At 38.3% G+C, this 57671-nt stretch carries 45 protein-coding genes and 2 riboswitches (2 of these 47 cut by a window edge); of the genes, 23 read left to right on the forward strand and 22 right to left on the reverse strand.

The window, feature by feature from the left end:
- On the forward strand, window positions 1-218 hold the end of the coding sequence (gene otsB / locus IE056_RS09660) for a trehalose-phosphatase (protein ID WP_189604506.1). The gene continues 583 nt to the left of window position 1, outside the view; the window shows 218 of its 801 coding nt (coding positions 584-801); its start codon lies beyond the left edge, outside the window; it ends in the stop codon at window positions 216-218.
- A 20-nt stretch (window positions 219-238) separates the two neighbouring features.
- On the opposite strand, the gene IE056_RS09665 is transcribed toward otsB, so the two are convergent.
- Genes IE056_RS09665 through IE056_RS09685 form a run of 5 tightly spaced genes read right to left on the reverse strand, consistent with a single transcriptional unit; the run spans window position 239 to window position 4063 of the window.
- Window positions 239-1381: a DUF6920 family protein gene (locus IE056_RS09665; protein ID WP_189604507.1), complete on the reverse strand. Its 1143-nt coding sequence runs from the start codon at window positions 1379-1381 to the stop codon at window positions 239-241.
- Between the two features lie 31 nt (window positions 1382-1412).
- Window positions 1413-2270, reverse strand: a complete 858-nt coding sequence (locus tag IE056_RS09670; RefSeq protein ID WP_189604508.1) for a universal stress protein — start codon at window positions 2268-2270, stop codon at window positions 1413-1415.
- 11 nt (window positions 2271-2281) lie between these two features.
- A complete protein-coding gene (locus IE056_RS09675; protein WP_189604509.1) occupies window positions 2282-2890 on the reverse strand; it encodes a universal stress protein in 609 nt (202 codons plus the stop codon).
- Between the two features lie 44 nt (window positions 2891-2934).
- Window positions 2935-3198, reverse strand: a complete 264-nt coding sequence (locus IE056_RS18620) for a universal stress protein (RefSeq protein WP_189604510.1) — start codon at window positions 3196-3198, stop codon at window positions 2935-2937.
- Between the two features lie 4 nt (window positions 3199-3202).
- On the reverse strand, window positions 3203-4063 hold the full coding sequence (locus IE056_RS09685) for a universal stress protein (RefSeq protein ID WP_189604511.1): 861 nt from the start codon (window positions 4061-4063) through the stop codon (window positions 3203-3205).
- 430 nt (window positions 4064-4493) lie between these two features.
- Here IE056_RS09685 and IE056_RS09690 point away from each other — a divergent pair, with 430 nt between their 5' ends.
- Both IE056_RS09690 and IE056_RS09695 read left to right on the forward strand, forming a co-directional pair.
- Window positions 4494-4724 (forward strand): hypothetical protein, encoded by a 231-nt coding sequence (locus tag IE056_RS09690; protein ID WP_189604512.1) that lies wholly within the window; start codon window positions 4494-4496, stop codon window positions 4722-4724.
- Between the two features lie 139 nt (window positions 4725-4863).
- Entirely contained in the window at window positions 4864-5952 is a 1089-nt protein-coding gene (locus tag IE056_RS09695) for an acyl-CoA dehydrogenase family protein (protein WP_189604513.1), read from the forward strand.
- A 191-nt stretch (window positions 5953-6143) separates the two neighbouring features.
- Here the strand turns inward: IE056_RS09695 and IE056_RS09700 are convergent, their stop codons facing one another.
- The 3 genes from IE056_RS09700 to IE056_RS09710 all read right to left on the reverse strand — a co-directional run bounded on the left by IE056_RS09700 (window position 6144) and on the right by IE056_RS09710 (window position 8996).
- Complete coding sequence (locus IE056_RS09700; protein WP_229793723.1) at window positions 6144-6800, reverse strand: response regulator transcription factor; 657 nt, start codon at window positions 6798-6800, stop codon at window positions 6144-6146.
- A 457-nt stretch (window positions 6801-7257) separates the two neighbouring features.
- Window positions 7258-7806 carry a hypothetical protein gene (locus IE056_RS09705; RefSeq protein ID WP_189604514.1) on the reverse strand — a complete coding sequence of 183 codons (549 nt, stop codon included), beginning with the start codon at window positions 7804-7806 and terminating at the stop codon, window positions 7258-7260.
- Window positions 7807-7853: 47 nt separating this feature from the next.
- A complete protein-coding gene (locus IE056_RS09710; RefSeq protein ID WP_229793724.1) occupies window positions 7854-8996 on the reverse strand; it encodes a zinc-dependent alcohol dehydrogenase in 1143 nt (380 codons plus the stop codon).
- Between the two features lie 143 nt (window positions 8997-9139).
- Here IE056_RS09710 and IE056_RS09715 point away from each other — a divergent pair, with 143 nt between their 5' ends.
- Window positions 9140-9313 (forward strand): hypothetical protein, encoded by a 174-nt coding sequence (locus IE056_RS09715; RefSeq protein WP_189604516.1) that lies wholly within the window; start codon window positions 9140-9142, stop codon window positions 9311-9313.
- Window positions 9314-9429: 116 nt separating this feature from the next.
- On the opposite strand, the gene IE056_RS09720 is transcribed toward IE056_RS09715, so the two are convergent.
- Window positions 9430-9774, reverse strand: a complete 345-nt coding sequence (locus IE056_RS09720) for a cupin domain-containing protein (protein WP_189604517.1) — start codon at window positions 9772-9774, stop codon at window positions 9430-9432.
- Between the two features lie 186 nt (window positions 9775-9960).
- A complete protein-coding gene (locus tag IE056_RS09725) occupies window positions 9961-10344 on the reverse strand; it encodes a PAS domain-containing protein (protein WP_189604518.1) in 384 nt (127 codons plus the stop codon).
- A gap of 783 nt (window positions 10345-11127) precedes the next feature.
- Between IE056_RS09725 and IE056_RS09730 the strand changes: the two genes are divergently transcribed.
- The 3 genes from IE056_RS09730 to IE056_RS09740 all read left to right on the forward strand — a co-directional run bounded on the left by IE056_RS09730 (window position 11128) and on the right by IE056_RS09740 (window position 16837).
- Entirely contained in the window at window positions 11128-12921 is a 1794-nt protein-coding gene (locus tag IE056_RS09730) for a chloride channel protein (RefSeq protein ID WP_189604519.1), read from the forward strand.
- Window positions 12922-13122: 201 nt separating this feature from the next.
- Complete coding sequence (locus IE056_RS09735; protein WP_189604520.1) at window positions 13123-13875, forward strand: LytR/AlgR family response regulator transcription factor; 753 nt, start codon at window positions 13123-13125, stop codon at window positions 13873-13875.
- Window positions 13853-16837 (forward strand): sensor histidine kinase, encoded by a 2985-nt coding sequence (locus IE056_RS09740; RefSeq protein ID WP_189604521.1) that lies wholly within the window; start codon window positions 13853-13855, stop codon window positions 16835-16837. Before IE056_RS09735 ends, IE056_RS09740 begins: the two co-directional genes overlap by 23 nt.
- A gap of 188 nt (window positions 16838-17025) precedes the next feature.
- On the opposite strand, the gene IE056_RS09745 is transcribed toward IE056_RS09740, so the two are convergent.
- The 7 genes from IE056_RS09745 to IE056_RS09775 form a co-directional block, all read right to left on the reverse strand.
- Window positions 17026-18459, reverse strand: coding sequence for an FAD-binding oxidoreductase (locus tag IE056_RS09745; protein WP_189604522.1), 1434 nt, complete (start codon window positions 18457-18459; stop codon window positions 17026-17028).
- A 119-nt stretch (window positions 18460-18578) separates the two neighbouring features.
- On the reverse strand, window positions 18579-18965 hold the full coding sequence (locus IE056_RS09750) for a cupin domain-containing protein (protein ID WP_189604523.1): 387 nt from the start codon (window positions 18963-18965) through the stop codon (window positions 18579-18581).
- A gap of 222 nt (window positions 18966-19187) precedes the next feature.
- Window positions 19188-20297, reverse strand: a complete 1110-nt coding sequence (locus IE056_RS09755; protein WP_189604524.1) for a nickel-binding protein — start codon at window positions 20295-20297, stop codon at window positions 19188-19190.
- Window positions 20298-20937: 640 nt separating this feature from the next.
- Complete coding sequence (locus IE056_RS09760; RefSeq protein WP_189604525.1) at window positions 20938-22938, reverse strand: TonB-dependent receptor plug domain-containing protein; 2001 nt, start codon at window positions 22936-22938, stop codon at window positions 20938-20940.
- Between the two features lie 57 nt (window positions 22939-22995).
- A complete protein-coding gene (locus IE056_RS09765) occupies window positions 22996-23832 on the reverse strand; it encodes a hypothetical protein (protein ID WP_189604526.1) in 837 nt (278 codons plus the stop codon).
- 618 nt (window positions 23833-24450) lie between these two features.
- Window positions 24451-25515 (reverse strand): AI-2E family transporter, encoded by a 1065-nt coding sequence (locus IE056_RS09770; RefSeq protein ID WP_189604527.1) that lies wholly within the window; start codon window positions 25513-25515, stop codon window positions 24451-24453.
- Between the two features lie 89 nt (window positions 25516-25604).
- Window positions 25605-26834, reverse strand: a complete 1230-nt coding sequence (locus IE056_RS09775; protein WP_189604528.1) for a cation:proton antiporter domain-containing protein — start codon at window positions 26832-26834, stop codon at window positions 25605-25607.
- A gap of 255 nt (window positions 26835-27089) precedes the next feature.
- On the opposite strand from IE056_RS09775, the gene IE056_RS09780 reads away from it, so the two are divergent.
- The 8 genes from IE056_RS09780 (at window position 27090) to IE056_RS09815 (ending at window position 37701) form a co-directional block, all read left to right on the forward strand.
- Entirely contained in the window at window positions 27090-27554 is a 465-nt protein-coding gene (locus IE056_RS09780; protein WP_189604529.1) for a COG2426 family protein, read from the forward strand.
- A gap of 395 nt (window positions 27555-27949) precedes the next feature.
- Window positions 27950-28132, forward strand: a riboswitch (cobalamin riboswitch).
- 95 nt (window positions 28133-28227) lie between these two features.
- Window positions 28228-30228 (forward strand): TonB-dependent receptor plug domain-containing protein, encoded by a 2001-nt coding sequence (locus IE056_RS09785; RefSeq protein ID WP_189604530.1) that lies wholly within the window; start codon window positions 28228-28230, stop codon window positions 30226-30228.
- Window positions 30229-30243: 15 nt separating this feature from the next.
- Complete coding sequence (locus tag IE056_RS09790; protein ID WP_189604531.1) at window positions 30244-31413, forward strand: YncE family protein; 1170 nt, start codon at window positions 30244-30246, stop codon at window positions 31411-31413.
- Window positions 31414-31735: 322 nt separating this feature from the next.
- Window positions 31736-32059, forward strand: a complete 324-nt coding sequence (locus tag IE056_RS09795; protein ID WP_189604532.1) for a hypothetical protein — start codon at window positions 31736-31738, stop codon at window positions 32057-32059.
- Between the two features lie 82 nt (window positions 32060-32141).
- Window positions 32142-34517 carry a TonB-dependent receptor gene (locus IE056_RS09800; protein WP_189604533.1) on the forward strand — a complete coding sequence of 792 codons (2376 nt, stop codon included), beginning with the start codon at window positions 32142-32144 and terminating at the stop codon, window positions 34515-34517.
- Window positions 34517-34837 (forward strand): hypothetical protein, encoded by a 321-nt coding sequence (locus tag IE056_RS09805; protein ID WP_189604534.1) that lies wholly within the window; start codon window positions 34517-34519, stop codon window positions 34835-34837. Before IE056_RS09800 ends, IE056_RS09805 begins: the two co-directional genes overlap by 1 nt.
- 70 nt (window positions 34838-34907) lie before the next feature.
- Window positions 34908-35402, forward strand: a complete 495-nt coding sequence (locus IE056_RS09810) for a DUF4625 domain-containing protein (protein WP_189604535.1) — start codon at window positions 34908-34910, stop codon at window positions 35400-35402.
- 454 nt (window positions 35403-35856) lie between these two features.
- On the forward strand, window positions 35857-37701 hold the full coding sequence (locus IE056_RS09815) for a metallophosphoesterase family protein (RefSeq protein WP_189604536.1): 1845 nt from the start codon (window positions 35857-35859) through the stop codon (window positions 37699-37701).
- On the opposite strand, the gene IE056_RS09820 is transcribed toward IE056_RS09815, so the two are convergent.
- The 4 genes from IE056_RS09820 to IE056_RS09835 form a co-directional block, all read right to left on the reverse strand.
- Window positions 37698-39470, reverse strand: coding sequence for an alkaline phosphatase (locus IE056_RS09820; protein ID WP_189604537.1), 1773 nt, complete (start codon window positions 39468-39470; stop codon window positions 37698-37700). The two genes, IE056_RS09815 and IE056_RS09820, sit on opposite strands and share 4 nt — an antisense overlap.
- Window positions 39463-40605 (reverse strand): alkaline phosphatase, encoded by a 1143-nt coding sequence (locus IE056_RS09825; RefSeq protein ID WP_189604538.1) that lies wholly within the window; start codon window positions 40603-40605, stop codon window positions 39463-39465. Before IE056_RS09825 ends, IE056_RS09820 begins: the two co-directional genes overlap by 8 nt.
- Before the next feature lie 72 nt (window positions 40606-40677).
- On the reverse strand, window positions 40678-42486 hold the full coding sequence (locus IE056_RS09830) for a RagB/SusD family nutrient uptake outer membrane protein (protein WP_189604539.1): 1809 nt from the start codon (window positions 42484-42486) through the stop codon (window positions 40678-40680).
- Between the two features lie 19 nt (window positions 42487-42505).
- Window positions 42506-45535, reverse strand: coding sequence for a SusC/RagA family TonB-linked outer membrane protein (locus tag IE056_RS09835; RefSeq protein WP_189604540.1), 3030 nt, complete (start codon window positions 45533-45535; stop codon window positions 42506-42508).
- Window positions 45536-46343: 808 nt separating this feature from the next.
- Between IE056_RS09835 and IE056_RS09840 the strand changes: the two genes are divergently transcribed.
- From IE056_RS09840 to phoU, 4 genes are all read left to right on the forward strand, one after another.
- Complete coding sequence (locus IE056_RS09840) at window positions 46344-47192, forward strand: UDP-2,3-diacylglucosamine diphosphatase (protein ID WP_189604541.1); 849 nt, start codon at window positions 46344-46346, stop codon at window positions 47190-47192.
- A gap of 34 nt (window positions 47193-47226) precedes the next feature.
- Complete coding sequence (locus IE056_RS09845) at window positions 47227-48273, forward strand: glycosyltransferase family protein (protein WP_189604542.1); 1047 nt, start codon at window positions 47227-47229, stop codon at window positions 48271-48273.
- Between the two features lie 47 nt (window positions 48274-48320).
- Window positions 48321-49691 (forward strand): GH1 family beta-glucosidase, encoded by a 1371-nt coding sequence (locus IE056_RS09850; protein ID WP_189604543.1) that lies wholly within the window; start codon window positions 48321-48323, stop codon window positions 49689-49691.
- A 330-nt stretch (window positions 49692-50021) separates the two neighbouring features.
- Window positions 50022-50693, forward strand: coding sequence for a phosphate signaling complex protein PhoU (gene phoU, locus IE056_RS09855; protein ID WP_189604544.1), 672 nt, complete (start codon window positions 50022-50024; stop codon window positions 50691-50693).
- A 228-nt stretch (window positions 50694-50921) separates the two neighbouring features.
- Here the strand turns inward: phoU and IE056_RS09860 are convergent, their stop codons facing one another.
- Window positions 50922-52070, reverse strand: a complete 1149-nt coding sequence (locus tag IE056_RS09860; RefSeq protein ID WP_189604545.1) for a PKD-like domain-containing protein — start codon at window positions 52068-52070, stop codon at window positions 50922-50924.
- 109 nt (window positions 52071-52179) lie between these two features.
- A riboswitch (cobalamin riboswitch) is annotated at window positions 52180-52384 on the reverse strand.
- Window positions 52385-52654: 270 nt separating this feature from the next.
- Between IE056_RS09860 and IE056_RS09865 the strand changes: the two genes are divergently transcribed.
- The 4 genes from IE056_RS09865 to IE056_RS09880 form a co-directional block, all read left to right on the forward strand.
- Window positions 52655-55027 carry a TonB-dependent receptor gene (locus IE056_RS09865; protein ID WP_189604546.1) on the forward strand — a complete coding sequence of 791 codons (2373 nt, stop codon included), beginning with the start codon at window positions 52655-52657 and terminating at the stop codon, window positions 55025-55027.
- A gap of 16 nt (window positions 55028-55043) precedes the next feature.
- On the forward strand, window positions 55044-56282 hold the full coding sequence (locus IE056_RS09870) for a DUF4374 domain-containing protein (RefSeq protein ID WP_189604547.1): 1239 nt from the start codon (window positions 55044-55046) through the stop codon (window positions 56280-56282).
- Between the two features lie 68 nt (window positions 56283-56350).
- On the forward strand, window positions 56351-57535 hold the full coding sequence (locus tag IE056_RS09875) for a PepSY-associated TM helix domain-containing protein (RefSeq protein WP_189604548.1): 1185 nt from the start codon (window positions 56351-56353) through the stop codon (window positions 57533-57535).
- 33 nt (window positions 57536-57568) lie between these two features.
- Window positions 57569-57671, forward strand: the 5' end (the start) of a protein-coding gene (locus IE056_RS09880) for a hypothetical protein (protein ID WP_189604549.1). The gene runs 617 nt beyond the window's last position; the window shows 103 of its 720 coding nt (coding positions 1-103); it begins with the start codon at window positions 57569-57571; its stop codon lies off the right edge, out of view.

A 57671-nucleotide genomic window follows, 5' to 3' on the forward strand; every position in this document is an offset into this window, starting at 1 on the left:
GAAGAGCGGTGGAATTCCTCAAAAAACAACTTAGTCAAGAAGAAAATACATTTTCGGTGTATGTAGGAGATGATGTTACAGATGAAGATGCATTTGAATTTGTAAGTAACGGATTGGGTGTGCTTGTAGGAGAGCATGGCCGGCAGACTTTTGCAGATTACAGCCTGAAGGATCTGGAGGAAGTAAAATCCTTTTTTCGGAAATTACTGGAGGAATAGAATGAGATATTCTGTACGAGCTATATATAAGTTTCGGTTGGACTAAGCTCTGTTTCTGAAGAATGATAGGGATGCTTTACATTATATTCCAGGTGAGTGATCTCCAGGTGAAGCCAGGTGAAATCGCCATCCGGTAATTTCCAGGTAACTCTGCAGTTCGAAGGAATGCGGGTGCCGTTGAATTCCCGGTAGTCAAGAGCTTCCACCAGCCAGGGTTCCTGTTTGGCGTCTTTTCCGCCACCTCTGTATCGCAAGGCCTCAAAAGATTGAAAATCTCCGGTTTCAGAAAAGCTAAAGGTGCCTGATACTTTCTGATCACCGACTCTTATAGTAGCCTGTGCTGTATGTTTACCGATCTGTTCCCAATGGAGATATTCCTTTGCTGCTGCAGAAGGAAACCAGCAAATTTCTGAAAGATACCTTATCATGGTTCCGGAATTGATCCTGTCATTGGATTTTTCATCTACCACCTTGAACAAAGACAGCAACTTTATTAGCATTTTTCCCTGACCATTTTTTAATTGGTCCCTTCCGTGGAGATAAATAAGAGGCATGGGCTGAACCCTTGTGGTCCAGACGAAGCCCGGATCCTGCACATTAAAATATTGTTCCGCAGAAAAGGGCATCCAGCTCCCATCGGGCTTTGTCCTCATCTTTCCCTGCTGTTTCAACCGTAGCGTTACAATTTCAGAAGTAACGGCGCTCCCCGATCTTTTGATCCATTTCTGAACTGCAGGTGGGAGGGAGACAAAATCTGCAGGGCGATGGACTTTCAGGTTTTCAATTTCAGCATTTTCAAATAATCCGGAACCTTCCTTTAAAGTGGCATTATTGAATTCCATTTTTCCATAGGCCGGGATACTTATCGCAATAATCACAAAGTTGAGAATGGTGCCATATTTTGCATCACCCCAGTTTAAAGTAATAAGGAATTGAGACATGATCACTGCAGCAATGGTTATTTGTGGCCATCGTTCTGCCTTCATATAATAAGCTGTCAAAGCCGCAAAGAATAGTAGGGCTGTAAACAACCATAATACTCCCAACGGCCTTGAAATTGTTTGACTCAATTCACTTACTGTTGCGGGACGAAAAGCTTTGACCACGCCCACCATGTGTATGGATCCATGAAGAAGTAAGATAATTAAAAACAGCGTCCTCATATGTTACGAATTGAATGCTTACATATTTCTCTTACTTTCTTTTTAAATGTAACACAAGCACAGGTACCATAGAGTCATAGCCAATCTCCTTGACCAGAGGTTGCAGGAAGAGGTTGTAGAAGAAATTGTGCTTTTTATTGATAATAGCCAGCATATGACTTTCTCTACTGGCAATAAAAGAATTGATGCCTTCAGCTATTTTTTTATGTGCAAGGGAATGGAAACTGTGATCTACATCTTCCAGAATATCTTCCAGCATTCCTTTATTCACTTCCTGTTCTGCAGTCATCTTATCGGTGTTTTGAATATGTAACACCCTAATAGCTGCATTATATAATCTTGCGGTATTGATAAGGTCCTTAAGTTCCCGTCTCTTGTAAAAGGTTTGATAATTGGTGGCGAAAACAATTTCCTTTTTCTCACCATCAATAAAGCTGGCATTTTCGGGGATTATCAGGGTAGGGCAGCAATAAAGATTTTCCATAACATCTACTGCGGTACTACCATAAATTTTTTGGATAGGATTATTTTCTCCCTTTGTACCCATTACGATCATCTCGATATCTTTGTTTCTTACCGCTTCACGAATTGCTTCCAGGACAGAGTTATAGGTAGAGATCTTTTCAAACCGGTGCTGTGAATTTTCAGATCTGTGGGCAATACCTTCCATTAGGTCATCCAGGCCGGTTTCAGATTTTTCTTTGGCCTTCAAATAGTTCGGATTATCGGGATTTGGCGCCATCAAAATATCTGTAGTAAGTTGGTAATTCTGATATGCATTAAGCAGATAAAAGGTGCATTTTTCATCCTGGAACAAATTGAGGGCATAGCTTAATGCATTCCAGGCATTTTCAGAAAAGTCGGTCGGAATAAGGATATTCTTTCTCATGATAGTAAGAATTAAATTATAGAATCTTTTGGATAGGATGAGTGAAAATTTTGGTTGGTGTCTACACCATTATGTGCAGTTGTAGCTTTTCCGGTGGGAGGAAGAACTAAAAATGGTATTTTAATATGAAATCCTATTTGGTTGACTACAGGCCTGAAAAACAGATTTTCGAAAAACGAATGCTTGTTATTTACCATTACCAGTAAATCTACCAGATGATCTTCCTGAAATTTGTTCACGGCTTCGGGCACGCTTTTTTCTGATATACTATGGAACCTAAAATCTTCAGCTTTAAAATATTCCCTCAGAAAACATTTTTGCTGCATTTGAAATTCACTTAAAGAAATTCCAAAATCTACATTCAGAATATCCAGTCTGCAGGTTTTTTGATGTAAAATTTCCCGTACTATTTGCAACGGATTTTTAGAAAAATCTGTTCCGAAATCTGAAGGAAAAAGTAGGGTCTTGGGAGTTTTATATACATATTGAGAAGGAATGGCCAGCAAGGGGCAGGTAACTTTTTGCATGGCATATACAGTATTGCTCCCAAAAAGAATTTCTTTTGCTCCAGTAGCGCCTTTTGTACCCATCACCACAAGGTCCATGTTCTTTTGGGCCACTTGTTCTTTAATTTCTTCGCTAAGATTATTGAAAGAAGAAATGGTTACAATTGGTGTCTGGAATTATTGATCTTTTTGGTGATCCTGGTTTTTAAACGTTCCAGGTTTTGCTCCGAATTGCTCTTGTAAGATTCAGTGAGATCGGGCGAAGAGTAACTGTTGAGCATGTATTCCGAATCATATATCACAGGAGTATAAGTGTTCAGTAAAAAGAAAGTACAGTCTTCCTCTGCAAAAAAATTAAGTGCGTAGTTGAGAGCATTAGAGGCATTCTGAGAAAAATCCGTGGGTATAAGTATCCTTTTCATCTTTCTAGTTATTTTCAGTGATTCGGCTGAAATTCTGAAGCACCATAAAAGGCACTTTGGGGTTCAGACTTATTTTATCTATGGTAGAAGGCGCCAGTATGGTTTCAAGATATGTCTGCCGGGAATTCACCATCACCAGCAGGTCTATCTGGTATTGATCAATGAATTTATTAATGGCGTCCTCTTTGGAAAAAGCATCACGGCCGTGACTTTCAAGCCTAATTTCATGAAATGCATCTTCCATAAACAATTTATTATCTCTTTGACGTAATGAGCTAATGGGAAATTTAGAAATATGGAGAAGATGGATCTTTGCACAAAATTTTCTTGCGATCTCCCCAACCAGTTTTAATTCTCTTCGTTGATACGGTAATAGGAAGTTTGTGGGAAAGAGAATATTTTCGGGAGTCTTGAATTCATAATTTTCCGGAATGCATAGTACAGGACTTTGGACATATTTTATTACCTGTAGCGTATTGCTGCCAAAAGTTATTTTTCGGTCATTGGTTTTTCCGCGGGTGCCCATCACAGCTACATCTGCATTCTCTTTGTTGATGAGATCATTTACCTCGTCTACGAGCAGTCCGAAGGAGGAGACCAGTTTATAAGTGTGTTTGGGGTTTGGAGAGAGTGCTGTGATCTTTTTCCTTATCTTTTCAAGTTGCAGGTTAGATGCTTCCATTATATCTTTTTTGATGCTTTTGAAAGCATCTTCAGTAAGATCTTTTTCATCCTTGTAAATTTCTTCGGCATATGCATGCAAGAGGAGAAATTCCGATTGTTCATACTTGAACAATTCAGAAGCATACCTTAGTGCATTGAAGGCATTTTCTGAAAAATCTGTGGGTACTACTATCTTTCTCATGATCCTGAAACTATACATTAAATGTATATCGATTTCTCTCCTGAAACTATGACGCTTATCAGTTTAAGAAAATATTTTGGAAGAATGCCTGAGAGCTTTTTTGAGAAGTAGAATGAAAAGGAGATTTTTTCTTCTGAAGTTAAATCCACATGTCCTCTTTGAGCTGAAAGATTCAGGGACTGAGCAGCTATATCGATTTCGTAAACTGCTCATTAGAGGAGCGTTGTAAAGATTTTCTTCAGAAAATGACTTTTCCGGAAGAAAAATAAGGAACGAACGCTGTCGAAATTTATTTTGTGCTTTCTGTTTTTGCTTTAAAGTGTTTAAAATCAATAATATAAATGTTGTAAAAATATTTTTGACTGTATGTTTTTTGAATAGGGGAATCACATACATTTGGCGAACAAAATCAATTAATAATAATTTTAAAATGAAAAAATCATTTTTGACTCTTGCAGTTTTCGCATTAGTTTTAAGTTTTACTTCTTGTAAAGAAACTCCAGCTGAATCTACTGAGGAAGTGGAAGTTATTGAAGGAACAGAGGTTGAAGAAACCGAAGTTGAAGAAGTTCCTGTGGAAGCAGAAACTCCTGCAGAAGTAGATTCACTTTCAACTCAGGAAGTAGCAGAAGATGAAATAAATGAAACTCCTGTAATCTAATTCAGGATCTTTCGAGATATTTTGAACCCGGCCTAACAGCCGGGTTTTTATTTTTAAAATAATTTCCTGATCATCTTTTGATTATCTCGAAATGTGCTGGAATTGTTCCGTAGCTTCTATATTTGTGAAAAATATCAATATGTGGCAGGAGGCAATCACAGCTGTACAATCGAATAACGAAAGCTGGATAACACAACATAGACGGCATTTCATTAAATTTTTCCGGGAACAGAATATAAAGCCTAAAGGCAAGCTCAATAAAACTGCCCTACAGGAACATTACAACACCCGACTTTTTAAAATGTATCTTCCGAAAGCTTTGGGAGGCCTTGAATTGCCGCTTCATATTGGCAGCCGCTGGATCGAAAATGCCTCCACTCTCGATAGTAATTGGGGCTGGTTATTGGCTATAGGTACCGGCGGTGCCTATTTTGCCGATTATATGCCTTCAACAATTGCGGAAAAATTCTTTCTTCCAGAGGAAGCACTGGTAGCCGGTAGCGGAAAACCAGACGGAAAAGCAGTTAATAGGAATAATGGCTTTAAAGTGGTATCGGGAACCTGGAGTTACTGCAGCGGAGCAGAGCAGGCTTCACTTTTTACGGCTGTGGTGCCTGCAGAACAAGGAAATCTGGCTGTCATTTTACCTGTGGATAAGGTAGAAATTATCAGGGACTGGAATGCTATTGGGCTTCCTCTAACCTGCAGCCATACCATTGTTGCCAAAGAGATCACGGTTTCTGAAGAATACTTTTTTGACCTGACTCAAACTCCACGTAAATCCACGTATCCTTTAGCCACCTATCCTTTCCTGCTGTTCGCACGGGCTTGTTTTGTTCCTGTCCTGATTGGGATAAGTCTTTCCTTCTGGAAAGAAGTAGAATCTTTACTGATAGAAAAAGAGACGGTATGGAAGAAATATCAACCGGAGCGGTATAAGTATGTTAAGGAAAGGATGGAAGATTTTGCTTCCAGGGTTCTGGAGCTTAAAGAAGATTTTTACAGTACTCTGGAAGAAAGCTGGAAGGAACATCAGTCCGGAGGGGATCTTCAAGAAAAGGAGCTTTCAGAAAAAAGCTTTGAAATTGCAGATCATTGCTATCGTTCATCTGCAGAGATTTTACCGGTTCTGGGAATGAATGTTCTGGATCAAACCCATCCTATCCAGTTGCTTTGGCAGGATTTGCAAACGGCAGGACAACATGCTGTTTTTCAAAATTATGTGTAGATTTTATTCCGTAAATATTGTTCTTTTTTTAAAATTCACCATTTCTGGGTATTGTCTCTTTTGTAAGCATCCATTATATTTAATTCAGGAAGTTGATCAAAAGTTTTTTCAGACTTTGAAAGTATGAGGATAACCGGCTGGTCAATGGAAAATAAAAAATCGGGGAAGTAGGGGGCCCCGATTTTTTTATTTTATATAAGATCGTAAGCATGCGCATATTCAGTAAATTCATATACTGAAGAAATTCCCAGCTTTTGTTTTATAAGTTTCCTGTGGGTATTCACTGTATCTACTGAAATGCATAATTCTTCTGAAATTTCTGCCGAACTTTTACCCAGTGCAACCAGGCGCAATACCTCTTTAGCACGTTTTCCAAGGGCCATAAATTTATCCAGATTTTTCTTGTAAAATTCATTTTCTGCCAGAAATCGTTCTGCCTTGTTAGGAATATGTTTCATTTGACCTATTGGGAAAGCGACGGTAACCATATGTGTTGGATTTTGTTGCTCATCCTGATGAAATATTCTTGTAGAAGATATGTGCCATACCCATTCCTTACGCTCGTATATTCTTACCTGTTGAAAGAAAGTAAAGGTTTCTTCAGGATCATTGTTACGGAGCAGTTTTTTAATCTTTTCAATATAGTCTTCCATGTCTTCATTATTGAAAAACCGCTCGTGGTATTCGGGACCCATTTCCCTTAATTCGTGCAGGCTTACGTCAAGCTGCTTTAGGCCTTTGGAAGACATATATAAAGTTTGAAAATCGGGAAGCCTGTGAACGATCACAACGCCTGGCATTAGCTCGGCACCCGGTGTAAACTGTTTTAACTTTTCTTCAATGGTCACTTTTGGTCATCATTAAGATTGGTATAGTTTTTTACTCTGTTATTCCGGGTTGCCATTTTATCAAGAAGGGCTGCTTGTATGAATACCTGTTTCGCAAGATATTCCCATTGTTCCTAAATTTTTTCACATTAGATCATCGGAACCTATTCAATAATAAGGCAGTTTGTCTAATTTACTTAAAAATATGCATTTATCGAAATAATATAATATTCCACTTGATAACCTCGTTGCTGATTCTTCATTTTATGGCAGGTGCAAGTATTCCGAACTTGTGGAGATACGGGAGCGATAGGGGGAATGTGCCTGGCAGCGGCAGGTAGCTTTGAAAAGAGCAATAGAAAATTGGTAAGAATAAAAAAAGGCTGTCAAAAAATACTTTTTACCTAAACCTGAAGTAATTTCAGAATGATGATCTTAAAGCTTTCCGGACAGCCTTCCTTATTGGATGATGACTTATTTAGTAATATTGCTGCGCTTCATCTTCTTCACATTTACATCGGGTAGAAAGAAGGTATGTAGCTATACCCGCTGTCACTCCTATGACTGCGGCAGTTTTAATCAGGAAGTTTTTTCGGTTGTATTTCCACTCTGCATTCCAGCCACGTTCCGCGAAAAGGTTTGGAATATGTCCGCGTTTCAGATCTTCTGCAATTCCTTCCAGTTCACCAATTCTGTCGGCCATTACTAAAGGAAGCCAGCGACCATAGCTGTTCTCGCTGTACTTAAAGGCCACACGACGTATCATGCCGCTAAGACCTTTGGGTGGGACTGAGGTGCCGAATACTGAAGTAATATTTGGTCTTTCTACAGATTTAAGGACTTCTATATTGATCTCCTGTTGTGGAGGTCTGTCCCAGGTATAACCATCGGTTTCTTCATCTGTCCTTTTCTTCATGGGATAGGTAGGATCGTTCTTTGGATCTGCATCGATCCCCCATCCTTTTATATGGCTGTGATCACCGCCTTTTTTATATCTAAAATTGGCGGGGTTTGTTTCATCTGTCATAATATGTAATATTTTAAAATTTTTATTGCCTTCTCAGTTTCTTCAGGTTAAGCTGAAGGTGGGATCAAAACAGGTTTAATACAGTTATCCAGTTTTGTGGACATGATATGATATCCTTCGGCAACTTCCTCCAACGGAATGCGATGCGTGATCAAGGGCTTAGGATCTATAATACCATTTTTCACATGCTCAATGAGCTTTGGCAGCTGCTTCTTCACTGCTGCCTGATTGGCCCGAATGGTAATTCCTTTGTTAACTACATTTCCTATTGGAATCAAGGCATCTATTGGTCCGTAAACACCTACAATGGATACTATTCCACCTTTTTTAACCGAATTTATTGCCCAGTGCAGGGCAGTGGTAGATCCGCCTTGTAGCAGCATTTTTCGTCCCAGGAGGGTATTCATAGTATCTCCGGCAGCTTCACAACCTACGGCATCTATACAAACATCGGCGCCCAGGGAATCGGTGATTTTTTTAATGAATACTACCGGATCTTCCAACGACTTGAAATTATACACTTCACATTGGGCATATTCTTTAACAAATTCCAGTCGGTAATCAAGTTGATCTATAACAATTACTCTTCCGGCACCAAATAGCCAGGCAGATTTTGCTGCCATGATCCCAATAGGTCCGGCACCAAAAACCACTACGGTATCACCTTCCTGAATTCCTCCCATTTCTGCCGCCTGGTATCCCGTAGGAACCACATCGGTTAATAAGACTGCATCATCAAGATCCATCCATTCGGGAATTACAGTGGGGCCAACATCAGCGTAAGGTACACGTACGTATTCCGCCTGTCCGCCGTTGTATCCTCCAGCGGTATGGGAATATCCAAAAATCCCTCCCACAGCAGTAGCTTGTGAATTGGCTTCGTGGCAGTTTCCATATAATTCCTGTTTACAGAAAGCACATTTTCCGCAGGCAATATTAAAAGGCACCATCACGGTATCGCCAACTTTTACGTTTTGAACGGAGGATCCCACTTCTACGATCTCTCCAATAAATTCATGGCCAAAAGTAGATCCTACTCTAGTATCGGGAACGAGACCGTGATATAAGTGAAGATCAGAGCCACAGATGCAGGAACGCAGCACGCGTACAATGGCATCTTCGGGATGTTCTATTTCTGGATAAGGCTGGTCATAATCGGCGCGGACTCGAAACGGACCGCGAAAGTTCATTGCTAACATAATTTTTCTCCTTTCAGTTTAAATGCATCAATTTTTTCAGTGAGTGGACATCGGCTATTGCATTGATTAGCTGATGCCTGTCCTTTAAAAATAAGCAAACCGATAGCCGATGAAAAGTTTTTAACGGAACTTTAATGTCAGGTAGAAGAGTAAGAGAAGAGGAAATTAGCGGGAAGACCGTTGGGAGTGGGGAAGAAAATTTAGAGAAAAATATTGTTGAACAGCTATTTTATTTAGAAGGAAAAATGGTTAAAATTTTTTCAATTCCTGGAAAAAAATACCTGATCATTTGCTATTGCTGGTATTGACTGCCTGGTTTAAATAACCAACTGGAAGTGCATTCTATTAAATGTACTAACGTCAATCTGAGGTGCAATTGATCAGGTGAAAGTTTAAATCCTTTGCGGGAGATAACAGACCAATATCAGGATTTTTCTGCCACTCCTTTTACACGTTCCGCAGTATCCGCTTTGGTAAGGGTAAGACGAATTGTACTGTCTTGCAGTGCTTCCAGGTCATGCGGCACATTTCCTTCCAGAAAAACAAGATCTCCTTTTTTAAGTTCATTGGATTCTCCTTTAATGCCAAACCGGATATGACCCTCAAAAATTTCAACTACGATAGGATAAGGAGTTTTATGCTCTTTCATTACATGTCCTTTTCGCATTGCTATTCTAATTTCCTTGCTGCTTTCGGTATCGAAAAGTACCTGTACCGCAGGTTTATTCTCATCGTATTGCAGATCATTTACTAAAGAGGCTTTTTTCATAATTTTTTTTCATTTTTTTTCTGATTAGGATAAGAGTTTTAGCCTTATTAAAAATGTTTAATCAACTGAATAACTTTTGTCTTATTATCCTTTTTCCTAATTTACTGAAAATTTATTGATTTTTGACGATTTTACGCGAACGGATCACGGATAGGAATGTACACCGGCACATTAGAAATTGCGATATTATTGCTCCGCCTGCCCTGTAAAATTCCGGAAGGTAACTATTACTCCCATTATTCGCTCATCCTGTTCGTCAAAGTAAGGTTGAACGATCAGTTTGCACAATTTTCCATTGGATGTATTTATGATCTTCTCCCTTGTTTTTTCTACAAGCAGCACACATCTGATGCTTTTGATGAGAGCGTTAAGTTTTATTTTATTTTGTAAACCGAAAATACTCTTACCAATATCTTCCGAAGAAATAAGGAACAAATCTTCCGCGGGAGCGGTAAAACTTTTCAATGTCATTTTGGGATCAATGTATAGTTGAGGTACTACTGATTTTGAAAAATAGTGTTCCAAAGCCTGATTACCAGCAATTATTTTATCCTGACTTAGAAGTGCCATATTTTTTTGTTTTAAATATCTTTTAAGGGATAAATTCCGGTGCCGTATAATGAACCGAAATATATTTTTTAGTATGGGTAAAATTGGGCCTGCAGAACATTCTGCTACAGGCCCGGAAGTTTCGAGAATATTATACTCTGCTATTACGTTTTTTCATTTTCTTTTCTTCCTTTTTACGTTCGATTTTTTCCTGCTTTTTTGCTTTTAAATCAGTAGTAGAAGGTTTTAAAGTGACTCCTCTTTTTGCCATGATAATTAACTTTTAAAAATTACAGTGAATAAATTTTTTGAGAAATCTTATCCTGTTGTAGAAACTTTATGCCACGAGTTTATGGTCCCTAAAAAAGGGAGCAAATTAAAGTAGTAAATGATAAAGTTAAACAGGATGTTTAAGCACACTCGTAGGTGCTTAGAAATTCGGAAAGATAATTTTCAATTTTCTTGAAATAGTGTACATCTTTGGAAATAGATTGACCTGCAAGTTACAGTTTATATTACAATTTCCCTAATTAAGGTCTTCCTGAAGATGATGATGAAGATCCCAGGAATCTGCTTGATCTTCTTCGGTAGTTTTTAAATTTTAAAGAATTGGGCTGAAATTCTCTGTCTCTCTTAACAGCAAGATGCCTGGCAGTATAGCTGCATTGAATAAGGTTTTATGATTTAATAATTCCATATGATCCTGGGTGAAGTAGGGCAGAAGGTTCTTTCAAGTATAAACTAAATGAGTAGCTTCAGAAGGAGTAAGTTTTTCTTATCTTGGAAGCTTTAGTGATTAAGAATATGGAACTTAAATCTTTTTTCTCTTTGCAAAAATTTCTGGATTGGAAAACCAGGCATCTTACTCACCATCAGTTTCTCATGATCATTAGTTCCATCGTAGGCTTTATTGCGGGTTTAGTCGCGGTGGTCATTAAAAATCTCACTCATTTGATCCAGGCCATTCTTGAAGGCGAATTGATTTATAACTATCATATTGCCTTTTATTTTATCTTTCCGGTTATTGGGCTCGCATTTGTTTTATTCATCATCAAATGGGTGTATAGGAAAGAGGTGGAAAGTGGTATCCCAACCACTCTTTTTGCTATTTCCAGGCAGAAAGGAATTCTATCTAAATTTCAGGCATATGCTTCTTTGATAACCGCGCCTATAACTGTTGGTTTTGGGGGATCTGTAGGGTTAGAGGCGCCGGCAGTTGTAACGGGTGCTTCTCTAAGCTCCAATCTTTCAAGGAAGTTAAAGATGAATCAGGCTTCACGAACCTTATTAATTGGGTGTGCGGCGGCCGGTACGATGTCATCTATTTTTCAGGCTCCCATTGCAGCCATAATTTTTGCTATAGAAATCTTTAGTCTGGATCTGACCCTGGTATCGATGATTCCCCTTCTTCTGGCTTCCATTTCTGCTATCTTAACTACCTATTTTTTCTATGGATCTGATGTGATCCTGCATTTTACATTAACAGATGAATTTGAAGTTTCGGAAGTTCCTTTTTACATTCTCCTCGGAATTATTTCCTCTCTGTGTTCCATTTACTTTTCGAGGATCTACTTCAGAATGGCAAAATTTTTTAAAAAATTCGGTTCACGATGGAAGCGCTTGTTGATAGGCGGTTTTGGTCTCGGAGTCCTCACTTTTACTTTTCCGCCACTATATGGAGAGGGTTATGATGTCATAAATAATCTGCTCGAGGAAAATTACAGAGATGCCCTGGGTTCAAATAATCTTTTTAGTGCTTATCTTGAAAATATCTGGATTGTAATCGCCTTACTGGTGAGCTTAGCCGTTTTAAAGGTTGTTGCCACTTCTTTAACCCTTGGAGCAGGGGGAGTTGGAGGTATTTTTGCTCCTGTGCTGTTCATGGGAAGTGCCATGGGGCATTGTATTGCATTAATAATAAATAAAATGGAAATCTTCAGAAATGATGTTTCTGTAAGTAATTTTACGCTGGTAGGAATGGCGGGTCTTATGGCAGGAATTATGCATGCACCGTTAACGGCTATTTTTTTAATTGCAGAACTCACACGTGGCTATGAGCTGTTCATTCCGTTAATGATCACTGCTGCAATTTCCTATATGGTAACCAGTCAAATTCAGAAACATTCCGTTTATACCCTGGACCTGGCTTCCCGTGGAGATTTGATCACGCATAACAAAGATCAGGCAGTTCTTACGCTCCTGGAGATAGGTGAAGTAATAGAAACCGATTTTATTCCGCTTCATATCAACATGACCCTTGGAGAAATAATAAGGGAAGGGGTTATAAAATCGAAAAGGAGTATTTTTCCCGTTGTAGATGAAGAACATAATCTTAAAGGTATCCTGTTGCTGGATGATTTGAGACCTATTATGTTTGAGCGGCAACTTTATGACGAACTGAAAGTAAGCGAAATTATGCAGGCCCCTCCAGAGGTTATTCAGTTTAAATCTGATGGAATGCATGAAATTATGAGAAAGTTTGAAGAAACCGCGGCATGGAATTTACCTGTTGTTGAAGATGGCAGGTATAAAGGTTTTGTCTCAAAATCAAAATTATTGACGGCTTACCGGGATATATTAGTAGAAGTTACACTTTAAATTTTCTTTAGAGTATTGCGATCAATTTCTGTTTAGCAATCATTTGAAGTGTACGACGCTATAAGAAATCAAGTTGCAACCAGTTTTCAGAAAATATGTTCAGGTATCTTGGTCGTCGATATTAGGAACACCAACATGTATTATTATTTTCTTTGAAGAGAAAGAGGTTATACATTTGACATTTAATAGTAGATAGATTTTATGATAAAAGCAGTAATTATTGATGACGAAATAAATGCACAAAATTTATTAGAAAAGACCCTGGACAGATGTTTTCCTAATAAATTTAATGTTGTTGAAAAATGCAGTTCTGTAGATTCTGGGGTGGTTGCAATAAAGAAATACGAACCCGAACTTGTTTTTTTAGACATTCAAATGCCGGAGAAGAATGGCTTTGAATTATTTAAAAATTTTGATGTAATAGATTTTGAAGTCATTTTTACCACTGCCTATAATCAATTTGCCATTAAAGCCATTAAACGCAGTGCACTGGACTATTTATTAAAACCCATTAATAGTCTGGAATTAACCGATGCTGTGAAAAAGTTCGAGAATAAAAGCAAGAGCAGTTCTGCACAAAAAAAATTGACGTTACTACTTGAAAACCTGAATGTGAATGATCAACAGGTAAACAAAATTGCTTTTCCTACAGTTGAAGGTTTTGAACTCATTCATGCAAATCAGATTCTATATTGTAAAGCTGAAAGTAATTACTGCACCATAAAAAAAATTGACAGTTCCACTAAAATGGCAGCCAAAACCTTAAAATATGTAGAAGAAATACTACCAGAGAATTCTTTTAAAAGAATTCACAAAAGCTATGTTCTTAATCTCAATTATGTGGTAAGGTATCATAAAGCCAATAAAGAAGTGGAATTAACTAATGGAGAGAAGCTTCCTGTTTCTTTCAGAAAAGAAGAAGAATTTATCAATGCCATCCTGCAAAACCATTAAATCCTTCTTCTTAGTTCTACTGTGGTTTAATTTAGCTTTTTCTCAAAATTATCCAGTTAGAAATTATACTGCAGCCAACGAGTTGCCTAATAATGCCGTTAGATCATTACTTATAGACAGTAATAATGTGCTATGGATTGGTACTGAAAACGGGGTGGTTAAAAAGGAAAATGACGTATTCAATTATTTTTTTGAAGAGGATGGATTAGCTTTAAACAGCTGTTGGGCCATTGCAGAAGACAACAATAAAAAAATATGGTTTGGAAGCTATGGTGAAGGTATCAGCATTTATGACGGGTTCAGGTTTAAGGTTATTTCAGAAAAAGATGGATTGGTTCACAATGAAATTACCAGGCTGTTTTCTTCTGAAAATTATATGTTTGTTGGAACCAGCGATGGTGTTTCCTTCATCGACATAAATACTTTTAAAGTACATTCTTTACTACTTCCCGCTGGAGATGAACTTTTCAGGGTTCAGGATTTTTTTAAACACAGAGAACAAATTTACGTCGTCACCTATAATTCAGGAATCTTTAAAATTCAGAATAAAAATGGCCAGTCAGCCCTGATTAAAGTGAACGATCATAAGTTCATTTATTCTGTGTTAGTGGATAAGGATAGTATTTACAGCAGTAATAAGGGTTATTATACAAAACAATCACTACCTGATTATGTAAAAGAAAATTTTCCTGTTTCAGAAAAAAAACTGGGAACTTCAGTGATCTGGGATCATGTTAAAACCGGCAACCACAGAATTTTTGCGGCGGCCTGGGGTATATATGATAGTGACGGGGGAATTTATGAACTGGTGGATGACGAGATGATCTCAAGGGCTTCTGAATTTGATGTTTATAGTAAAGAAGTAATTTCTCTTGCTTACGACCTAAACTTTGAAAAACTATATGCAGGAACCAAAGATGCGGGACTGTTTGAGATTGCTTTAGATCCGCAGATAAAATTTAGTGAAATAAAAGGAAAGGATATCCTGGGATTCGCTAGCACAAAAAGAACTTCTGCAGTGCTATTCGATGACGGAATCGTTGTAAAAGGGGCAAATCGTGAACAAAAGATTACGTTGCAGCAGTTAAAAGAATGGCAGGAAAATTACGTTTCCAACAGCAGCATTCCTTTACCGGAACATCAGGATGGATTTTATGAACTGGATTATTCTACAAAGGCTCAGGATATTGGTTTTTATGATATAAAAGTATCTGAAGAGGTTTTTTGGATAAATACGAATATCGGGATATATGCTATTAAAGATTCGGGAGAATTGCTTCATTATTTACCCTTGCATTCAGAAGAAATCAATTTTACGTCCTCCGGGAATCTTATTGAAACAAATCCCTATGGAGGGGTCAGGATATATAATGACTTAGATGCTTTTGGATATACTCATTATAAGCAGGAGGATCCTCATACGCCCACGATGGTGGTAAATAGTCTACGACTAGGGAATAAAACCTATTTCCTGTCCGTTTTTTCCGGACTTTATGTATGGGAAAACAATAAATTCAAGTCTTATTTGAAAAATGAGATCTGGGATGAAAAAAAATTAAAACACATTACGCCTTTAGGGGACCATATTGCACTTTCGAATGAGTTCGGTGATGTTTTTATTGTGAACGATGGAGCATCCTTTAAAATTTTGAGGAAAATACCACGGGCTGAAATCCGGGGGAATTCCATCTCTTTTCTGAAACAGTACCAGGGAACCTTGATCATTGGAACGGAAAAAGGCTTAACCCTTTATAAAAACAACAGGTATATTTTCCTGGATAAGGAACAGGGACTGGAACAACCTTTATTAAGTGCCAGAGTGATTCAAAAGACCTTATCAATAGGAAGCAATAACGGGTATTACACAATGGATCTTGACGAGATTATTGATACAAAGGCTTTGGTAGATCAAATAGAACTGGAGGAAATTTACATCAACAACAATAAAACTTCGCAGTACCCATTCAGCCAGGAGAGAACTTTAAACCTGTCACATGACGAAAATACCATATTGCTGAAATTTAGTACGAATGCGCATCCTTATCCACACAAATTAAACTACCATTACAGGTTAAATGAAAATGAGAGCTGGAGCCTTCCATCTTCCAGACCAGAAATATTTCTTGCCTCTTTACCCACAGAAAATTATAAGGTAGACGTTAAAGTTTCAGATGAAAGTACCGGTTTAAGCTATACTCAATCGTTAATACAAATAGCAATACACCCTCCTTTCTGGAAAACATGGTGGTTTATTTTACTGCTCATAGGGGGAATACTTTTAGGGGTTTATAGTATCTATAGATTTCAAATACTGCAGACCCGGAAATTCGAGGAACAAAAAGGATTGATCCAGAAACGTTTTGAAGAAACTAAAATGGAGGCACTCCTGGCGCAAATGAATCCTCATTTCATTTTTAATGCAATGAATTCAATTCAGTATTACATTATGGAAAGCGATATAGACAATGCCACCATTTTTTTAGGTGATTTTGCCAAATTGATCAGGTTAAATCTGGATCACTGTACCAAGCCAACTATCTTATTAATAGAAGAAGTTGAATATCTGCAATCCTATATCCGCGTGGAAAATACCCGCTTTAATAACAGAATTAATGTGAATATTGATATAGATCCTGCTATCGATCAATATGATGTTGAAATCCCTACCATGTTACTGCAGACTTTTGTGGAAAATGTTTTTGTTCACGCTTTTCCTGCAAGTATTAGAGATCCTTCTTTGAACATTTCCTTTAGGAAACTTTCAGATGATCGTATAGAATGCGGAATAAAAGATAATGGTATTGGGTATTCTCAGAATCCTGCAACTAAAGCGCATACCTCTAAAGGGGTTACTTTGGTAAAAGAGCGCTTAGCACTGCTTGGATATTGCATTGAAGAAGCAGTACAAATAATTTCTGAAAAAAACCAGGGAACTACCATCCTGCTTAAGCTACGGGTCTAACGTTTACTTCAAAAATCCGTACGTTCACTAAGTGATCAAATTTAGCTTTCCAAAAAAAATTACTTTTACAAAAAATTAGAGCAGGTGACGGCTTTCCCTGGTGGAATTGCCTGAAAAATATGTTATAAGTAGGGTTATAATTTATTTTTTTTGGTTATCGTAGTTGTCACTTCTCTAATCTTTTTCATCTATCCTTCCTTTAATATTAAACTTTCAGAAGGTATTAAAGGCACAATGTTTTGGTTAACTCTAAACAGGTTATTGGGGTCAAATTTAGTTTTGATCTCAACCAGGCGCTGGTAATTGTGTTTATAACTTGCTTTTACACGGTCCTGTCCCTCATCCATCATGAAGTTTGTATATGCACCTCCGGCAGAATATTGATGAATAGCTTCCCAGTAATCTTTACACCAATTACTTATTTTTTTCTTGTTCCCAGCAACAGGATCTACACCCACAATTACCCCCGAATATTTTGCATCCCGGTAGGCCCAGGCAGTTTCTTCTTGTCCAACTCTGCTCGCCGCGCCTGTTATGGGGTAGAGATGCATTGTACAAAATGCTGTAGGTATTTTTGAGCTAAATTTGAAATGTTGTTCCAGGAGATCAGGGTTCAACTCTTTAAAGAAATCTCCCCTCCAGTACCATTGGTAACCCGGTGGATATAAGCTATCAAACATAGTCTGTATGGCTGGATAAGGCATTTCACCTACATGTTCAAAAATTGGATTTTTATCTCTAATGCATTGAAATATCTCATCAAACTTTTTTGGATCTCCCGTATAGCACCAGACGGCTCCACAGAATTTTTTGTTATGTAAATATTCCGGGAAAGGAGCTCCGGGAATTACCATAGTGGCTATAAAACCATTCATATCCTCAGAAGCTTTATGAATAAAATCATCAAGAAATTCAATAATTTCTTCAGTTCTTTCAATAGGCCATAAAGTGGGTCCGCCTATAACTGTTTTTAATTTATGACCCTGAAATTTAAAGGAAGTCACCACTCCAAAATTACTGCCACCACCTCTTATGGCCCAGAATAGATCCTTATGTTGATCCTTGTTTACCGTAACGAACGAACCGTCAGCCAAAACCATGTCTGCTTCCACGAGATTGTCAATGGTGAGGCCGTATTTTCTTGAAAGATAGCCGACACCGCCTCCAAGGGTCAAGCCGCCCACTCCTGTTGAGGAAATAATCCCTGCAGGAACAGCAAGGCCAAAGGCATGGGTTGCGTGATCTACTTCCCCCCATAGATTTCCGCCACCTACCCGTACTGTATTGTCTGAAGTATCTACGCGAACAAATTTTATTCCCGATAAATCTATTACCAGTCCATCGTCACAGAGACCAAGCCCCCCGCCGTTATGACCACCTCCCCGAATGGCAACACAAAGATTATTTTCCCGGACAAAGTTCACAGAGGCAATTACATCTGCCACTTCAGCACACATAACAAACATCCCCGGCCTTTTGTCTATCATTGCATTAAAAATTTTACGAGTTTCATCATATTGGCTGTCGGAAGCTATAATGATTTTGCCTCTTAATTCTTTTTTGAAGCCTTCAATTGTAGAAGGATTCAATTCTTTTACAGTTTGATTTAGTGTAGTTACCATAAAAATTTTATTTGAAGATTTGAAAATTCGACCGTATGGAATGTCGCTGGATGCTATACATCAAAGAATTTTTGACACATTTATAAAAGCCAAAATATGGTGGATATACAGCAGAGCGCTTACTCCTTTGTTTTTTCGATCATATGGTTAATTACCTGAGTATGTTCATGCTGAGGACTAAACATGATGATTTCAGCGTCTTCATTTATTGATACATTATGACCTGCTGCCCAAAAAAAGAGATCCTGCGGATTTACAGTTTCCCTGGTTCCTGCAGCATCAGTGGTGGTTATTTGTCCTTTTAAAACATAGCCCCAGTGAGGGCTCTGGCATAAATTTCCTTCTAGACCAATGAAAAGAGAAGTGGTGTCCAGTCCCGCAGATAGACTGAAGTATTCTGCACTAATTTTGCCTAATCCCGAGGCGTCTCCAAAATCTGTCTGCTGACGAATTACTGCCCCTGGTATTTTCATTTTTACATCGATGTTTTCTCTTGAAATTTTCATAATCGTACTGTTTTAAGATTTAAAGGATGATATTCATGTATCCTATTGCACCATCCTTTTAACAACAAGATTCTTGATTTTGAACTATTATCAAATTTAAACTTAGGTCAAGTAATACAAGTCTACTTTTAGCTCAACAAATACTAATTTTGAGTCAATGCCATTAAATAGAGAGTGAGGCTAAAAAACTTCAGATATTTCTTGGGATGAAAGATGTTCGAATCAAGAATTTATTGATTTCATATAATGGGAGGGTAGGATTCCGAAGGTTTCATGGAAACATTTCGAGAAATAAGCAGGGCTATTGAAACCTGTCTCAAAAGCTACTTCAGAAATATTGAGATCCTTTTTTTTCAAATATGAGAGGGCCATGCGTAGCCTGTAATCTCTAAGATAATTATTTGGTGATTTTCCTGTAAGGGCCATAAGTTTTCGATAGAGACCGGATTTACTATATCCGAAATGTCGGCTAAATTCATCGGTAGTAAAACAAGTTTTTCTCCATTCCCGCTCGGTAAATTCTACCAGCCCTTTTAAAAATTTTTCTTCCGGCGGTGTAAGTGCAACAATAGTTGCTGGAAGGGTAGGAAGGTTCATGTTTTCGCTTTCATACAATTCTTTCACTTCAGATGATAAAACCACTGTTGCGTTGACCAGGTCAAAATATGAATATGCTGCTTTTAAAGTGTCCTCAAACAATCCATTTGCTTGGTCTACCGGTATTCCTGAATTCAAGCCAATATGAAGTCTGGTATGTGAATTATCGATTCCTCCAATTCCTTTATTGAATTCAGATTCAATTTTTAAGGCACTTAACACTGCATTGGTTACAGAATAGAAAGAAACTAAGAAATGATCAGGATTTTGTTTTACAAGTCTTCCTTTGAACAAGGTAATATTGTCGGTTATAGATTTTTGTTGCCGGGCAATAGTAAAATTTATCTCTTTGTCAAGGGCTTGTTTTAGTGATCCCGGCTTTATTCCCACAACCATAATAGTTCTAAATGCAGGATCATTAATAATGTTTAAGGTGATTTTTTTTGATTTTTCCGGATCTTCTATGCGTCCTAAGAAGGATTCAACAACAGAACGATCTACTTCAATGATTTTGTTCGGAACCTGACCGTGGGCTTTAGCATGCATTTCTTTTATTGCCTCCTCATTTGGAGCTTCGTATAAGCAGAAAGCTGTTTTTCTTTCATCGTCAAACCAATATGTCAAGCCTTTACAATTATATCTGTGCTGTATTTTTAAATCCTCGCGATGTAGGTCTGCCACTATTTCGGCAGTTACGCCTTCAGAAACATTGTGACGGTCCATGTATATCGGCATGATTATTCTTATTTAGTTTTTTCGCTTTGGAAAGTTTAATTCCGTCTTTTTAGCTGAAGAATTCAACTAGTGTTATCCTAATGTTTAATAGGATTTTCTCTAATCATGCAAAATTTGGGGAGAAAACTATCTTTTAATACAGGTTCATTAAATGTAATTAAAAATTTTTTAAAAAATTGATTCTTAGTTGATTATAAATTAACCTGGTGTGAAATCTATTCATTAATTACTTTTTCATATTAAGTACTTTTTCATATTAAGTACTTTTTAATATTTCACTTTGAGCAGGTTTGATTTGTTGTGATTAAAAACCAATGGGAGAAAATGAAATGGAATAGAAGTGACAAGTTTTTCAGTTAAATAAGTTACACCGAATAGAATAATAAAAAGATGATATTATTTGAAATGGTAATAATAAAAGGGCCGGTAAACACTGCCTTTACCGGCTTTTCAGCGGAGAAAAAGGAACGAAAAATCATGAAATCACCCTATTGCTGCGCTTCTGAGGGAATTACAATTTTACTATATTCGAATCTGACATCTTTAACATTTTTTACCGTCTGATTTGTACTTGAGTAGTTCAAATTGAGCGGCAGTATCATTTTTTAATTCCGATTTTTCATATTTCCACTAGTAAATCCTATTGAATGAAATATTTCAGATTAATAAAAAGGTTGCGTCCTTTCCTCGGAATGTTATTCCAGTCTGAGAACGTATAGTAAAATGCATCAAACAAATTTTCAGCACCTAGTTTCAGGATCAATTTCTGTTGGTGTACATACATTACCTTAGAAGCAGAAATGTTTACAACTGTATAAGAAGGTGCTCCGCTCTCACCAAATTCCCGGCTGAATTCCGTTTTTTCTACAGCTCCGTCTATAGAAGTTTCCATAGAAAAAAGCCCGCTCCTAAATTCAAGAGATGAAAAGTAGCTCAAAGGCTGCACCAGGGGCAGGATTTCTTTATTGTGGCTTCTTCCCCGATTGTATATCACTTTCCCATTCCAATTGAGATTATTCAAAAGTTTATATGAAACAGAAAAATCTCCGTGGAAAATGGTAGCATAAGGCAACTGTTCATAAACTTTTATTCCGTTTGCTCCTATAGTCATTGGGCTAAGGGTAAAATCTGGTTTTCCGATAATATAATCCATGATGTGGAAATAACTTCCATTGATTTCTGCTTTCCATTCTTTACGTTTCATACCCGCACCGGCATTAAGTTCAATAGATTTCTCCTTGGCAAGATTCGGATTTCCTATGTAATCAAATCCATCAAAACTGTTGAAAAGATAAAATCCGTAGCCTTCAGAAACAGAAGGAGCGCGTTCTCCATATCCGACTCCTGCTGAAAAATTCCAATTTCTGAAATCTGTTTGAAATCGTGAATTGAATCCGGGCAACAAACGAGCTTTGGATTTTTCCATTTCAGGATAAAATATCCGGAGACTCTGCAATCCTGATGGATCGTGAATTTCGTTCATCTGGGAACCCAAACTTCCAGAAAGCTGCAAAGAATACTTTTCATTAATAGAAATATGATCCTCCAGGAATATGCCACTGTAAAGGGTGCGAACATTGGGCCATGTAAACATGAACATTTCCTTTTCTGAAGGATCATTGGGATACATAGTCATTTCAGCTAAAGATTTGTTATAAAATCCGTTGATGTTGACCTTTATCCCGTGATTTCCCAAAGTAGTTTTGGCTTTGGAATAATATCCGTAGGTATCACTCCACCCAGGCATATCCATTCTCACCGGTACATTTGTTCGTTCAGAATCATCCATTTGGTGTTCAATGCTGTTGAAATAAAGTTTCGTCTCCCAGTGTTCTATGAAATCAACAGGCTGGTGATGTTCGTACATCAATGAAACTATAGCAGCCTGCGCAAGAGAAACATCCATAGGAAGCGCCGGATAACCCACATCTATAGCTCTATCTAAAATAACTGATCCCTCTACCGCTTGATGATTGGAAATTTTAAAACCAGCGATTCCTGAGTAATTATATTTGGTAAATTGTGAATACCTCACTTCTTCATTGCCGCCGGCAAAGTAATTCTCAGCGTCGCGGTACATAAAATCTGAATTGAAATAGAAGGAATCATTTCCATAAGAAAGATCAAAACCGGCTATTTTCACCCCTCCGTTAGATTCCCCACCGGCACTCAAGCCTCCATTCCATCTCCTATTGGTAAAGCCTTCTTTCTGCCGTTTCAGGTCAATTCCCCCACCAATAGTAGCACCGTTTTCAGCACCCATTTGTCCGCTGCTGATGCTGGCTTCTGATAAATTGCTGATCTCCACATAAGATGTTACAGGATCCATTTTATCTGTACAGGCACTAAAAATGCGCATTCCGTCGATGGTTATTACACTGCGTTCAGTGGTCATTCCGTTGATCATCGGTTCCCAGGCATAAGCCCCTCTTTTGATCATATCAACTTTTGAAGATTTCTCCAGGTATTCATCTAAAGTTGCCAGGGGTTTGGGCTCCTTTCCGGAAACATCTTGCTTTTTGCCAATCAAGATGATTTCCTTCAATGAAACAGAATCTGTCGTAACCTGCTCTTTCTCCTGAGCGGTTGTAGTTGCTATGCCTAAGAAAAACAGAACAACGGTAAATAGTATTTTTTTCATTGCAGAGTTCTTGAAAGCTGCAGAAACAGAAAAAGTTCCTGCAGCTCATTTCCGGAATTAAAATTCCAGTTCCACATAAAGACTGCTGGACTCATTGATTTCATCTACAGGTTCCCCTTTTACTACTTCCCCATGCTCATTATGGAGAATAAGATTTATTCTCCAGTAACCGGACATTGTGAGGTTCAGTTTTCCGTGGTAAAAATCATCTGAAGCAAATCTCGTAAGGTGAACATTGTTCGGGGAAGAATGATTTCCCATTCCGGGCATCCTGGGGTCGATCAAGATCCGGTAGCCATCCATCACAGGATATTCCATCATGTTTGCCATTTGAAAAAGACCTATTGTTACTTCGTTAGTCGCTACTTCGGGATCTGTGGGTTCCACCAATGTCAACACGTAACGCTTATCATCCAATCCCATAAAAGAAGTTACTTTTTGCCGTTCAGTCGGCAGAACAGTAATTGGAGCTTCAAGAGAAAAAACTTCTCCATCTATAGTATAATCAAAATCAATGCTCCAGTATTCTATTTCATTCTCTGCCATTGTAAAGATGATGTATCCTTCGTACAGATTTTCTGTTCTTTTGTTTATTTCCGACTTTGGAGCCGAATGTGCCATGGATTCCATGTGCATCATGGGATTCCATTGGATTTCAGCATCAGAGATCATTTCCCGTCCATCCAATGTCTGTAGATTAAAAACTATTTTATTATACCCTTCCTGCAAATCTCCATTGGCAGAATACAACTCCAATTTGTGTGTATGATTTTGGATAGTCTGGATCTTTACTAAACCTTCCAGTTCGTTATCTGGTATTACCTCTTCTGAATCTGTAGAACAGGAGGTTAAGCCAGCCAATAGTAAAAGGCTGAAAAAATATTTGAATTTCATTTTGTTTAAATTAAGTATAGGTTTCCTTGTCCGGTTATGAGGACCGGATGATGTATGAATCGATGAAAGAACTATGTTAGGAAACCTGCTCCGGAGGGCGCAAGCAGTTTTGAACAAATGAAAATTTATAGGTCTCAAAGTAGAAATACTCCGGAAAATAAACTGTTTCAGTCAAAGAAGGTTCATTGCTGATTTCTGAAAGATTCAGGAAAAAAGCTATTTCCTTCTGAAAATTGTTCAGGAGAGAATCATTTTTCTCTTGCTGATTATCATTGCTTACTTCAGTCAAATAACATTTTCCGTTACATTCCATCTCGGGCTTATCCTGGTTTTCACAGAATAATTCCGTAAAACTTTTATTGTTTAAATGGTAAAAAGAAACCAAAAATGAAAACCTCCCATTGTAGAGTAAAGTTGCCGCCAAACAAGTAAACACTAATGTTGTATGGAGAAAGTTTTTCAAGCTTTGCATTGAATTTACCCAAAGGTACTTATTCTGCCTCCATCGTTGCTATGATTAAGGTCATTTTTAATGATAAAGAAGTGTAAAATTCCTGGGGTTTTTGTCTACAATCATTATATTAAATATAAAATAAAATAAATACCTTATTTAAAATTTTAATCTGATGATTTCTTCCTGCTGAATAAAAATCCGAAAGGCTGCAAAGGCGGAATATGCTGAAAAATGACTGCTACGATAGCCATGACAGGAATAGCGAGGATCATTCCAATAACACCCCACAATGCACCTCCCAGCACCACCACTACAATAACAGTAAATGGATGCAGATCCACTTTATCGCCTACCACGTAAGGCTGTAAAACATAACTTTCCAGGAACTGCGAAACTGTAAAAGTAATAAGTACTCCAATTAGTACACCCATTTCGCCGGAAGTGAGATATCCAAAAGCCATCGCCAAAGATAAGCCTATGATATTCCCGACATATGGAATCAAAGTAAGTAAAGCCGCTATGATGCTCACCAGTATAAAATTACTCACCCCTGAAAATCCCAATCCAATAGAATAGACCACGGCCAGCAATCCAATAAGGATTAATTTTCCCAGCAGGTAATCCTGGGCTACTTCTGCTGATTTTCGGACTACCTCCTTCACCTGTTTCTTTTTTTCATCAGGAAATAATCTTAGCAGGAATTCTTTAAATCTTTTCCGGTAATTCAGAAGGAAAAATATATAGATGAGCGTTAGTAAATACGTACCAATAAACCCAATGCTCTTACTAAAGAAACCTAAAGCCTGTTTTCCACGGTTGCTACCGGAGCCAACGAAGGGAATTCCGCTACCACTGTCGGATTGTTCCAGGTCATTTTTTGTCATAGGGGTATGATCAAATACAAAGTTTTTGAATTGCTCTACCTTTGGAGTCATAGTTTCTTCGATCTTTGGCCAGTCATTAATAAAGCTCCGTACCTGCAGTGATAATAATACCAGAAAGCCCAGGGATAACAGGAACAGAAGCAAAGTGTTGATCAAAGAAGCGTAGGTACGATTGATATGATTTCGCTCCATCTTCCTGGAAAGAGGCAGAACTACTAAAGCCAGGATAATAGCAGTAAGAAAAGGTGCTAAAAAACCTTTTGCATTGCTAAGTCCAAGAAATAAAAAATAGATTCCCACCACAGATAAAGTGGAATAAAAAAGAATCTGTTTGCCTTTTGTCATTTTTCGATTTTTTAAAGTTTCTGTAAGTTAAATTACCACTAAATAAAATTTGTGGTTCCATTGAGTACACTTTTGAATTATGGATTCTCTTAAGAGAATTCATTGGCCCTTCCAGCTTTCCGAAAATAAAGTTTTTCCAGCGGAACACTGGTAAGGCCATGAATGATAGTAGAAGCCACCACCAATAAACTGGGTATTACCCATACTTCTTCAAGACCGGATTTCTCCTTCATGTGAATTGCGTAATAGAGGGTGGCTACTCCTATCGGTCCAAACCAGCCCATAAGGAGACCGGAATAAATTTTACTGCGGAACAACGGCAGGGCAGGCATTAAGATGAGCAAAGCGGGCAAACGTCTTAGAAACAGGATAAGTAAAACCAATACAACGGCACTCCATCCCAGGAGGTACCATTCTTGCCATGGAAGCACAAGACCAAGTATGAAGAACACAGGAATGGTAGTTATTCGTTCCATTGCATCCTGCACCTTTTCTTCCTCAAGATCTTCGTGGTTGGTAAGGTCTTGTGCAAAAGCATATCCTCCCACGAAAACTGCAATTATTCCATTCATCTTAAGTAGATTGAAACCGGCTAACAACACAAAAGTGACAGCCAGGGAGTAGGAGAAAAGGGATTTGTTGCTCATAAGCCCCGCCTTATGTCCCTTTTTCATCATAGAACCGGCACCCTTTCCGGCTATATATGCGAGAATTGCACAGAGTATATTTTCATAAAGAAGAACCCTGGTGAACCATTCCTCAAATCCAAAACTTGCAGCTCCTGCCATGAAAAGGGAAAGAAAAACAATAGGATAAGCAAGCCCGTCATTTACCCCGGCTTCAAAAGAAAGACTATTGCGGAGAAAGCCCGGCAAATATTCCTTAGCTGTTTTTCCGGTGGTGAGGGTAGAAGCTACTACTGGATCGGTGGGCGTGACAATAGCCCCCAAAAGCAAACATTCCGGGAAGGACAACGACGGCAGCACCAGATAGGCAACCACTGCACTCGAAAGCCACATTAAGATCATTCCGAAAACGACGAGGTTTGATTGGGTTGTCAAATTTTTTTTAAAGAACTTTTGAGGTAACCTTAGTGCTGTTGCCATCAGAGCAATGGCAATTGTAAATTCACAGGCTATTTTGAGGATTTCAAATTCCTCCTTTTGAGGAGCAGATTTAATAAGGTTCAATACATCTGGTCCTATCATGATTCCGAAAATAAGCGCTAAAAAAGGTTCTGTGACGGAGTTTGTTTGTAGTTTCTTGAATATCACTCCTGAAAAGGTCATCAGGATGGCAATCGAAAAAACGATAGACATTAAATTCATACGCTACAGGATCATTTTCTTGTTTAAAATAGGATTATTTATTTGTTCAACAAAAATATGCATTCTGTTCCTTTTCAATTTTTTATTCCAATGCGAGGTCGACAAGCCTTCCATTTTCAGCAAAGTTTCTCCTTGCTGGCCTCACCAATTTATTTTTTTAAGGTAAGTCAGTTTTAATATTTTTCTAATGTTTATTAACATTCGCACCACGTTTATCTTCCTATATTCGAACCACGAAAAACTACTATGATTTCAGAAATTTTAATTGCGGCTCTCTGGAGTATATCTCCCTTTGGCGAAGCTAAAGTTGGAATACCTTATGCACTTCTAAACGGAGTAAATTATTACGTTGCATTTATTGTATGTTTTTTATCGAATGTTCTTGTTTTTCCGGTAATGCAGTTTTTTCTCGATGTTGTCAATCGTCGTTTTCTGAAATGGCGACCATACAAGAAATCAGCTATTTTTGTTGCCCGTAGAGCTAAAGGGGGAGCAGGTTCTAATGTAAAACGCTATGGATTTTGGGGTTTGATTCTTTTTGTTATGTTGCCAATTCCAGGAACAGGTGTTTATGCTGGTACCATCGCAGCTTTTCTGTTCGGACTGGAAAGAAAGAGAGCTTTTTTAGCAAATACAGTGGGAATCTTTTTTTCATGTGCCATAGTATTCGGCCTGACTGTGCTGGGACTTGAAGGATTTGCCAGAAACTAGATATCATCCGTCCTTTTGCAATAAGAATGCAGCAGGGAGAATAGACTTCACTTTTCCAAAATCAATAAAAGGAACTATCCAGTTAACACAAATCGCAGTATTTTCAAACCTTCCAGAGGTTGAATTTCGGCGTACACCGATTGTACACCAATTCTTTAACTTGAATATAAGGTAACTTATTCAATTAGAGTATATATAGGTTCTGGTTATGTGAATTTCATTCTTAAATTAACAATAAACTAAAGTAGAGAGGTTAAGGCTTTTATAAACATCATATAATCAGATTGTTACTATATATCAGCTTGTTCCAGTGATTCTCAAAACCTTTATTTATTGAAATTCTTCAATTTTGTTGCTTTTAAAAGTCTAGTATTTTAAATGGTATCCATAACTTTGAACTTTATTTTAAACATGGTTGACTTCTTTTAATAGTCATTAAATGGGAATCCGGTGAAAATCCAGAACTGTCCCGCAGCTGTAAACTTTGTAATGAAGCCCTTATATGGCCACTTTCTTTTTGATGGGAAGGCCGGGTGGATCAAGTAAGTCAGAATACCTGCCATTTTTAGTAATTCATTAAAGCTTTCGGGGATTGGAGCTGGATTAGTTATATGAACTCTTCTTTATAAAGAGAGCGGTTTGTCTATCTTCTTATTTCCTCGTATGAACTATTATGAGGAAGAATTCAGGCTACATTCAATTCATTCTTTTAGGATTATTAGTATGTCCTTCACTTGTGTTGGCACAAGTCGATACTTTACCTGCTATTGAATTACAGGAAGTTCTAGTAGATCACAACAAAAAACTTTACCATGCACATTATTCTCCTTCTCCAGTACAGTTTATCGCCGGTGAGAAATTAAAAAGATTGCAAAGTCTAAATGTGGCCGATGCCCTGAGGTACTTCAGCGGTATCCAGTTAAAAGATTACGGAGGTATTGGGGGTATTAAAACTGTGAATGTACGAAGCATGGGATCTCAGCATACAGGGGTGTTTTATGATGGGATACAACTTGGAAATGCACAGAATGGTCAGGTGGACCTTGGAAAGTTTTCTCTGGATAACATAGAGAAGCTAAGTCTATATCAGGGACAACGCACCCAAATGGAACAGTCGGCAAAATCTTATGCTTCAGCTAATACTATTTATCTGGAAACAAAACGTCCCGAATTTACTGATGATAAAAATTATGAAGCAGCAGCAGGATTGCGAACCGGATCTTTCGGACTGTTCAATCCCTCATTAAATTTCAGCTATAAAATAAGTAATGCTGTAGCGGTTCGACTGAGTACTGAGATGATAAGAGCCCATGGGAGGTATGATTTTCAGTATTCCAATGGAGTGTACGACACTACAGCCGTCAGAAATAATGCCGATATAGCTTCATACCGTCTCGAAGCGTCAGTATACGGCGAGCATGGAAACTCAGATAGCTGGAAAATTAAGTATTATCATTATGATTCGCAGCGAGGATTACCGGGAGCGGTAGTAGCAAACAGGTTTAAACGCCCTCAAAGGCTTTGGAACAGTAACGATTTTATCCAGTGGGAGTATACCCACGATTTTGAGGAACGGTATTCTATTAAGCTGCGGGGAAAATACAGTGAAGATTTTTCCAGGTATGTTGATCCAGAAATTGTTACAACCAGTGGATTACTCGATAATGAATATAACCAACAGGAATACTATTTATCACTAGTCCATACATATAAAGTCAAACCATCCTGGATAATCAGCCTAGCTACAGATTTAGAACATAATGCGATGCAGGCGAACCTGTACCGCTTTGCCTATCCCAAAAGGAGCTCCCTGCTAAACGTGCTAGCATCCGTATGGGATTTTAAGTGGATCAATTTTCAGGTAAGCCTATTAAGTACTGGGATTTATGAATCGGTGGAGCATTACCAGTCGGCAGAGGATTTTCAGGAATACTCTCCAACCTTTCTTTTTAATGTTCAGCCTTTTTCTTCACCGGATTTCAGGTTGCGGGGGTTTTATAAGAGCATTTTCAGACTACCTAGTTTTAACGATTTGTATTACACCTCTGTGGGTAACACCTTCCTCTCTCCCGAATATTCGGATCAAATTAATGTAGGATTTTCCTGGAAGAAGCAAAGGTCGAATATTTTGCTCAACATCACTTCGGACATCTATAAAGTTTGGATTACAGATAAAATAGTGGCGGTTCCCGGGACTAACCTTTTCAGATGGACGATGTTTAATTTAGGGGAAGTTGTAACTAATGGTTTAGAAACCAATATCAGCACATCAGCAAATGCAGGGGCAGACTTCAATTTTACAGTGAATGTGGGTTATACCTTTCAGGAATCTCTGGATGTCACTTCCGGGGGAAACAGTTATGGCCAACAAATACCTTATATCCCTAAACACAGTGGCAGTCTAAGTATGATGGGAAGTTATAAGAATACAGAATTCAATTATAGTTTTATCTATACAGGTGAACGTTTTAGTCAGAAAGCCAATATTCTCTCTAATTACCTGCAGCCATGGTATACCCATGATCTATCTGTCAGCTACTCCTTGATGTTGTTCAAAAACCCGCTTAAGGCAGAGATGGAGATAAATAATGTTTTAGACCAGCAATACGCGGTAATAAAGAATTTTCCAATGCCAGGTCGATCGTTTCGGTTCGGCCTTAATTATCAATTATAATCAACACAAAAAATTATGAAAAGATCCTGGTTGTTTTTATTGACTTTGTTTACAATTTATGCCTGTCAAACCGATGATATCCCTGAAGGGGAGGAGGTACAAAATCCGGAAATTCCAGAGGAACCTTCTGATCCGGATGAAGAAAAACCTGGCCAACCATGGGTGGAGGGTTTTTATCTGTTGAACGAAGGTAATATGTCTATGAATAAGGCTTCGCTTGATTATATGAATTTTAAGACCGGAGAATATAGAAGTAATATTTTCAGCAGTTCAAATCCCGATGTGGTTGGCGGTCTTGGAGATGTTGGTAATGATATGGGGATATACGGTTCAAAGCTATATGTGGTTTTGAACGCTTCCAACAAAGTAGAGGTTCTTGATGCTCAAACAGGAACTCGTCTTAAACAAATTGATATTAACAATTGTAGGTACATCACGTTTTATAAGGGGAAGGCTTATTTAAGTTCTTATTTGGGCAGCATTGGTGATCCTAGTGCTCCCAATGGAATAGTGGCGGAGATTGATACCACAACTATGGAGATTACCCGCCGGGTCGAGGTAGGCCGACAACCCGAGGAGCTTGTTGCCCATAATGATAAAATTTACGTGGCTAACTCGGGAGGCTATAGTCCCCCTGATTATGAAACTACTATCTCGGTCATTGATATTAACAGTTTTAGCGAAACCAAACGTATAGAAGTTGCTGCTAATCTAAACCGGTTAAAAATAGATAGCCAGGGGGATCTTTATGTGACGTCTAGAGGGGATTACCTGGAGATTCCTTCAAAGCTATATGTAGTAGATACCAAAATTGAGGAGGTGAAAAAAGTGTTTGATTTGGGAGTTAGCAATCTGGTGATTCATAATGATATTGCTTATATGTATAATACCGAATTCAGCTATTTAACCGGAGACTATAGCGTTTCCTATACGATGCTGGACACCAAGAGCGAAACCTTACTGGACGGATCGTTTATTGCTGAAAGTCAAAAGGATCTTATTAAGATGCCTTACGGTATTGCAATTCACCCCGAAACAGAAGAGGTGTTGATAACCGACGCTATGGATTACGTAACACCTGGGAACCTATATTGCTTTTCTCCAGAAGGAGAACTCAAATGGATGGTTCAAACGGGGGATATACCCGCTCATATAGTTTTTAGATATTCATCTAGCCATGAATAAGAGATCATGAGAGAAAATCACACACTAATAGCTGCTGGCATTTTAAACTCATCCTTGTTGTGGGAGTCCGATTAAAGAATGATGACGATGAAATTGTGAAACCTCTAAATACCATGTCTATTTTTAAAGAAGTCCACCTGTTGGCTTAAGGGGAAGGCACAAGAGCTTAAATTAGATGTTCAAATACTTCATATATTCTAGTATTGACGAGATCTTTTTTCTTCAATTATATGAAATTAGGCTTCTGCAGGAGAAAATAAAATTTATCAGATATGGAAAAATTTCATTGTTATTAAAATCCTGAAGCTTACATTTGCAGTTCATGAAATCCCTAAAAGCACATATAAGTACTATTCTTACAATAGTGATTTTAGCTGGTAGCCTGCTACCGGCATTGCATGCTTTTGATCATGAAGTATTATCTTCTGAAAGCGACTTGACTTTGAATGAAAAGTTTTCAGAAGTAGTTGTAGATTGTCAATTATGTGATTTTCATTTCTCCACTGCAAATGCACTTTCTTTTTTTACCTATGAAGTTTTTTCTCCTCAGAAGGAAATGGTTTATTCCCTTTCCCTGGCAGAAACTGTAAACCTTTTTCCAAACCCACTATTTTCCCTTAGGGCACCTCCTGTAGTGATTAGCTAAAAAACTCTTCAGAAAAACTGGGCATTTTCATATCCGGATTTCCTGAATTACTCCTTTTTTAATTAATCACAGTATTTTCTCTATGAGACAAATTCCGTTTGTTTTATTGCTTTTCATCATTTTCCAAAATTACTCTTACTCCCAGCAATTATCTCTGGAAGGAAGAATTGTAGATGAACAGGGTTCGGGGCTGGAAAATGCCCACATTCACATCAACAACACTTTTGCCTTAGCCGGTGAAAATGGGAATTACCATATAGGGAATTTCAAGGAAGGCCAACACCGTCTAAGTATTTCCTATATTGGATTTACTACTATTGATACGGTAATTACGCTTTCAGAAGATACTGTAATTAATTTTACATTATCTGAAGCATCAGCCAATCTGGAAGCTGTTATCTTAAATGGGAACAGGCGTCGTATTTCCTCTGAAAACCGTGAAAAAATCAGTAAAGAATATCTTCAGGAACAATATTCCGGCTCCCTTTCCAACACCCTCGAAAAGCTTCCGGGAGTTAATTCCGTAGAAATTGGGGCAGGAGCTTCAAAACCAATCATCCGCGGACTCGGCTTTAACAGGGTAGCCGTAAGTGAAAACGGAATCAAGCAGGAGGGTCAACAATGGGGTGCCGACCACGGCCTCGAAATAGACGCTTTTTCGGTAGAAAATATTGAAATAATTAAAGGTGTTGGTGCCATAGAACACGGCAGTGATGCTATTGGAGGAGTGATCAAGATCATTAACGACAGAGTACCTGTAGTAGGATTTACAGGGGAGGTAATTGGTTTTACCAAGAGTGTTAATAACACGATTGCGGCTTCTACTAATTTGTCTTTTAGAGAAGATCAGTTTTTCTATAAGTTCAAAGCTACCGGAAGTGAATTTGGAGATTATGCTGTCCCTACAGATAACATTGTGTATTTAAACAGGAATATTCCCATTTATGACGAACGACTAAAAAATACGGCGGGAAAAGAAGTTGACCTTTACGGGCAAATGGGTTACCTGGGAGATCATTACAAGGGATCCTTGAGTCTCAGTAATGTATATTTTAAGTCTGGATTTTTTCCCGGTGCTCATGGAATTCCAACACTAAGCAGAGTTCGGGATGATGGGAACCAACGGAATATTGGATATCCTTTTCAAAGGGTAAATCACTTGAAATTCATCAACAAAAATGAATGGTTTTTCCACGATTATTCTATAGAAATCATCCTTGGCTTTCAGAATAACCACCGGCAGGAATGGAGCCGCTTCCACACCCATTACACCGGACAAACAGCCCCGGAAACCAACCCAGACCTGGAACTGGATTTTAACCTCAATACCTACGATTTCCAGGGAAAATACAGCAGGGAATTTAATGGATCCCACACCAGCAGCATCGGAGTACAAACCCAGGTTCAGGATAATACCATCAGCGGCTATAATTTTTTATTGCCGGAATATTACCGGATAAATCAGGGGCTTTACGCCACGCATTCCTATAAGGCTACAGAAAAGATATACTTTAATCTGGGTGCCAGGCTGGATCTAAGTAGGATTAATATTAAAGGTTTTTATGACAAAAACCTGTACGACTATCTTGTCCAAAACGGTAGCTCTGAAACTATAGCCAATGATTATGCAACCCGTAGCAGTGAAACCACCAGGGATTTCAGCAATTTTAACTTTATGGGAGGAATTTTATACAACTTCCAAAAAAACTGGGATTTTTCTGTGAATGCAGGTACAAGCTTTCGGCTACCAACGGCTATAGAGCTCGGAGCAAACGGAATCCATCACGGTTCTTTCCGCCACGAGCAGGGAGACCCTACACTGGATGCGGAAAAAGGGTATGTTTTTGACACAAAGTTGAATTATAACAAAGCCTCCTTCAGTGCATCATTGAGCCCTTATCTATACTACTTTGATAATTACATCTTTTTAAACCCCAGCGGAGATTTTTCTATGCTACCGCATGCGGGCCAGATATATAAATTTACGGAGAGTAGGGCAGTCTTAACAGGAGTAGAGCTGGATTTACATAAAATTTTTGCTGATAAATGGCGTACGCAACTTACTTTAGAATATTTGTACAACCGGCAGATCAACACCAACAGTTCCCGCAACTTTCCCTTACCCTTTACCCCGCCTATTAATGGATTTGCTGAAATAGGATATTCATTTCTACAGGAATTAAAAACTTTTGAAGATGTAGAAATATTTACCAATACTGGTTTTGCTTTGGAGCAGGATCGAATAGCTCAAAATGAACACGTGACTCCTGGTTATATGATCTTTGGAGCAGGCTTAAAAACAAATATATCAGTTAACAATTTTAAAGCTACTGTCAACCTGCAGGCAACCAATATTTTCAATACTAAATATTTCAACCACACCAATTTTTATAGGGCCCTCGAAATTCCGGAAATGGGCAGGAACCTTCAATTAATGGTTAAAATACCGCTCAATTAATGCAGAGCTTTAAAAAACATATTGCAATTGCACTACTTGCTGGATTTCTTTGCCCTCAAGTGATGAGCAGTATACATTTTCTGGTGATTTCCCATAGCTATTCATCTGAAAGTAATACAGCTTTTAGGAAGGCTGATAGTAGTTATCTCTATCATACCTGCCATTACCATCTCAACAGCTTTTCTTCAGTCTTACCAATCGAAAGCAGGCTTGAAAAGGTTGATTTTATTTCAGCCCAGAATAATCCCAATTTCTCTAGTCTTGAAAACTATGTACATCAGGAGGATTTTAATTTTCAGCTTCGTGGTCCGCCCGTTTAGTACATTTCCGGTATTATGAATAAGGCTTTAAAAGCTATAAAAAAATCAGAAAAACAATAATATAATAAAGATGAAAACCAGATTAATTTATTTATTCAGCATTATCGCTTCATTGTCTTTAACTTCCTGTAGCGAAGATGACGATGTAGCAATTGACACTCAAGCCCCTCAAATTTCTATTGCAGAACCTCATGAAGAAGAAGAAATTGCTCCGGGTGGGGAAATTCATTTCGATGCTATTTTTACAGACAACGTGGAGCTCGCTTCTTACAAAGTAGAAGTTCATAATTCTTTTGATGGCCATACCCACAGTGTTTTAAAACAGGAAAATGGCCAGGACAATCCCTGGAGTTATAGTGAAGTTTTTACTATTGAGGCAGGGCAAACCAGTTTTGAAGCACACCATCATATTGCCGTTCCAGCGGAGATCAATGGAGAACCTGTAAGTGAAGGGCATTACCATTTTGGAGTATATGTAACCGATGCTGCAGGCAATGAATCTCAGGCATTTTTGGAATTACATATTGAAGCAAGGCATGAGGATCATGATGATCATGACCACTAATAATCTTTAATAATAGTAAAGGAGGCGGCTCAAAAATTATGGGCTGCCTCATTATCATCAAAAGAAAAAATAAGTGAAGGTCTATTTCTTAGACAGTTTAATATTCCAGCCAATAGATTTTAATTTTGATTACTTTTTAAACGGTTACTTATATTTCACAGTATCTTTTGGATATAAAGTTGTACAGTTGTAAAAAAGTTCCTATCCTGAAAGGAACCTTTGAACACTTCAATAATCAGGGGAATTTGCATTGTCTTCGTTTAGATAATATTCTACTGTAAAAGATTATGACAAAATTGCTAAAGAATAAATTTTCTTTAAACTTTACAATAAGGTAAAACCTTTTTTTAAACTGTTGCTTAACTTGCAGCGGTTAGAATAATTGTAGTCAATGAAAAAGGAAGAATCCATTTTTGGTCTTCCTTTTTTTATATCCTTTTTAATCTTCCAATAGATGAAAACAAAATTATTACTTTTAATCCTTTTCACTATTTGCCAGGCGAGTGCACAGGGAAACTCGACAGAAATAGCTTTTCTGGCTGATGTGCATTTTCAGGATTTATATGGAGATCTGGAGGATTCTGACTATCCCGGGGTTTTGAATCCAGGATCGAATTCCTATACCTTGGTAAGGACAATGGCTTCTCAATTACATTCAACAAGAATTTTTAATGAAAACTATTTTGCACTTCTGGCTGCACTTGATGATATCACACAAAGAAATATTAAGTTAGTAGCTCTTCCCGGAGATTACACCGATGATGGCCAACCTGTACACCTGCGGGGTCTTAGCGAAATTTTAAATCATTATACTAAAACATACAAGATTCAGTTTTTCATCACCACCGGAAACCATGATCCTGTAGGTCCGTTTGCACAGGAGGCAGGAAAAAATGATTTTTTGGGAGAACAAGGAAAAAATCAGCCTATATATAGTGGAGATTCCAAATACATCCGCAATCCAGAAGTTGAACATCCGGTAGTGGTAACCAGGGATATTGCGAAAATGGGATATGTTGAGGTGATGGAAATTTTAAAGGAATTTGGTTTTTTTCCGAAAAAGAGATTTTTATATTGGGAAACTCCGTTTTCATCTTACGATCCGGAAAATTACGAATTTGCTAAAGCTTTGTATTCCTCTCGAATTGAAAACAGAACATATTTGTTGAAGGATTCCCTTCGCATTCCAGATGCATCATATTTGGTGGAACCGGTGGATGGACTTTGGCTTCTGGCCATAGATGGAAATACCTATGTTCCACAGAAAAACGGAGAATTAAGTGGTGCCGGAATTGGTTATAACAACACAATAGAATACAAGCGACATCTTTTTCAATGGATAAGGAAAGTTGCTGAAAACGCCCGAAGACTTAACAAGAAATTAGTTGCCTTTAGTCATTATCCGGCAATAGATTTTAACGAAGATGAATCACCACGACTACGGGAATTTCTGGGGCCAAATAAATGGCAATTAGAGCGGGTTCCGCAAGAGCGAATAGCAAAAGCACTGGCAGAAGCCGGAGTAAAATTACATTTTGCCGGACATATGCATATAAACGATACCGGGAAAAGAGCGTATGGGAACGGAGAATTTTTGGTAAATATTCAGACGCCTTCCCTGGCAGCCTATATCCCCGGTTATAAAATTTTAACGATAACTGATAATACTGCAGAAGTTGAAACCATAGTTATTGAGGAAGTGCCAGGGTTTAATGAATTATTTCCGCTCTATCAAATGGAGCATAAATATTTAAACGAATCCGGGCAACCGGTGTGGAACGATACGATCCTTCAAAGTAGATCTTACCGGGAGTTCGCACAATCCCATTTAGAAAACCTGGTAACTTTGAGGTTCCTTAATGACTGGTCTCCTGGTTATCGTAAATTCTTGTCCGATCTTAGTGGAAAGGAAATTCTAAGGCTTTCCCAATACCGAGGCGATTTTGATCAATTGGATTTTTTAAACAATGACAAGGATATTTCTGAAATTGGGAATCAGCTTGAAAATCCAGGCGATTATGAAAGCTGGACAGGGGAGGACATGATCCTTGATTTTTATAAGATAAGAAATGCAGATAAACTAGCATTTAAGGATATACCAAAAAACCGTCTTGATCAATACAGAATAATTTTAGATGGTTTTCACAACAATCCAAGTCTTAAAGCTGCTGAAAATGAATATACTCATAAACTTTATTTATTTACGAGCATATTCAGAAGCCTTATGAAAGGTTTACCTGCCAGTCATTTTAAGATCGACCTGGAAACAGGAGAGATCACTGACCTTGTTAAAAATTAATTCTCTACCTGAAGGGCTTCAAGAATCTTACTGAATATTTCGGTGTTTTCATAAACACCGGTAAAACTTCCAGATTGGGGACCGTAGGAAAACACAGGAACCATAGTGGCCGTGTGATCATTCGTTAAAAAACCACCTTCAATTTCGTCACTGTCCTGGTTTCCCTGCAGGATCCCAAAGCCTGAAGTTTCATGATCGGCTGTTATTACCACAAGGGTATTTTGATGCTTGTCTGCAGCTTTCAGCACTTCCGCAATGGTTTGATCAAAATCCAGCATTTCCTGGACAATACCCTCTATGTTGTTGGAATGTCCGTTACTGTCAATTTTGGCTCCTTCTATCATCAGGAAATAAGGCTGATCCTGTTCATTAAGTTTCTGAAGCACTGTTTTTACATGATCCGGAAACAACCTTCCTCTTGAATCAGGAACCGGAATATCGTCTTCCGACAGGTAAATGGCCACTCTATCATTAAAATTACTCAACTCTATCACATCCTTCTTTATAAACTTCTCCTGAATGTTGCTATGATCCTTTGCACCAGCTGAAACAAAGAAATCTATCTCACTTTGAAGCAGGTCCTTCAAAATGCCTTTGCTGTTATCACGTTCTGTTTGATGTGCATAAAAAGAAGAAGGAGTGGCACCGGTAATTTTATCTGTTGTCATTATGCCATTTACAAACCCATGTTTTGAAAGAATTTCAGTTAAACTAGTTAATCTTTCACCTGCAGGTCCTGTTCCGATCGCCCGATTACTAGTTTTTTTTCCTGTTGCCATAGCTGTAGCTCCTGCGGCAGAATCGGTTACCAGATCATCATATGCTGAAGTTTTCAAAAATCCAATGTCTTTTAACTGCGTAACTGTTAGCTGTCCCTCATTGGCAATAACCGCTGAAGAGATCTGGCCAAGACCATTGCCATCCCCCGTCATTAAGATCACATTCTTTGGCTTTGCTTCAGGGTCGTGACGATAGGTTGGCTTATATACCGAAATCGGTTCCTTTAAGCTGTACGTTCGCTGATCAAGATTTTCAAGATATTTGGAAGCTTCAGCCGGTTGATCTGTATTTATTAAATCAACACCCATCTTTGCAAATCTTCCCCAGGCAGTTTTAGTATCAGGAGCCGCCCAAAATCTGACTTTCAGGTTTTTTCGATGAGCTTCTTTTATTACTCTTTCTACTTTTTCCAGCTCTTTTGCAGTAAGCCTGCCAAGCCCATTCCAGTTAGAGTAGATTCTGAAATTCTGGCTGATCAGAGCTATCTTGTCTAAAACAATTTTATCCAGATTATTCAGGTCTTGATGGTCAAACATAATATAATCAGGATAGGTTCCATAGTTCTTAGGTGCAGGGCGACTTCCGGAAATTACGATGTTCAGATTCGATTCTTTTTTTAATTCAGGATAAGATTCTAAAATGTCCAGAAGCTTGGCCAAAGTAGGTTCCGCTTCCGATTTAAGGTCTATTAGCAGCTGAAGCTCTCTCAGTTTACCGTATTTTGCCAGCTCTGCAATCGGGTCAAAGTAGAGTTTTTCCAAGGTCCTTCGGGAATCAATCTCTTTTTCGGTATGAGCAACATATAAATTGTTGTTTTTCAGATACACATCGGCCTCTATAGAGCCTGCTCCATGATTATAGGCTTCCCAAAACGGCAGATCCTGTAGATAGTCATTGTGCGAATGAAACCTGTAGCTGTTTTGAGCCAGGGAGATAGTTGATATAAAGAGAAAAATAAACCCTACGGATTGTGCAATTCTATTATTCATTGGAAGTCCCATTTATAGCCTGAAAAATTTTGTGATATATTTCATTATTCTGATACACACCATTGAAAAGTTCTTCTCCTTTTCCTTTTGCAAAGACAGGGATGAGCTCGGTGCTGTGTTGATCATCATTGAAATACACCTGAACTTTTCCCGGAACTTCTTTCTTCCTTCCATTGGAATCTTCTTCGTAATACTTCCCAAGACTTACGCCACCCGTTTCATGGTCTGCCGTGATGACCAGCAAGGTATTTGGATGAGACTTTAAAAACTCGAGGACTACGCCTATGGTTTTATCAAAATCAAGCACTTCCTGAATCATCATTTTCTCATCTTTCGCATGTCCACCCCAGTCGATATAGGAACCTTCAATCATCAAAAAGAAAGGTTTTTCATTGGAAGAAAAATAATCCAATCCCTTTTTAGACGCCTGTTGAAGAAAATCACCGCGGCCCTTTGTTTTGGAAGGAATTCCCTCTTCAGCTAAAATAAAAGCATTAGGTTGGGAATTGTCAACTTCAGCAAGGTCTAAAGTGTCCAGATGATAATTTTTTGCAATCAGATCATCATAAAGATTCAAACCGTCCTTACGCCCTGAAAAATATTTTCTTCCGCCACCAGCAAAGAAATCTATTTCTGCATCTACTAATTGCTTCGCAATTTCTTCATGCATATCACGGTCTTCCACATGCGCATAGAAACTTGCGGGTGTAGCGTGGGTAATAGAAGTCAAACTAATCAATCCTGTTTGATAACCTTCTTCTTTTAACTGCTCCAAAATTGTGGGAAGGGGCAGGGTATCTTTAGACATTCCAATGGCCCTTTTATAGGTTTTTTCTCCTGTGGCAAATGCCGTTGCTCCTGCCGCCGAATCGGTAATCAGGTGACTGGTACTGGAGGTGTTTATTAATCCGATGGTTTCGAATTGCTGAAAATTAGGTTCCCCTTCTCCAAAATAAAAGGCGCTGGATACCTGGGGGATACCCATTCCGTCACCTATCATCAGGATAACGTTAAGCGGTTCTTCTTTAGTGGTTTCAGAAATATTTTTAGATTTACTGGCTTCTGAATTCCTGGCGCAGCTTAAAGCGGAAGCTCCTACTATGGAGACAGCTAAAATATATTTTATATAATTCATTTTTACAGTATTAAACTAATAGCGGCAGGAAATTTTGTTTCCTGCCGCTATTGAACAATTTATTTTTTCGAATTAATAACCGGCATTTTGTTCTAAATAACCTTCTATATTTGAGGCTCCATCTATTGCTTCCTGAGGAATAGGAAACAGCCTGTGATGTACATCACTATCTGTTTTGGAAGTCCAGGAATCCTCGTAATGGCCAAAGCGGATCTGGTCTGTACGGCGTGACATTTCCCAGTAAAACTCAAAACCACGTTCACGGAATAAGGTTTCCAGGTCAATAGAAGATAAAGCTGCCGGGGTTTTATCAGGGCGTGCAGTTCTCGAAGTTCTTACCGTATTTACATCTGCCAGGGCACCGGCATTATCTCCTTTTCGAAGTTTCGCTTCTGCTCTCATCAGGTAAATATCAGCCAGGCGCAATAATACAAGATCTACATCGCTGTAATTGTTACCGTCTGGAGAAGTTTTACTGAATTGCCATTTTGCTACCCTGTATCCACCGGCATAACTATTCTCGTTTTGTATACTAATGTCCAGAGTGTGGTTTACATAATACCAAATGTCTTCAATGTCAGATCCATTTTCCCTTGCTTCTGCAAGAGGGTATATTCGATACTTTGTGGTTCCACTTCCATCATTTCCGGTTAAAAAATTACCGGATCTAAAAGATTCCTTTCTTGGCGCCCACATTGTACCCCGGATGATACCCCGGTCAATTTCAAAACCGGCATCTGCCAGGAAGTAATGATCCTTATCACTCTTTAGCCCCAAAGTATCATTTTTGTAAGGAGTAAGTCCTTCAATGTTTCTTAATTCATCAGGAACCTGCGCGTTTTCCTGATAGAACCTGGAATCGGCATCAGCAGGATCGACAGATCCATATGCATTAACCCAGGTCTGGTAAAAATCAGGGGTGATGGCAGGACCGTCCGTTCCATCCATACTCAAATATTTATCGCCCGGTCTTGGGAAAAGTGAACCGGACATAGACCAATATGCCCATCGGTTATGATCTGCATCCAGAACTCCACGAAGGTCGAGTGCGAAAATTATTTCCGGATTAAAGTGGTTCTCATCGTTGAACAAATCAAAATATTCCGGAGACAAGGAGAACCCTCCTTCATTGATGATTTTACTGGTGTAATTGATCACATTATTCATATCCTCATCAGTAAAATCGGGAGTTCCGTATGGATCCCTATAAACTGCTGCATTCAAGTGTAGTTTAGCTAAGAAACCATAAACGGCAGATTGGGTCATTCTTCCGGGACCTTTATTTGTGTTGATGATATCTACAACTGCTAGAAATTCATCTTCGATATAAGCGATGGCATCTTCTCCACGAAGGATTTCGGAAATACCGGTAGTATTTTCTTTTTTAAAAGCAAGGCCCCAGCTATCCAAAAAGAGCATGTTTTCATAAGCTCTCAAAGCCCTCATTTCGGCAAGCGCCTGTTCTGCTTCTGCATTACCTTCTTCAGCTAGTGGGGTTAAAACATCTATTGCTGCTACTGTTCTAAACAGGGCAGTAGTTAAATAGCTCCAGGATTGGGTTACCAGACTATTATTTGAAGACATTTGGTGGCGGTGAGCAGTCACGTATGTATCATTATCTGCCCACTGAGTTCCACCCAGTCCGGTCCGAGGTGGTAATATTGCTTCATCTGAAGCTATTTCCTGCAATCCGAAATAACGGGTATGCCTAAATGTTTGTGGTAATATGCCATAGGCTGCAGCTAAAGAACCCGAAACTGGTTCAGCCAGTCCGTCTGTTCCTGTTAATGATTCGTCCAGAATTTCTTCTTCCAGATCTGTACAATTCCAGAATAGCAGGGCACTTAGCCCAACCATTACGGTTAATATTTTATGTTTCATTTTCAAAAAGATTAAATAGTTAGAATATTACGTTTAAACCGAATGAAAAGGTCCTCGGTTTTGGGTAAGTGAAATAATCGATCCCATAGGATTTAGAATCGCCAGAACTTCCTGTGTTTAGTTCAGGATCAAATCCGGTATAGTCGGTGATGACAAATAAATTTTGTCCTGTAACCGAGATACGAACGTTCGTCAACAAATCTCTCATCCCTATCGCCTCAGGTTTTAAATTATAAGCAAGGGTGGCATTATTTAAGCGTAAGAAGCTTCCATCTTCCAGATAGCGGGTTGAAACTGTATTGGAGTTGCTGGGATCTTCATTCGAAAATTCAATAGCCTGGTCTGTAGTGTTTAGAGAATTCGCGATTTGGGTCATATTAAACAGACTCATCCTGGTGTGGTTATAGATTTTGTTACCACTCACCCCGTTAAAGTTCAAAGCCAGGTCAAAATTCCTATACCGGAAATTTGTATAAAAAGCATAGTTGATATTAGGAACAGCACTACCTGCCGAAATGCGGTCACTGTCATCTATTTGTCCATCACCGTTTAAATCTGTATAAGTACTGAAACCATCTTCACCAATACCGGTAAATTCACGTAAGTAAAAATTTCCGATGGGTTCATTATTCATGTAACCATTTATGGTTGCACCGGTTTGTCCCGAACCACTGGCAGTTCCTGTAGTTACAATCGTGAACGGGGAATCCGTAATTTCATTTTCGATGTAAGAGAAGTTACCACCAATGTTATAGGAGAAATCACGGCTCGCATCACTTTGATAGTCCAAAGAAACTTCCAAACCACGATTCTTGATTTTCATGCCAGGAATGTTTTGCCATTTAAAACCAACTTCATCAATTGGATCCTGGGTAGAGAAATAAAGCAAAACGTCATTCGTCTCCTTATAAAAATAATCCAGTGTACCTGTTAGTTTATAATTTAAAAATCCGAAATCCAAACCAATATTTGTTTGCGTGGTTTCTTCCCATTGAAGATCTGGATTTGCAGTACGGGCGAAAACCAAACCGTAGGGATAACCTTCCCTGCTATTCACATTTCCATCTAGAGGATAAATGTCATTATCTTCAAAACTTTCTCCGTAACTAAGTTTAGTCTGTTTGGAAGGTATTTCCTGGTTACCGGATTTACCCCAACTAGCTCTTAGTTTCAGATTGTTTATTCCGGAATTTTGCATAAAGTCTTCCCTGTAAATATTCCATCCAATAGCAAAAGATGGGAAATATGCATAAGTATTATTCTTTCCGAATTTAGTAGAACCGTCTGAACGTAAAGTTGCAGTCATAAGGTACTTATCTGCAAAATCATAATTAATCCTGCCAAAGAACGACTGCAGTTCATTTTTTGTGGCGTCTGAAGATTGGGAGCGGTCTTCGCCCCGGGCTTCTCCAAGTTGGTATCTGGGTTCGATACCATTATCAGGAAAATCAGTGAAATAATATCGCTTGGCATGGATGAAAAACTCCTGATAGGAATGACCAGCAAGAAATGTTAACCCATGTTCGCCAAGATCTACATTGTAAGTAAGGGTATTTTCAATCAACGTATTTTTGTTGGTTGTAAAAACTGAATTTATAGAACCTTCCGCATAATCAGGATCTGCTGAATAAGGTATTAGCTGCTCATCCCTGTCTGTTTTGGAATAATCCACCCCAAAGTTTAATTTATAGGTTATGCCCTCAATAATCTCCAAAGAAGGAGAAATATTGGCAATCATCCTGTTATTGTTTGCATAATCACCATAAATGTCTTCAATAATCAAAGGGTTAATTCCCGTCCCGAAAACAGTAGGTTCTCCGTTTGTATATGCAGGAGTGGTAGGATTTAACTGAAGCATATTACTCACCATAGTATTTACATCGGGTCTTTCATTTTCAGTCCTGGATGCTGAAAGATTAAAATCGACATTTACCCGTTCATTGAAAGCCTTTTGAGACAGGTTTACTCGGGCAGAGTAGCGTTTTAACTCACTGTTATTTAAAATTCCCTGCTGATCCTGCGCCCCAATAGATCCAAAATAGGAAGTTTGGGCAGTACCACCGCTCATGGAAAAATTTACTTCTTTAGAAACAGCAGTTCGAGTGAGTTCATCCTGCCAATCTGTATTTGCACCATTGTCATTCAAACTTCCGCCTATTTCCTGGACAACTTCCCGGAATTCATCTGCTGAAAAAATATCTATTTTGTTAGCTATCGTTGATATAGCCGTAGAAGCAGAGAAGTTCATCTGTGTTCTGCCTTCCTTGCCTTTTTTAGTGGTAATTACCACCACACCATTAGCAGCTCTTGAACCATAAATGGCGGCAGCAGAGGCGTCCTTTAACACTGTCATAGATTCAATATCCTGCGTGTTGATAAAATTTAAAGGGTTGGTGGGTACTCCATTAGAAGAATTATCAAGAACGAAACCGTCGATCACGTAAAGCGGAGAAGTTCCTGATCGTAACGTTCCAACCCCACGGATGACGATATCCTGACCTGCGCCCGGTTCTCCGCTGGTATTAGTGACATTCAGACCTGATACTTTACCCTGCAAAAGATCTCCGGGATTTGTCACGACCCCTTTATTAAACTCTTCATCATTTACTGAACTAACAGCTCCGGTTAAATCGGATCTTTTCTGACTTCCATATCCAACAACGACTACTTCATCCAGGGAGGCACTGTCTGTCTGTAATTGAATAATTAAATTTGTCTCCCCAGAAAGGGTTACCTCAAAATTCTGAAATCCAATATATGAAACCTGGAGGACATCTCCCTGTTTGGCTTCAATGGAAAATTCTCCATTAAAATTGGTAACAGTCCCCCGGTTTGTACCTTCTATTTTTACGGTAGCTCCAGGTAGCGGGATTCCTTGTCCATCCTGAACAGTACCGGTGATTGTTTGCTGCTCTACTTTTGGATTCAGAACTTCATTGGTAATTTTACCTGCAGCGGTAACATTGGCATAGTTTAGCTGTGACAGGAATAAGATGGTAAAGCCAAAGATTATATTTTTTGGCTTTTTTTGCTTAATTTTAGAATACATGAATTTAAGTGATTGGTTAGCTTAAGTTTATTAACCGCAGTTGTTCGTAGCAGCTGCGGTTTTCTTTTTGAATTTATTTTGCTTTGATACTACATAAGTTTAGCTTTTTGACAGGCCAAAATAAGCTCCTTTAAAATGAAATATGTTTAAGCCAGTTTTAACAATCTATTAAGTCAGTTTAAAGATTATAAGGTGAAATGAACTTCAAACGATTGAGAAAACCAATGAAGATTTTAGGCAGGGTTTATTGCTTGTAAAACAAGAATTCTTTTCCCTGGAAAATCTCTGTGGTGACCTCTTAATTTAGTTTAAACTTAAATGACATAATTTTTTCTTATTGATCACTTCATGTTTCGTTAATGTAATACGTTCTTTTTTGGATTAGGTTTGTTTCGACAATTGATCGTTATTCCTGGAACATAGCCAAAAACAGGATTTTAGTTGTTAAGATTTTTTGAATTAGCCAAAAATGAGGGTGTTAAAAATATTTCCACCCTTTTTTTGTGCTTGAAAAGCAAATAATAAATTATTAAACAGAAATTAATGATTACATGATTATGAGGTAATGTCCCGTTTTTAAATTGCTAATAAATAAATCATGCATATTGAAAAATCGTATAATGGATAAATCCCTGGATCCTCAAAAAAGATATTCTTTTCTCTCTTCCTCATTATTCCATTTTATTATCACTTGTAACGACGCTTTACTCATACATTTATTTCTTTCTTTTTCATCTGCCTTTTTCTCTTCCGGAAGGAAGAACAGCCATATTTCCATAAGTCCAATTCCATTAAAATTTAAAAAAAAATGAAAAGACGTAAAGTAGAGGTTGTGGTGATTTCTGATGTCCATCTAGGTACGTACGGATGCCACGCAGGGGAGCTTTTGAGCTACCTCAAAAGCGTACAGCCCGGAATACTGATACTTAATGGAGATATTATTGATATATGGCAATTCAATAAAAGTTACTGGCCAGAATCTCATATGCAGGTTTTGAAATGTATAACTGAATTTCTTGTTAAGGGAGTGAAGGTGTATTACGTAACCGGCAATCATGATGAAATGCTGAGGAAATTTGTCGGATTTAAGATGGGATCCCTCGAGATTGTTAACAAAGTAGTACTTGATCTAAATGGCAAAAAAACCTGGATATTTCATGGTGACGTTTTCGATGTAACCATGCAAAACTCTAAATGGTTGGCAAAATTAGGGGCAAAAGGATATGATGGACTAATATTAATCAACCGGATGTTCAATTTCATTTCAGAAGGGATGGGGAGAGGGAAACTATCCCTTTCAAAAAAGATAAAGAACAGTGTGAAAAGTGCAGTGAAATTTATAAATGATTTTGAACAGATCGCCGCAGAAATAGCTATTTCAAATGGATACCATTATGTCCTTTGTGGCCATATTCACCAGCCGGAAATAAGAAGGATTGAAGGAGAAGGAGGCGAAGTGATTTATATGAATTCAGGGGACTGGATAGAAAATCTTACTGCACTGGAATACAATAGTGGAAGTTGGAATTTGTATCATTTTTACGAGGATCCTCACTTAGTAATGGCGGCGAGGGCAAAGAAGTTTAAAGTGGTTGAAGTGAGCAGTAGTGAATTGTTTGAAAATCTTGTTCGGGAATTAAATTTTGTGAAACCATAAAAGGGAATAGTTATTAATTAATTCTCAATAAACTATGAAAATATTATATGCTGTTCAGGGAACAGGAAACGGTCACCTAAGTAGAGCGAGAGATGTTATTCCTTTACTAAAAAACATAGGAGAGGTAGATATTTTGGTAAGTGGGACTCAGGCAGATATGACGCTTCCGTATGATGTGAAATACCAGATGAAAGGCCTTGGGTTTATATTTGGAAAAAGGGGAGGAGTAGATCTTTGGAAGACCTTTATTCAGAATAATATCAGAGGGATTATAAGAGAGATCCAAAAGGTTCCGGTGCACCAATACGATGTTGTCATCAACGATTTTGAACCTGTTTCAGCGTGGGCGTGCTATTTTAAAAGAAGACCCTGTATTGCCTTGAGTCATCAATGCGCTGTATTGGCAGTCAATGCTCCTTTACCGAAACACAGGGACAGAATAGGGAGATTAATCTTAAAGTATTATGCACCCTCTACTGTAAAGTATGGTTTTCATTTTTCGAGCTTTAACGATCAAACCTATACACCTGTAATAAGAAGACAGGTGCGAGAGCTTTTTGTATCAAATAATGGTCATTATACTGTATATCTGCCATCTTACAGCGATAAAAAACTGATTAAGATCTTATCCCGGTTTAGTGATATAAAATGGGAAGTATTTTCCAAGCATAACAGGAAAGCGTATGATTGCGGGAATGTTTTTTTAAAACCAGTTCATAACGAGGCATTTTTGGAAAGTATGGCTTCTAGTAAGGGCATACTTTGTGGTGCAGGATTTGAAACTCCTTCAGAAGCACTGTTTTTGAAGAAAAAGCTTCTTGTGGTTCCTATGGAAAATCAATACGAGCAGCATTGCAATGCTGCTGCCTTGAAAGTATTAGGAGTTACAGTGCTTAAAAATTTAAAGAAGAAACAATTCCCCAAAATTAGAGAATGGTTAAATACGGAATCATTGATTCAGGTAGACTTTCCAGATATCACTGAGGAAATCATTCAAACCCTTCTGAATAATCATTTTATCACCAATCTCAGTGCTGTCAATCAATCTTTCCTGGGAAGCATTGATTCTCCGGTAAATTAAAAGTAGAAGGGAGTATCATTTTTAATCCATATTCATTTCAATAATTAATGTCAGATATAGATTCTACGGAACCTGGAGAAAGTCCTTCCTTCAAAAAAGAAGATTTTGGTGAAGATTTTAGATGGGGCGTTTCAACAGCTGCTTACCAAATAGAGGGAAGCCACGAAGCGGATGGAAAGGGGCCGTCTATCTGGGATATCTTTTCTAAAAAAAAGGGGAAAGTGTACAACGGCCATAATGGTAATATAACGTGTGACTTTTATCAAAGATATGAGCATGATCTTCATTTGATGAAAACACTAAATATTCCCAATTTTAGATTCTCTCTTTCCTGGTCCCGTATCATTCCAACTGGTAAAGGGGATTCCAATCCTGCAGGAGTCGATTTTTACAACCGGCTAATAGATAAATGTTTGGAGTTGGGTATTGAACCTTGGGTGACACTTTATCATTGGGATCTACCTTATGTTCTGGAACAAAAAGGAGGCTGGACTAACCGGGAAATCATAGACTGGTTTAAGGAATATGTAGTTTTATGTGTAGAAAAATTTGGAGATAGGGTCAAAAACTGGATGGTACTTAATGAGCCTCTTGTTTTTTTAGGTGCAGGATACTTTCTGGGTGTTCATGCTCCAGGAAAAAAAGGCCTGAAAAATTTTATACCAGCTATTCATCATGCTGCTCTATGCCAGGCAGAAGGTGCCAGAATCATAAAAGCTCATTATCCCAATTCCCTGGTAGGAACTACTTTTTCATGTTCGCTTATTGAACCTTTTAAACAAAACAGAAAAGACAGGTTGGCCGCAGAAAGAATTGATGCTCTTGTGAATCGACTTTTTGTAGAACCTGCTCTGGGTTTGGGTTATCCCGTTAATGAACTGAAATTTCTTAAAAGGTTGAGGAAATATAAACTTCCGGGAGATGAAGAAATGTTGAAATTCGATTTTGATTTTATAGGGATCCAAAATTATACTCGGGAGATCGTAAGGCATTCGTGGATTATTCCTTATATAAAAGCAAGAAATATTAAAGCTGAAAAAAGGCAGGTACCTTTAACAGCTATGAAATGGGAATTTTATCCTAATTCTATATATAACATGTTAAAAAAATTTAATGCCTATAGTGGAATAAAACAAATTATAGTGACAGAAAATGGTGCGGCCTATGAGGATATCGTGGAACATGGAGAAGTAAAGGATATTAGGAGGATCAATTATTTAAAGCAGTATATGGCTGCAGTTCTAAAAGCAAAAAAAGAAGGGGCGAATGTCAATGGCTACTTTGTTTGGAGTTTTACAGACAATTTTGAATGGGCAGAAGGATTTCGGCCCCGCTTTGGATTAGTACATGTGAATTTCACGACGCAAGAAAGAATAATAAAAGATTCAGGTAAATGGTTTAGAGATTTTCTTAAATGAAATTTTTAGAGCTAGGTGCAAAAAACCTATTACTTTCCACCTTTAATAAGAAAAAGGGAGGTAAAAGTATTTGCTGCATTATTCAAACGGTATTGAAAACGACACCAAACCAGGAATAGCTAACCCTTCCATAAATAATTGATAATCTTAATTTTACATAATGATCCTTAGTTTTCTTTATTTTTAGCGCAATAAAAATTCTGAGTGTAAGACCATTTAAAATTGTTTTGTATGGTTTTTAGGAGCTGTGTTATTATTTATTCCTTAGACATCAATCCGGTCTTACCACGAAAATGTATGAAATAAAATAATTTAATCGGCAGACAGCCTATGGTAAATATTGATCAACATAAAGAAGTGCTGATTCAGTTAGGTACAGAAATGTTTGACTTGTGTGGTACACAGTTGGAAAATTCAATTGAAGCTTTTCTTAACCTGGATAAGGATCTTGCCGAAATGGTCATTCATATGGAGTACAAGATGAATGCGCTTGATCTGAAAATTGGCAGGGACTGTGAGCAATTTTTAGTGCTACACAAACCTGTAGCCAGTGATCTAAGGTTTGTACTGGCTCTTCGCAAAATTAATTTTGATCTGGAAAGCATTGGAGATTACGCTTTTGGAATTTCAAAGTTTACCTTAGAATTGAACATGCTCCCCGATAGAAGGTTGTTGAAACATCTTCGCATTGATGAAATGTTTTCTCATACTATATCAATGCTCGAGGATATAAGGGAAGCCTATGCAGACAATAGTAGTCAACGCGCGCATAAAGTCTTTAAAAAGGAACAGATTCTCAACGAGATCAATAATAACAGTATTTCAGTAATTTCTAAACTAGTGAGAAAAGACGTGCAACTGGTCGACCAGTTTCTCATGTTATATACAGTTATAAAAAAACTTGAAAGGGTGGGGGATCTCACAACTAATATTGCTCAGGAGATTATTTTTTATAGGGAAGCGGAGGTACTTAAACATCAAAAAGAAAAGTTCCTGGTATAAATCTCCATTACAGGAATAATTTATAAATGTTCTTCGTTAAATCATATTTCCTAAGTTTATCAAATAATTATTACTACAGTTAATGATTCTTTGATAGTTAATTTTATGCTGTCCCTTCTAACTCTAGCTGAAGTTGATATTTAATCCTTTGCAGGCTTACCGCATATTAAAAAAAGGAAAAAACCCGGAGAAAGTTCCGGGTTTTCTATGAAGAAAATAGGAGCAATTCTAACGGAGCATAGAAAGATCTGAAGCACCTTTAATTTCAGTGGATATTTCACCAAGCCAACCAACATTTTCCTGAGCGCCGGTATATACCTTTACGAAGTCTATACCTTTTAAATTCACCGGGTTCCATTCTTCATCTACGGCCCAATCAATTTCCATGGCATTCCCGCCATGCACACTGTATTCTGAATCATAATTATCAACATATCCCCAATCAAGGGCATCAATGGAAGCAAATCCTTCTAATTTGACAGTCGGATAAATTCTCGTGCCTGCAAATGTGACTGCCTCCTGTTCATCAATAAAAAGGGGATAATAATTTTGTTTGTGATACGCATTTACCATTACACTATCTTTTGTCTCCTGATTATCAACCCACGGTACATTAGCATATTCCCCGGGATTGGTATAGGTGACTTCATAGTTTAGGATGGTCTCTTCTGCTTTGTGGGCGCTTCCCAATAACTCATACCAGGCGTCATCTGCTAAACCATTTCCATTTTCATCAAATGAAACCTGCACAATTCCTGGTTCAGAAAGCCCGTTCATTGCATTGCCGTAAACCACGAAGTCCTTAGTGTCCGACTTATTTTCTATAGTATGATCAAAGCTGAAAATCACATACCCACCCCAGGCTCCTAATGAAAGGATTTTGGATTTGCCGCCAATGATTTTTTCTGCATCTTCCGGTGTACCATAGGTAGCATTAATGTACTGTCCTGGCGCGGGTTTGTATTCAATTATTTCTGAGATGTATTCACTGCTGCTTTCCGTTTTTGGGCGGAAGTAGAGTTCGTAAGGGTCATTTACGGTAATCTGAAATAATCTGGAGATGGAATCACTGTCGGCAACCGCTTTGAATTCGAGCTTAAACGTTCCGGATTCCGTCATCACCTGCTTTAAATTTTGTTGCGATGAAATTTTATCATCATTTAAAATCCAGCTAAAGCTAACTGTTTGCGGTAGATTTAGAACCTCAGGTTTAAGCAGTAAAGTATCATTTATCATTAAATCATAATCTTTTTGGTATTCGGGATTGGCAAATTCCATAGGAGGTGTTATGATCTCTTCATCATCGCGGCTACAGGATGAAAATAAGAAGATAAAGCCAATAATGAGAGACAGGTGAAAAGAGAATTTTTGTTGCATTTGATTTGTATTAAGGTTAAAATTAAAATTAACTTCTTGTACAAAACAAAACGCCAGGGGATATGATGAGAATAGAAGATCTATCCAAAGCTATAACTCCCGAAAGCTTTGTCTTTGCGATTTAACGGCAGGTCTTCTGACTCATCCCTCTTTTTAATCCTTCCCATCTAAAAAAGACAGTGGTACTATTAAAAAGATTTTCTCCTGAAATTACAGGAGGGACTTACAGCAGCGGGAACTGTTCAGGATTTACACCTGATTCCCTTTTAATACCATACTTTAAAAGTATTAGTAACCAAAAATCGCTACAATGTTAGGTCTTTTTAATGAGTTCTCAGTGATTTTTTTAAGAAAAATCCGCTGACACAAGAGAGATGATATAATAAATTTAAGAATAGGATAAACCCGAAAAAATAATTGAAAAAAAAGCAAGGCTTTCTTTTTTCCTTCAAAAAAATATTTACATTTGCTTATTATTTAGAATTAGTCTTAATAAAAAGACTGTGCCTGAATAAAAAAAGAGCCATACAGCGGCAACTGTATGACTCCATTAAACACTTTTCAACCGTTACAATTAAAAAGCAATGCAATATACAAATTTGCCTTGGATTTTCCTGCTATGCTGTATGCTTACAGGAACAGTCTTCTCCCAAAATCAACGTCACATTAGTGGTGTCGTAGTTGATTCTTATGGTGTTCCACTTAATGGGGCGACCGTCATTTTGAAGGAATTGTCATCGGGTAAGGTTACCAATGGACAAGGTGAGTTTTCTTTCTTCGGAAACTTTTCCGGCCCTTTAACCATTGAAGCATCTTTTATTGGTTTTGGCACCCACACCCAATCAATACAAAACCTAAATACAGAGAATTTTCCGCTAAAGATTATACTGAAGGAATCTTCATTCGAGCTGGATGCTGTAACACTTTCCGCCAAAAGCCGAATTCAGGAAATAGAAGCACTTGCCTTCAATGTTGAGGTTGTAAATGCCGAAGAACTACACAATACCACACTTGATATTGGCCATGCCCTCAATCGGGTTTCTGGTATAAGGATAAGGGAAGACGGCGGAGTTGGCTCTAGAATGAATATTTCCATGAACGGTTTCCGGGGAAACCAGGTAAAAATTTTTGTTGACGGGATTCCAATGGAGAATTTCGGTTCCTCTTTTCAGTTAAACAATATTCCAATCAACCTCGCTAAAAGAATAGAAGTTTACAAAGGAGTAGTTCCTGTGGGATTGGGTGCAGACGCTCTTGGAGGTGCAGTTAATATAGTGACCAACAGCTTTGATAAAAATCACCTGGATCTTTCCTACTCTTATGGATCTTTCAATACTCACCGGTCAAACCTCAATGCCGGTTATGTGAGCGAATCCGGATTTACCGTTCAGTTAAACACATATCAAAATTATTCAGATAATAACTACAAAGTAAAGGTAGATGTTGCAGATCTTAATACCGGCCAGTACTTTCCTAATCAAAATGTGGAGCGGTTCAATGATGTGTACCATAATGAGACAGTTATAGGAAACATTGGTGTGGTAAATAAATCTTATGCCGACAGGTTGCTTTTTGGGATAACACTGGGACAGAATTACAACGAAATACAAACGGGAGCAAGACAGGTGAGTGTGTATGGAGACCGCCACAGCAGAGGAAATATTATCATGCCCAGTTTTAAATATCAAAAAAAGAATTTGATAGAAGGCCTGGATGTGACGCTGAATGCCAACTATAACCTCGGAAAAGAGGAGGTTGTAGATACTGTTCACCGCAGGTATAACTGGTTTGGAGAATTTATAGAATATGAAGGCCCCGGTGGGGAATTGAGTAACAGACACACCGAATTTGAAAACAACAACGGTATCGTTACTGCCAGTGTCGACTATAAAATTGATGAACGTCATTCACTTTCGGTAAGCAATGTCTACAATATGTTTGATCGTGAAACCAGCAACCTTCTGAATGCCAATGATGATCTCTACGCCCAGCCACAACAAACCAACAAAAATATATTTGGAGCAGGGTATCAATTCGAAGAAGAAAACTGGAGCATAACAGGATTTGCGAAAAATTACAATCAGGTAAATATTTTTGATCAGTCCTACAATCCAACAGGGAATTACGGGGACGTTGCCTACAGGAGAAATAAAGATCATTTTAATTCATTCGGTTATGGATTTGCTGGCACTTACTTCTTTACTGATGATTTCCAGGTAAAAGCCTCTTTTGAAAAAAGCTACCGTCTCCCCGAACCAAATGAGCTGTACGGGGATGGAGGGATTCTGTTTGAAGGAAATTCAAACCTGAAACCTGAATCCAGCTATAATTATAATTTAGGTGCGGGGTACTGGATCGATCTTTACGAATCTCACCTTGTGAATATAGGCGGGAATATCTTTTATCGGGACTCAAAAGATTTTATTAGGCCTGTACTGAATCAAAATCAGGTATATCAGGTGATGGACAATCTTTCCGATGTTACCAATCTTGGTTTTGAAGCCGAAGCCCGGTATTCTTTCAAAAATTTATTTTCTGCCGGTGCTAATTTGACTTACCAGAACCTAAGGAACAATACGCAATTTGAGGGCGCACAAACTCAGGAGAGTGTGGTCTACCGCGACAGGATTCCCAATATTCCTTACCTGTATGGGAATGCTGATATGGCATTTAACTTCAAGAGCCCATTGAACACTTCCCATCCTGTAAGCATCGGTTATAATCTGCTGTATGTTCACTCTTTCTTTCTGTACTGGCCTAGTTTAGGAAGTTCCAAACTTGAAGTTCCGGAACAGTTATCCCACGATCTTAACCTTACCTACACATTTGGAAAAGAACAGAACTTCCAGTTCACGCTGGAATGCAGAAATCTTACCGATGAAAACCTTTATGACAATTTCAGTTTACAAAAACCGGGAAGAAACTTTTCCGGAAAAATCAGATACACTTTTAAATAACCAAAATCAAATCAATATGAAAAAGTTCGATTTTTATTTTTTAGCAATGCTGGCGTTTTCCAGCTTAACAGGTTGTACCGACGATGATGTGGATAACCCTGGCACTGGTGGAGGGGAAGAAGCTACTTCCCGATACATTATAGCTGCCACTCCGGTAGCGTCTGAAGGCGTAGCCGATTATCTGCTTACCGCCAGCGATCTAACTGAAGGTTCCATCAGCACCACCGGAAATGGTGTGGAGCAGGATGGTACGTACCGGTATTATGTAACCAACAACAACAAATTCTTTAGTTTACTATATGGCCAGGGTAATCCTGGAGCGGTGACTACCTACCAGCTGGATGATAAGGGGAACCTTGTAATGCTGTCAAACTTTCAATCAGAAACTGTACAGGCATTTGCTCCTGTAAACGATGATGTGCTTATGATGAAAATTTCCAGAAGCGCTGATTCTCCTGTAGCAAACTGGTACCGCCTAGATACAGAAACCAGCCAAATTGTGGATCAGGGCCAAATCAATACTGCAGAACTTGCTCCGGAAGGGGAACAGGCATTTTTTAGCTGGATGACCCAGGTGGGAGATAAAGTGTATGCACCTTTTTTTACAGTAAAAGGTTGCTGCAGCGACACTTTTGGAACAGCATACCCGGATCAGGCATGGATAGCAGTTTATTCATATCCTGAATTGGAACTGGAAACAATTATTGAAGATGACCGTACCAGCTTTATAGGGCGATACTTCACCAACGGACTTTCTGTAGATGAAGCGGGCGATGCTTATGCTTTTTCTTCAGGAGTAGCAGCTACAAACGGTGTAATTTCTTCTACAAAACCATCAGCTGTGACTCGTATCAACAGCGGTGAAAGAAAATTTGATGAAACTTACCTGTTCGATCTTGAAGCAGCTTCAGGCGGAGCCTATGTCACAAATCACATTTATGCAGGTAATGGAAATTTTGTAGTGACAATGGCCGAAGAAAAAACTTCTGCTTATGCTACGGGAAATAAAATCGCTGTTATTAATGTTTATGATGAAACTTTTGAATGGGTTACCGGAATGCCTTCCGAAGAAAACATTTTAAGCATTACCACTAATAATTATGTTTCTGAAGATGGAACGGTTCATATTGGAGTAACCACTGAAGAAAGCAGTTATGTTTACAATATAAACGTAGCAAGTGCCACTGCTTCACAAGGACTGGAAGTACAGGGAGGAAATATTACTGCCATTAGCAAACTTGACCCTATAGAATAATTAAAATTTGATTAGCCGAAGGTATAGCCCTTACATTATTGAGGGCTGTGCCTTAACTTTCTATCTATATGAAAACCTCCACCAAACATTCCAAAAAGAAAAAGAAAAAAAAACGTTCCTATTTCTACAGAATTTCTGCCTGGCTTCACCTGTGGTTGGGATTAATTTCTGGGATTGTGGTGGTTTTGGTTAGTCTTACAGCGGCCATTCTCACATTTGAAGAAGAAATTAAATTACTTTCTGAATCCTATCAAACCGTTGAAATACCTGAAGAGGCAGAGTTTCTTCCTCCATCTGTTTTAAGTGAAGCTGTCAAGGATGGCCTTGGATTCCCTTCTGTGTATGGGGTTTATTATCGCGGGGAAGGCAGAAGTGCAAGCGTTCCTTACTATGCAGACAGAACGAACTATCAGGAAATATATGTAAATCCATACACTGCAGAAATTCTTCATAACAGAAGGCTCAATAGTGATTTTTGGAGATATATGATTATTGGCCACTATCAATTATGGCTTCCAAGGAATATTGGAAAACCTATTGTTGCTTACGGAACCCTGATTTTTGTCATTGCTCTAATCTCCGGCCTTGTCTTATGGTGGCCAAAAAGGTGGAATAAATCTACCCGGGATGCTAGTTTTAAGATCAAATGGACAGCAAAATTTAAAAGGCTGAATTATGACCTTCACAACGTTTTGGGATTCTATTCTTTGCTAGTTGCACTTGTTTTAGGCCTTACCGGAATGGTTTATGGAATGCAGTGGTTTTCAGACGCGGCCTACTGGACAGCATCGGGTGGGGAAACCCGGAATGAGAACCGTTTTACCAGTGACACGACAGTGGTTGCCCAACATGATCAAAAAGAGGAGGATCTTCTTTACCACCAGGTACTGGATTCTGGAATTGATCCAGCGAAGAACAGGGTGGGAATACAATATCCCTACGGAAAAACCGGAGTATGGAATGTGAATATAAATCCTAGTTTTGAAACCCGCTGGCAGGCAATCAGTACTTATTATGAAAGAGGATCACTAAAACAGATTAATCAGGATCCGACATTTTTGGAAGCGAACGGAGGAGAGCAGTTGATGAAACTCAATTATGACCTTCACGTAGGAGCCATTGGCGGTATATGGACAAAAATAATTGCCTTTTTAGTTTGCATTATATCTGCTAGTCTGCCCATTACCGGTTTTATCGTATGGTGGAAGAAAAATCCGAATAAACGGATTGAAGGCTTAAAATTTCCCACATAAAAGCATCAACAAATAATTTAAACATTAAATCTCATGAAAAATATTAAAACATCTTTCCTGCTCTTCATCTTTTTATTTTTGGCAGCAGGTTGGGCACATGCGCATGCCTTATACATTGATACAAACACCGAAGGTA

The organism is Salinimicrobium marinum (assembly GCF_014651535.1).
GTDB classification, from domain to species: domain Bacteria; phylum Bacteroidota; class Bacteroidia; order Flavobacteriales; family Flavobacteriaceae; genus Salinimicrobium; species Salinimicrobium marinum.

Coding starts and splice junctions, on each gene's coding strand:
- IE056_RS09665 (WP_189604507.1), bottom strand. CDS start 1,381: ATGAGGACGCTGTTTTTAATTATCTTACTTCTTCATGGATCCATACAC.
- IE056_RS09670 (WP_189604508.1), bottom strand. CDS start 2,270: ATGAGAAAGAATATCCTTATTCCGACCGACTTTTCTGAAAATGCCTGG.
- IE056_RS18620 (WP_189604510.1), bottom strand. CDS start 3,198: ATGAAAAGGATACTTATACCCACGGATTTTTCTCAGAATGCCTCTAAT.
- IE056_RS09685 (WP_189604511.1), bottom strand. CDS start 4,063: ATGAGAAAGATAGTAGTACCCACAGATTTTTCAGAAAATGCCTTCAAT.
- IE056_RS09690 (WP_189604512.1), top strand. CDS start 4,494: ATGAAAAAATCATTTTTGACTCTTGCAGTTTTCGCATTAGTTTTAAGT.
- IE056_RS09695 (WP_189604513.1), top strand. CDS start 4,864: ATGTGGCAGGAGGCAATCACAGCTGTACAATCGAATAACGAAAGCTGG.
- IE056_RS09705 (WP_189604514.1), bottom strand. CDS start 7,806: ATGACAGATGAAACAAACCCCGCCAATTTTAGATATAAAAAAGGCGGT.
- IE056_RS09710 (WP_229793724.1), bottom strand. CDS start 8,996: ATGAACTTTCGCGGTCCGTTTCGAGTCCGCGCCGATTATGACCAGCCT.
- IE056_RS09715 (WP_189604516.1), top strand. CDS start 9,140: ATGTCAGGTAGAAGAGTAAGAGAAGAGGAAATTAGCGGGAAGACCGTT.
- IE056_RS09720 (WP_189604517.1), bottom strand. CDS start 9,774: ATGAAAAAAGCCTCTTTAGTAAATGATCTGCAATACGATGAGAATAAA.
- IE056_RS09725 (WP_189604518.1), bottom strand. CDS start 10,344: ATGGCACTTCTAAGTCAGGATAAAATAATTGCTGGTAATCAGGCTTTG.
- IE056_RS09730 (WP_189604519.1), top strand. CDS start 11,128: ATGGAACTTAAATCTTTTTTCTCTTTGCAAAAATTTCTGGATTGGAAA.
- IE056_RS09735 (WP_189604520.1), top strand. CDS start 13,123: ATGATAAAAGCAGTAATTATTGATGACGAAATAAATGCACAAAATTTA.
- IE056_RS09740 (WP_189604521.1), top strand. CDS start 13,853: ATGCCATCCTGCAAAACCATTAAATCCTTCTTCTTAGTTCTACTGTGG.
- IE056_RS09745 (WP_189604522.1), bottom strand. CDS start 18,459: ATGGTAACTACACTAAATCAAACTGTAAAAGAATTGAATCCTTCTACA.
- IE056_RS09750 (WP_189604523.1), bottom strand. CDS start 18,965: ATGAAAATTTCAAGAGAAAACATCGATGTAAAAATGAAAATACCAGGG.
- IE056_RS09755 (WP_189604524.1), bottom strand. CDS start 20,297: ATGCCGATATACATGGACCGTCACAATGTTTCTGAAGGCGTAACTGCC.
- IE056_RS09760 (WP_189604525.1), bottom strand. CDS start 22,938: ATGAAAAAAATACTATTTACCGTTGTTCTGTTTTTCTTAGGCATAGCA.
- IE056_RS09765 (WP_189604526.1), bottom strand. CDS start 23,832: ATGAAATTCAAATATTTTTTCAGCCTTTTACTATTGGCTGGCTTAACC.
- IE056_RS09770 (WP_189604527.1), bottom strand. CDS start 25,515: ATGACAAAAGGCAAACAGATTCTTTTTTATTCCACTTTATCTGTGGTG.
- IE056_RS09775 (WP_189604528.1), bottom strand. CDS start 26,834: ATGTCTATCGTTTTTTCGATTGCCATCCTGATGACCTTTTCAGGAGTG.
- IE056_RS09780 (WP_189604529.1), top strand. CDS start 27,090: ATGATTTCAGAAATTTTAATTGCGGCTCTCTGGAGTATATCTCCCTTT.
- IE056_RS09785 (WP_189604530.1), top strand. CDS start 28,228: ATGAGGAAGAATTCAGGCTACATTCAATTCATTCTTTTAGGATTATTA.
- IE056_RS09790 (WP_189604531.1), top strand. CDS start 30,244: ATGAAAAGATCCTGGTTGTTTTTATTGACTTTGTTTACAATTTATGCC.
- IE056_RS09795 (WP_189604532.1), top strand. CDS start 31,736: ATGAAATCCCTAAAAGCACATATAAGTACTATTCTTACAATAGTGATT.
- IE056_RS09800 (WP_189604533.1), top strand. CDS start 32,142: ATGAGACAAATTCCGTTTGTTTTATTGCTTTTCATCATTTTCCAAAAT.
- IE056_RS09805 (WP_189604534.1), top strand. CDS start 34,517: ATGCAGAGCTTTAAAAAACATATTGCAATTGCACTACTTGCTGGATTT.
- IE056_RS09810 (WP_189604535.1), top strand. CDS start 34,908: ATGAAAACCAGATTAATTTATTTATTCAGCATTATCGCTTCATTGTCT.
- IE056_RS09815 (WP_189604536.1), top strand. CDS start 35,857: ATGAAAACAAAATTATTACTTTTAATCCTTTTCACTATTTGCCAGGCG.
- IE056_RS09820 (WP_189604537.1), bottom strand. CDS start 39,470: ATGAATAATAGAATTGCACAATCCGTAGGGTTTATTTTTCTCTTTATA.
- IE056_RS09825 (WP_189604538.1), bottom strand. CDS start 40,605: ATGAATTATATAAAATATATTTTAGCTGTCTCCATAGTAGGAGCTTCC.
- IE056_RS09830 (WP_189604539.1), bottom strand. CDS start 42,486: ATGAAACATAAAATATTAACCGTAATGGTTGGGCTAAGTGCCCTGCTA.
- IE056_RS09835 (WP_189604540.1), bottom strand. CDS start 45,535: ATGTATTCTAAAATTAAGCAAAAAAAGCCAAAAAATATAATCTTTGGC.
- IE056_RS09840 (WP_189604541.1), top strand. CDS start 46,344: ATGAAAAGACGTAAAGTAGAGGTTGTGGTGATTTCTGATGTCCATCTA.
- IE056_RS09845 (WP_189604542.1), top strand. CDS start 47,227: ATGAAAATATTATATGCTGTTCAGGGAACAGGAAACGGTCACCTAAGT.
- IE056_RS09850 (WP_189604543.1), top strand. CDS start 48,321: ATGTCAGATATAGATTCTACGGAACCTGGAGAAAGTCCTTCCTTCAAA.
- phoU (WP_189604544.1), top strand. CDS start 50,022: ATGGTAAATATTGATCAACATAAAGAAGTGCTGATTCAGTTAGGTACA.
- IE056_RS09860 (WP_189604545.1), bottom strand. CDS start 52,070: ATGCAACAAAAATTCTCTTTTCACCTGTCTCTCATTATTGGCTTTATC.
- IE056_RS09865 (WP_189604546.1), top strand. CDS start 52,655: ATGCAATATACAAATTTGCCTTGGATTTTCCTGCTATGCTGTATGCTT.
- IE056_RS09870 (WP_189604547.1), top strand. CDS start 55,044: ATGAAAAAGTTCGATTTTTATTTTTTAGCAATGCTGGCGTTTTCCAGC.
- IE056_RS09875 (WP_189604548.1), top strand. CDS start 56,351: ATGAAAACCTCCACCAAACATTCCAAAAAGAAAAAGAAAAAAAAACGT.